Annotated in this window: 45 protein-coding genes and 1 pseudogene (1 of these 46 running past the window's edge); 18 read left to right on the top strand and 28 right to left on the bottom strand. The window is 70.7% G+C overall.

Annotated elements, in window-relative coordinates; all coding sequences use genetic code 11:
* Positions 1 to 354, top strand: partial view of a DUF3618 domain-containing protein gene (locus ACSNOB_RS02795; RefSeq protein WP_436684995.1) — the 3' portion only. Its footprint begins 159 nt before the window's first position; only the last 354 of its 513 coding nucleotides appear in the window; its start codon lies beyond the left edge, outside the window; it ends in the stop codon at positions 352 to 354.
* An 88-nt stretch (positions 355 to 442) separates the two neighbouring features.
* On the top strand, positions 443 to 1,486 hold the full coding sequence (locus ACSNOB_RS02790; RefSeq protein WP_436684994.1) for a fatty acid desaturase family protein: 1,044 nt from the start codon (positions 443 to 445) through the stop codon (positions 1,484 to 1,486).
* A gap of 39 nt (positions 1,487 to 1,525) precedes the next feature.
* Here ACSNOB_RS02790 and ACSNOB_RS02785 read toward each other — a convergent pair whose 3' ends face one another.
* From ACSNOB_RS02785 to ACSNOB_RS02755, 7 genes are all read right to left on the bottom strand, one after another.
* Entirely contained in the window at positions 1,526 to 2,773 is a 1,248-nt protein-coding gene (locus ACSNOB_RS02785) for an MFS transporter (RefSeq protein WP_436684993.1), read from the bottom strand.
* Positions 2,770 to 4,098 (bottom strand): hypothetical protein, encoded by a 1,329-nt coding sequence (locus ACSNOB_RS02780; RefSeq protein ID WP_436684992.1) that lies wholly within the window; start codon positions 4,096 to 4,098, stop codon positions 2,770 to 2,772. The genes ACSNOB_RS02785 and ACSNOB_RS02780 overlap by 4 nt, the downstream gene beginning before the upstream one ends.
* The gene (locus tag ACSNOB_RS02775) at positions 4,095 to 4,937 is read right to left on the bottom strand and encodes an alpha/beta fold hydrolase (protein WP_393106565.1); all 843 of its coding nucleotides are present in this window, start codon (positions 4,935 to 4,937) and stop codon (positions 4,095 to 4,097) included. Before ACSNOB_RS02775 ends, ACSNOB_RS02780 begins: the two co-directional genes overlap by 4 nt.
* Positions 4,934 to 6,154: a cytochrome P450 gene (locus tag ACSNOB_RS02770; protein WP_436684991.1), complete on the bottom strand. Its 1,221-nt coding sequence runs from the start codon at positions 6,152 to 6,154 to the stop codon at positions 4,934 to 4,936. The genes ACSNOB_RS02775 and ACSNOB_RS02770 overlap by 4 nt, the downstream gene beginning before the upstream one ends.
* A gap of 235 nt (positions 6,155 to 6,389) precedes the next feature.
* On the bottom strand, positions 6,390 to 7,445 hold the full coding sequence (locus tag ACSNOB_RS02765; protein ID WP_436684990.1) for an alpha-hydroxy acid oxidase: 1,056 nt from the start codon (positions 7,443 to 7,445) through the stop codon (positions 6,390 to 6,392).
* A complete protein-coding gene (locus ACSNOB_RS02760; protein ID WP_436684989.1) occupies positions 7,442 to 8,509 on the bottom strand; it encodes a TauD/TfdA family dioxygenase in 1,068 nt (355 codons plus the stop codon). The genes ACSNOB_RS02765 and ACSNOB_RS02760 overlap by 4 nt, the downstream gene beginning before the upstream one ends.
* A gap of 650 nt (positions 8,510 to 9,159) precedes the next feature.
* Positions 9,160 to 9,723, bottom strand: a complete 564-nt coding sequence (locus ACSNOB_RS02755; RefSeq protein WP_436684988.1) for a dihydrofolate reductase family protein — start codon at positions 9,721 to 9,723, stop codon at positions 9,160 to 9,162.
* Between the two features lie 580 nt (positions 9,724 to 10,303).
* On the opposite strand from ACSNOB_RS02755, the gene ACSNOB_RS02750 reads away from it, so the two are divergent.
* Positions 10,304 to 11,950: a hypothetical protein gene (locus ACSNOB_RS02750; protein ID WP_436684987.1), complete on the top strand. Its 1,647-nt coding sequence runs from the start codon at positions 10,304 to 10,306 to the stop codon at positions 11,948 to 11,950.
* A 206-nt stretch (positions 11,951 to 12,156) separates the two neighbouring features.
* Here ACSNOB_RS02750 and ACSNOB_RS02745 read toward each other — a convergent pair whose 3' ends face one another.
* On the bottom strand, positions 12,157 to 12,606 hold the full coding sequence (locus tag ACSNOB_RS02745; protein ID WP_436684986.1) for a carboxymuconolactone decarboxylase family protein: 450 nt from the start codon (positions 12,604 to 12,606) through the stop codon (positions 12,157 to 12,159).
* Positions 12,607 to 12,689: 83 nt separating this feature from the next.
* On the opposite strand from ACSNOB_RS02745, the gene ACSNOB_RS02740 reads away from it, so the two are divergent.
* Positions 12,690 to 13,568, top strand: a complete 879-nt coding sequence (locus ACSNOB_RS02740) for a sigma-70 family RNA polymerase sigma factor (protein ID WP_436684985.1) — start codon at positions 12,690 to 12,692, stop codon at positions 13,566 to 13,568.
* A 125-nt stretch (positions 13,569 to 13,693) separates the two neighbouring features.
* Here ACSNOB_RS02740 and ACSNOB_RS02735 read toward each other — a convergent pair whose 3' ends face one another.
* From ACSNOB_RS02735 to ACSNOB_RS02725, 3 genes are all read right to left on the bottom strand, one after another.
* A complete protein-coding gene (locus ACSNOB_RS02735; protein ID WP_436684984.1) occupies positions 13,694 to 14,206 on the bottom strand; it encodes a hypothetical protein in 513 nt (170 codons plus the stop codon).
* On the bottom strand, positions 14,196 to 16,004 hold the full coding sequence (locus tag ACSNOB_RS02730) for a RyR domain-containing protein (RefSeq protein WP_436684983.1): 1,809 nt from the start codon (positions 16,002 to 16,004) through the stop codon (positions 14,196 to 14,198). Before ACSNOB_RS02730 ends, ACSNOB_RS02735 begins: the two co-directional genes overlap by 11 nt.
* A gap of 103 nt (positions 16,005 to 16,107) precedes the next feature.
* On the bottom strand, positions 16,108 to 20,322 hold the full coding sequence (locus ACSNOB_RS02725; RefSeq protein ID WP_436684982.1) for a HEAT repeat domain-containing protein: 4,215 nt from the start codon (positions 20,320 to 20,322) through the stop codon (positions 16,108 to 16,110).
* Between the two features lie 301 nt (positions 20,323 to 20,623).
* Here ACSNOB_RS02725 and ACSNOB_RS02720 point away from each other — a divergent pair, with 301 nt between their 5' ends.
* Complete coding sequence (locus tag ACSNOB_RS02720) at positions 20,624 to 21,580, top strand: SCO2521 family protein (RefSeq protein ID WP_393106614.1); 957 nt, start codon at positions 20,624 to 20,626, stop codon at positions 21,578 to 21,580.
* 6 nt (positions 21,581 to 21,586) lie between these two features.
* On the opposite strand, the gene ACSNOB_RS02715 is transcribed toward ACSNOB_RS02720, so the two are convergent.
* From ACSNOB_RS02715 to ACSNOB_RS02690, 6 genes and pseudogenes are all read right to left on the bottom strand, one after another.
* Positions 21,587 to 22,564 carry an SCO2522 family protein gene (locus ACSNOB_RS02715; protein ID WP_436684981.1) on the bottom strand — a complete coding sequence of 326 codons (978 nt, stop codon included), beginning with the start codon at positions 22,562 to 22,564 and terminating at the stop codon, positions 21,587 to 21,589.
* Positions 22,549 to 23,478, bottom strand: a complete 930-nt coding sequence (locus ACSNOB_RS02710; protein WP_436684980.1) for an SCO2523 family variant P-loop protein — start codon at positions 23,476 to 23,478, stop codon at positions 22,549 to 22,551. Before ACSNOB_RS02710 ends, ACSNOB_RS02715 begins: the two co-directional genes overlap by 16 nt.
* On the bottom strand, positions 23,478 to 25,319 hold the full coding sequence (locus ACSNOB_RS02705; protein WP_393106620.1) for an SCO2524 family protein: 1,842 nt from the start codon (positions 25,317 to 25,319) through the stop codon (positions 23,478 to 23,480). The genes ACSNOB_RS02710 and ACSNOB_RS02705 overlap by 1 nt, the downstream gene beginning before the upstream one ends.
* 217 nt (positions 25,320 to 25,536) lie before the next feature.
* Positions 25,537 to 26,751: an MFS transporter gene (locus ACSNOB_RS02700; protein ID WP_436684979.1), complete on the bottom strand. Its 1,215-nt coding sequence runs from the start codon at positions 26,749 to 26,751 to the stop codon at positions 25,537 to 25,539.
* 35 nt (positions 26,752 to 26,786) lie between these two features.
* A complete protein-coding gene (locus tag ACSNOB_RS02695) occupies positions 26,787 to 27,779 on the bottom strand; it encodes an EamA family transporter (protein WP_436684978.1) in 993 nt (330 codons plus the stop codon).
* Between the two features lie 47 nt (positions 27,780 to 27,826).
* Positions 27,827 to 28,214 (bottom strand): annotated as a pseudogene (locus tag ACSNOB_RS02690) (mycothiol-dependent nitroreductase Rv2466c family protein); the annotation flags it as partial.
* Between the two features lie 202 nt (positions 28,215 to 28,416).
* Here ACSNOB_RS02690 and ACSNOB_RS02685 point away from each other — a divergent pair.
* A complete protein-coding gene (locus tag ACSNOB_RS02685; RefSeq protein ID WP_436684977.1) occupies positions 28,417 to 29,301 on the top strand; it encodes a LysR substrate-binding domain-containing protein in 885 nt (294 codons plus the stop codon).
* A gap of 33 nt (positions 29,302 to 29,334) precedes the next feature.
* On the opposite strand, the gene ACSNOB_RS02680 is transcribed toward ACSNOB_RS02685, so the two are convergent.
* Positions 29,335 to 30,147, bottom strand: coding sequence for an SCO2525 family SAM-dependent methyltransferase (locus ACSNOB_RS02680; RefSeq protein ID WP_436684976.1), 813 nt, complete (start codon positions 30,145 to 30,147; stop codon positions 29,335 to 29,337).
* 440 nt (positions 30,148 to 30,587) lie between these two features.
* Between ACSNOB_RS02680 and ACSNOB_RS02675 the strand changes: the two genes are divergently transcribed.
* Entirely contained in the window at positions 30,588 to 31,664 is a 1,077-nt protein-coding gene (locus tag ACSNOB_RS02675) for an endonuclease/exonuclease/phosphatase family protein (protein WP_436684975.1), read from the top strand.
* An 81-nt stretch (positions 31,665 to 31,745) separates the two neighbouring features.
* On the opposite strand, the gene ACSNOB_RS02670 is transcribed toward ACSNOB_RS02675, so the two are convergent.
* Together ACSNOB_RS02670 and ACSNOB_RS02665 are read right to left on the bottom strand one after the other, a co-directional pair.
* Complete coding sequence (locus ACSNOB_RS02670) at positions 31,746 to 33,050, bottom strand: FAD-dependent oxidoreductase (protein ID WP_436684974.1); 1,305 nt, start codon at positions 33,048 to 33,050, stop codon at positions 31,746 to 31,748.
* Positions 33,051 to 33,438: 388 nt separating this feature from the next.
* On the bottom strand, positions 33,439 to 34,422 hold the full coding sequence (locus ACSNOB_RS02665; RefSeq protein WP_436684973.1) for an NAD(P)-dependent alcohol dehydrogenase: 984 nt from the start codon (positions 34,420 to 34,422) through the stop codon (positions 33,439 to 33,441).
* A 105-nt stretch (positions 34,423 to 34,527) separates the two neighbouring features.
* On the opposite strand from ACSNOB_RS02665, the gene ACSNOB_RS02660 reads away from it, so the two are divergent.
* The gene (locus ACSNOB_RS02660; RefSeq protein WP_436684972.1) at positions 34,528 to 35,244 is read left to right on the top strand and encodes a TetR/AcrR family transcriptional regulator; all 717 of its coding nucleotides are present in this window, start codon (positions 34,528 to 34,530) and stop codon (positions 35,242 to 35,244) included.
* Positions 35,245 to 35,338: 94 nt separating this feature from the next.
* Here ACSNOB_RS02660 and ACSNOB_RS02655 read toward each other — a convergent pair whose 3' ends face one another.
* From ACSNOB_RS02655 to ACSNOB_RS02645, 3 genes are all read right to left on the bottom strand, one after another.
* Entirely contained in the window at positions 35,339 to 35,575 is a 237-nt protein-coding gene (locus tag ACSNOB_RS02655) for a hypothetical protein (RefSeq protein WP_436684971.1), read from the bottom strand.
* Positions 35,576 to 35,795: 220 nt separating this feature from the next.
* Complete coding sequence (locus ACSNOB_RS02650; RefSeq protein WP_436684970.1) at positions 35,796 to 36,113, bottom strand: hypothetical protein; 318 nt, start codon at positions 36,111 to 36,113, stop codon at positions 35,796 to 35,798.
* Between the two features lie 158 nt (positions 36,114 to 36,271).
* Positions 36,272 to 38,965, bottom strand: coding sequence for a hypothetical protein (locus tag ACSNOB_RS02645; protein ID WP_436684969.1), 2,694 nt, complete (start codon positions 38,963 to 38,965; stop codon positions 36,272 to 36,274).
* Between the two features lie 1,537 nt (positions 38,966 to 40,502).
* Between ACSNOB_RS02645 and ACSNOB_RS02640 the strand changes: the two genes are divergently transcribed.
* Positions 40,503 to 40,886 (top strand): HEAT repeat domain-containing protein, encoded by a 384-nt coding sequence (locus tag ACSNOB_RS02640; protein WP_436684968.1) that lies wholly within the window; start codon positions 40,503 to 40,505, stop codon positions 40,884 to 40,886.
* Between the two features lie 163 nt (positions 40,887 to 41,049).
* Here ACSNOB_RS02640 and ACSNOB_RS02635 read toward each other — a convergent pair whose 3' ends face one another.
* Both ACSNOB_RS02635 and ACSNOB_RS02630 read right to left on the bottom strand, forming a co-directional pair.
* Positions 41,050 to 42,372, bottom strand: coding sequence for an inositol-3-phosphate synthase (locus ACSNOB_RS02635; RefSeq protein WP_436684967.1), 1,323 nt, complete (start codon positions 42,370 to 42,372; stop codon positions 41,050 to 41,052).
* A 131-nt stretch (positions 42,373 to 42,503) separates the two neighbouring features.
* Positions 42,504 to 43,133 (bottom strand): hypothetical protein, encoded by a 630-nt coding sequence (locus ACSNOB_RS02630; RefSeq protein WP_436684966.1) that lies wholly within the window; start codon positions 43,131 to 43,133, stop codon positions 42,504 to 42,506.
* A 356-nt stretch (positions 43,134 to 43,489) separates the two neighbouring features.
* Here ACSNOB_RS02630 and ACSNOB_RS02625 point away from each other — a divergent pair, with 356 nt between their 5' ends.
* The 4 genes from ACSNOB_RS02625 (at position 43,490) to ACSNOB_RS02610 (ending at position 45,614) form a co-directional block, all read left to right on the top strand.
* Complete coding sequence (locus tag ACSNOB_RS02625) at positions 43,490 to 43,888, top strand: YbaB/EbfC family DNA-binding protein (protein ID WP_436684965.1); 399 nt, start codon at positions 43,490 to 43,492, stop codon at positions 43,886 to 43,888.
* Positions 43,875 to 44,435 carry a hypothetical protein gene (locus tag ACSNOB_RS02620; RefSeq protein ID WP_436684964.1) on the top strand — a complete coding sequence of 187 codons (561 nt, stop codon included), beginning with the start codon at positions 43,875 to 43,877 and terminating at the stop codon, positions 44,433 to 44,435. Before ACSNOB_RS02625 ends, ACSNOB_RS02620 begins: the two co-directional genes overlap by 14 nt.
* Before the next feature lie 183 nt (positions 44,436 to 44,618).
* Complete coding sequence (locus ACSNOB_RS02615) at positions 44,619 to 45,215, top strand: hypothetical protein (RefSeq protein WP_436684963.1); 597 nt, start codon at positions 44,619 to 44,621, stop codon at positions 45,213 to 45,215.
* Positions 45,216 to 45,422: 207 nt separating this feature from the next.
* Positions 45,423 to 45,614 carry a hypothetical protein gene (locus tag ACSNOB_RS02610; RefSeq protein WP_436684962.1) on the top strand — a complete coding sequence of 64 codons (192 nt, stop codon included), beginning with the start codon at positions 45,423 to 45,425 and terminating at the stop codon, positions 45,612 to 45,614.
* Between the two features lie 186 nt (positions 45,615 to 45,800).
* On the opposite strand, the gene ACSNOB_RS02605 is transcribed toward ACSNOB_RS02610, so the two are convergent.
* The gene (locus tag ACSNOB_RS02605) at positions 45,801 to 46,475 is read right to left on the bottom strand and encodes a TetR/AcrR family transcriptional regulator (protein ID WP_436684961.1); all 675 of its coding nucleotides are present in this window, start codon (positions 46,473 to 46,475) and stop codon (positions 45,801 to 45,803) included.
* Between the two features lie 99 nt (positions 46,476 to 46,574).
* On the opposite strand from ACSNOB_RS02605, the gene ACSNOB_RS02600 reads away from it, so the two are divergent.
* Both ACSNOB_RS02600 and ACSNOB_RS02595 read left to right on the top strand, forming a co-directional pair.
* A complete protein-coding gene (locus tag ACSNOB_RS02600) occupies positions 46,575 to 48,644 on the top strand; it encodes a HelD family protein (RefSeq protein WP_436684960.1) in 2,070 nt (689 codons plus the stop codon).
* 135 nt (positions 48,645 to 48,779) lie between these two features.
* The gene (locus tag ACSNOB_RS02595) at positions 48,780 to 49,421 is read left to right on the top strand and encodes a serine/threonine protein kinase (protein ID WP_436684959.1); all 642 of its coding nucleotides are present in this window, start codon (positions 48,780 to 48,782) and stop codon (positions 49,419 to 49,421) included.
* Positions 49,422 to 49,550: 129 nt separating this feature from the next.
* Here ACSNOB_RS02595 and ACSNOB_RS02590 read toward each other — a convergent pair whose 3' ends face one another.
* The gene (locus ACSNOB_RS02590) at positions 49,551 to 51,908 is read right to left on the bottom strand and encodes an SGNH/GDSL hydrolase family protein (protein WP_436684958.1); all 2,358 of its coding nucleotides are present in this window, start codon (positions 51,906 to 51,908) and stop codon (positions 49,551 to 49,553) included.
* A 300-nt stretch (positions 51,909 to 52,208) separates the two neighbouring features.
* Between ACSNOB_RS02590 and ACSNOB_RS02585 the strand changes: the two genes are divergently transcribed.
* Positions 52,209 to 54,059: an exo-alpha-sialidase gene (locus ACSNOB_RS02585; RefSeq protein ID WP_436684957.1), complete on the top strand. Its 1,851-nt coding sequence runs from the start codon at positions 52,209 to 52,211 to the stop codon at positions 54,057 to 54,059.
* Positions 54,060 to 54,310: 251 nt separating this feature from the next.
* Positions 54,311 to 55,012 (top strand): FadR/GntR family transcriptional regulator, encoded by a 702-nt coding sequence (locus tag ACSNOB_RS02580; protein WP_436684956.1) that lies wholly within the window; start codon positions 54,311 to 54,313, stop codon positions 55,010 to 55,012.
* 73 nt (positions 55,013 to 55,085) lie between these two features.
* On the opposite strand, the gene ACSNOB_RS02575 is transcribed toward ACSNOB_RS02580, so the two are convergent.
* A complete protein-coding gene (locus ACSNOB_RS02575; protein WP_436684955.1) occupies positions 55,086 to 55,874 on the bottom strand; it encodes a FadR/GntR family transcriptional regulator in 789 nt (262 codons plus the stop codon).
* 209 nt (positions 55,875 to 56,083) lie between these two features.
* On the opposite strand from ACSNOB_RS02575, the gene ACSNOB_RS02570 reads away from it, so the two are divergent.
* The gene (locus ACSNOB_RS02570; RefSeq protein ID WP_436684954.1) at positions 56,084 to 57,640 is read left to right on the top strand and encodes an ABC transporter substrate-binding protein; all 1,557 of its coding nucleotides are present in this window, start codon (positions 56,084 to 56,086) and stop codon (positions 57,638 to 57,640) included.
* Positions 57,641 to 57,671: the final 31 nt, after the last annotated feature.

Below are 57,671 nucleotides of genomic sequence, written 5' to 3'. Positions count from 1 at the left end.
CGCCTGACCAGCTCGGCGCAGACGATGCGAGGCAAGACCAGGAACGCAGTGCGGACAGCCCGGCAGAAGGCCGGCAGCACCGGCCTCGACGGGATGGTCCGTGCCGCGCGGCAACGCGGGGCCGCACTGGGCGCAGGCAGGTCAGGGAAGTCAGCCTCCCTTCGCGGTGGTGTCACCACCGGTCCGGTGGCCCAGCGAGGGCCGGCCGCCGCCCGCGCGCTGCGCGGCCGGCTGGTCAGGATCCAGTCGGCCGCCCGCCAGCGCCCTGCCCTGGTCGTCGCCGTCGCAGTCACCGTTGGCGTCGCCGTGACGACGGTTCGACGCCGACGTGCTGCTGCTCGCTGTCGACTGTGACGGCGTCTCGCTGTTCACCTCGCTCGCCTTGAAACCCCTGTCGACGACGTCGACGGGCCGAGAACGCCACGTGTACGGAGCCGCGACCATGAGCGACGCAACCCTCGACACCGAACGTCACGGCGGCAGTGAGTACGCGGACCTGTCGCGACAGATCCGGCGGGCGGGTCTCCTCGATCGGCGGCGTGGCTACTACGCGCTGCGCATGGGCGCCCTCGGCGCGTGCTACGTCGGCGCGTGGACGCTGTTCGGGTGGCTCGGTGAGTCGTGGTGGCAGCTCGGCGTCGCGGCGGTCCTCGCGGTGGTCTTCGCGCAGGCCGGGTTCATCGGGCACGACGCCGGTCACCGCCAGATCTTCCGCTCCCGCCGCGCGAACGACCTGGTCGGCCTCGTCCACGGCAACCTGCTGATCGGCCTCAGCTACGGCTGGTGGGTGGACAAGCACAACCGGCACCACGCCCATCCGAACACCGAGGGCCGGGACCCGGACATCGTCGTCAGGCCGCTGTCGTTCACCCCCGGGCAGGCGCGACAGCAGCGTGGGCTCGGCGCACTGATGGTGCGGTACCAGGCGTACCTGTTCTTCCCGCTGCTGCTGTTGGAAGGCCTGCACCTGCACGCCAACAGCGTCAGGGCGGTCCTCCGGCCGCGCGGGATCAAGCGGCGCCCCGTGGAGGCCGCGCTGCTGGCCCTGCACGCCACCGGATACCTGGGCGCCGTGTTCTTCGTCCTGAGCCCGATGCAGGCCGTCGCGTTCGTCCTCGTCAACCAGGGTCTACTCGGCCTATACCTCGGCAGCTCCTTCGCCCCCAACCACAAGGGCATGCCGATCCTCGCCGCCGACGACCGTCTCGACTACCTGCGACGCCAGGTCCTCACCTCCCGCAACGTACGCGGCGGGTGGTTCGTCGACGCCCTGCTCGGCGGCCTCAACTACCAGATCGAACACCACCTCTTCCCCAGCATGCCGCGACCCAACCTCCGCCGCGCTCAACCACTGGTGCGCCGCTTCTGCGCCGAGCACGACATCGCCTACCACGAGACCACCCTGGCGCGTTCCTGGGCGCAAGCACTGACGCACCTCGACGCGGTCGGGTCCGCTCGGACCGCTGACCGCGCCGGCCCGAGCTGAGGCACGTCCGCCGCACCGCACGGCCCACTGGCCATCTCGCTACCGCCGGCTCACGGGACGCCCGCTGTGGTCACCGGTTGCCGCGCCGGTCGTGGCCGCGGCCGCCTGGGCGCGGCGGGTGAGCAGGCCCAGCGTCAGCGTACTGACGATCATCAGGACGCCCGCCAGGAGGAACGGGGTGCCGAGGCTCAGCCAGTGCGCGACGGCACCGCCGGCAAGGGCGCCCAACGGCAGGGCGCCGAAACCGATCAGTCGGTAGGCGGCGGTGACCCGCCCCATCAGGTCGTCCGGGGTGATGCTCTGCCGCAAGGAGCGACCGACCACCGAGAACGACACCCCGGAGAAGCCGGCCAGGAACTGGAAGAGCACGATCAGCCAGACCGACGTGGTGAACGCGATGCCGAGGGTGACCACGCCGGCGACCAGGCTGGCGGCGATCATCGTGCCGAGGCGGCCGAGGACCTTGATGGTCCACGGGGAGGCGGCGGCGCCGGCCAGGCCACCGACTCCGGCTCCGGTCAGCAGCCAGCCGTACGTGCTGTCGCTCAACTGCAGTTCCTGCACCACGTAGAGGACGAGGGTCGCGTTGGCGGCGGCGACGCTCAGGTTCATGGCCGCCGCCCACAGGGCCTGGGACCGCAGCGAGGGGTGGCGGACCAGGTACAGGAAGCCCTCCCGCGCCTCGGCGGTGAGCGACCGGCGCGGCCGGGGCGGCGGGGCCTCGCGCGGCGGCAGCCGCAGCCGCGTCAGCACCCCCCAACTGCCGCCCATCGCGGCGGCGATCACCGCGAACGGGGCCGCCGGACTGAGCGAGAACAACAGGCCGCCGGCAGCCGGGCCGGCGAAGTCCTCGCCGATCGACTGCGAGGCGGTGAGCCCGGCGTTCAACCGTTCGAGCCCGGCGTCCTGCACGACCACCGGAGTCAGCGACTGCACCGCGGTGTCGGCTGCCAACTCGGCCGCCCCCAGCAGGAAGGCCGCCAGCAGCAACAGCGGCAGCGAAGCCTGACCGGCCAGGACCGCCGCGACGAGCACGAGCACGACGGCGGCACGGGAGAGCTGCATGTACCGCAGCAGGCGGACCCGGTCGAACCGGTCGACCGCCGCACCGACGTGGAAACCGAACAGCAGGTGCGCGGTGGACAGTGCGGCCGAGACCGCGCCCACGCTGACCGGGTTCGTCGTCACGTGCACGGCGAGCAGCGGGAAGGCGGCGTAGCGGATGCCGTCGCCGAGGCTGGCGGAAGCGCCGGCGGCGAGCAGCGTCGTCGCTGGGCTCCGCCTCATGCCGTGGACCACACCGGCGACGGCGCGTACCCGCTGAAGGGGTTGATGTTGATGGTCCCGGTCGTGTTGACGGCGTAGCGGCGCAACACCGCCACCGCCTCACCGTCCACGATGAACACGCCGTTCACCGACGGCGCTCGCGTGACCGTGGCCTGGCCGGACGCGTCGACGAACGCCACCGGCAGCGGGTCCGGGTCGAAGACCTGCTGGACGATGTACGGGTGATCGCCGGTCCCGCTCCGCACGCCTGCGGCGACCGCCTCAGCCCAGGCCGCCGGGGACACCTCGCGGCCCACCGTGATGCCGATGCCGGCGTGCCCGCGTACCGGTTTGAGGATGAGCTGCTCGCGGTTGCGGTCGACCCACGGCAGCAGGTCGATCTCGTGGCCCTCGATCGTGGTCCGTCGCGGTTCCAGGACACGGGTCCACGGTACGTGCGTGGCCAGCCGCTTCCGCAGGTCGGCGCCCAGTTGGCCCACCACGGTCTCGTCGGAGAGCACGGCCAGCGCCGCCTTGGACGCCAGCACCTCGGCGCGGTACCCGGTGTAGAGGCCGACCCGGCCCGCGTCAGCCAGCGCGAACAACTGCTTGAGCACGGTGAACTCGTCCTGGTCGGCGGGGTCCGGCGACTCGAAGTACCGGTAGATGACCTGGACCGGGCGGCCCTCGAACCGGACGCCGTCGTCGTTCAGCTCGAGATCCTCGACGGCGCAGTGGGCCGCCTCGACGCCGTGGCGCCGCAGCTCCCGGGCGAACAGCTCGTACTGCCAGTCCAGCGGGCCGGCCTGCTGCTCGTGCCGCCAGTAACAGATGGCGACCATGCCGTCGGGCCGACCGAAGTTGCGCTCGAGGCTGCCCAGCAGGCCACGCATCGCCACCGCCGGATGGGCGGGCGCCTCCAGGGCGGGCCGCCGGAACGCGGACTGGGTGCGCGCGATGATGTCGTGCAGGCCGAACAGCCCGGCCGGGGAATCCCCGTTGATCTCCACGACGACGGTCCGCCCGGCGGAGGTGATCACGTCGGGACGGGCGACCGTCGACCAGTCCTGGTGTGTCTGGTACGTGAGGAACTGCAGCTCGGGTGGGGTCGCCCGGCACAGCGCGGCCATGTGCAGCACGTCGCCGCCGCAGACCTCGCGCAGCACGGCGTCCAGCCCGGCGAAGACGGTCTGGCAGGCTGCCTCGAGCTGGCGCACCTGCTCGGGCGACTCGACCGGCGGCTGGTAGACCAGGCGTTCCCGGGCGTACGGCGAGGACAGCTCGCGCAGTTCCGCGGTGGCCGCCCGGAACTGCTCGGCGGTGGGCTGGACGAAGTAGGTGCTCATGGCCCCTCCGTGAACTTGCGGATCAGCGCGTGTGCGGTGTCCGGGGCATCCCAGATCACCTGGTGGCTCGCGCCCGGTACGACGTGCAGCTCACCGGAGCGGCCCGGCAGGCTCGCCACGATCTCGTCGGCGACGGCGTACGGAATCAGCGGATCGAACTCGCCGACCAGGACCATCACCCGGCAGGTCGCGCCAGCCAGGTCGGGCCGCAGGTCGAGCGTCGGCAACTGCGGGATGAAGGCGGCGTTGACCTCGGGGGTGCCGATCCGGTGGCGGACCGCCCGCTGGTACGCCTCGTCGGGCTCGCGCCGGATCGCGAGCGGCCCACAGACCTCGAGCCACTCGCGTTCGGCCTCGGGCGAGTTGTCGGTCAGCGACCGGCGCATCACCTCGGCGGCGCGTACCCCGCCGAGTGCCCGGTGGCGTTCCACGATCTCGTCGTGGCTCGCCTGCCGGGCCCCGGTGCCGACCAGGATGGCGCCGGCCAGCAGGCCGGGGTGGCGGCCCATGAACCGCTGGACGACGAACCCGCCGAACGACGTGCCGAGCAGGTACGGCCGTTCCAGGCCGAGGGTGTCCACCAGCGCCGCCAGGTCGTCGGCCCACGTGTCGAGCGTCCAGTCGGACGGCTCGCCCCGGTCGCTGCGGCCGTGGCCGCGCAGGTCGGGGATGATCACCTGGGCGTACTCGGCGGCGGGGAGCATCGTCAGGCGCAGCATGCCGCCGTCGATTCCGGGGCCGCCGTGCACCGCGATGATCTCGGGCCGGCGGACGCCGTCGCGCCAGTCGTCACCGATCGTCGTGACGTGCAGGCGTACCTTTCCGGCGCGGACTCTCACCGTGTGGTGTTCCTCTCTCGTGCTGCGGCACGGCCGACGCGCAGTGCGAGGCCGCGGGGGTACAGGGTGGAGTTCGTGTCGGTCGTCACGGGTCCGGAGTCGTCCAGCAGCCGGTAGCGCCGGAACACCTGGACGGCCTCGACGAGCTGCGCCCTGGCCAGGTGGGTTCCGACGCACCAGCGCGGGCCGCCGCCGAACGGCAGGTAGGCGCCGGCCGGCGGGCGCCCGTCGCGCCAGCGCGCGGGGCGGAACTCGGCCGGGTCCGGGTAGTGGCGTTCGTCGCGGTGGATCGCGTAGGGGCAGATCATCAGCGCCGCGTGCGCCGGGAACCGCCAGGGACCGCTGACCGTCTCGGCGTCGGTGGCCCGGTGCATCAGCCAGGTCGGCGGCCACAGCCGCAGCACCTCGTCGACGACGTGGGCAGGCTCGTCGGCGGGCTGGTGCACCGCCATCGCCCGCAACGTCCACACGTTCGCCGCTGCCGGGACGAGTCGCGCCGCGATGGCGGCCGACACCAGGATGCGGACCAGCGGCTCGCGGGGCACGCCGGCGTCGCGCAGCGCCGCGACCAGCCCGGCCGGTGGCGGGCTGTCCACCAGCGCGCCCAGCCCCGCCTCCAGCCGCTGCTGGGCGCGGGCGGCGCGGCGGCGGCGCCCGGTCAGCCGGTCGAGAAGCCAGGGCAGCTCGTACGACGACCGCACGATCGGGTTGAGCGCGTCCAGCAGTCCGGCCACGGCCGTGGCGAGCCCGGCGCGCTCGTCGGGCGGCACCGACGGGCCGGTACACAGCCGCAGGAAGGCGTCGGTGCTGAGCCGTACCAGCGGTCGCAGCGGATCGTCGGTGCGACCCTGCGCCGCCCAGGTGTCGAGCAGCGCCGTCAGTGCGGCCGAGTACCAGCGCAGGTGCTCGGCGACCAGGTCGCCGGAGAGGCCGGACAGCATCGCCCGGCGCGCGGACATCCAGCTCTCCAGCGCGTCCTCGCCACGACGGCTGTCGGTGGGCCGCCACGCGCGGTCGCGGTCCATCAGGAAGTCGCGGTTGGTCCGGCGCAGCACGTCGTGCGCGACCTCGCCGTCCGCGACGAGCACGGTGCCGGGGCTGAGCTCCACCACCGGGCCGTAGCGGCGGACCGCGCGCATCACGAAGCCGAGCCGGTCCCGGTCGTACTCCTCGATCAGGTCGGCCCGCGACAGGTTGGCCTGGACCGGCGGCGTCACCGTCCCCAACGTCTCCTCCGGTTGTCCGGTGATGGCCGGTGACCGCCGCAGCGATCACCGGCCACCGTTCATCGGCATCAGTGCCAGGGGTACGCGCCCGCGAGGGCCTTGCGCGCGAAACGCGCCTTGATTCGCCGGATCATGTCAAACACCTCCCCACTTCTGTTGGTCCAATCTCCGAGACACGGCACCGCGCCGTGTCCGCCTCGGTGGTGCGCCGGGAACCGGACCGTGGTCAGGTCGGCGCCACCAGGTCTGCCGGGACGTCGCGCAGGTTGCGCAGCCCCATCTGCCGGGCGACGTCGAGCAGTTCCGCCCGCAGGAGATCGAGCACGTGCAGCACGCCCTCCTCGCCGTCGAGGACCAGGCCCCAGACGTACGGGCGTCCGATGCACACCGCCGTCGCGCCGGCCGCCAGCGCCTTGACGACGTCCCCGCCGGTACGGATGCCGCCATCCATCAGGACCGGCAGCCGGCCGCGCACCGCGGCCACGACGCCGGGCAGCGCGTCGATCGCGGCGATGGAGTCGTTGAGTTGCCGCCCGCCGTGGTTGGACACGATCAGGCCGGCCACCCCGCGGTCGGCGAGCGCGGCGGCGTCGGACGGGTGCAGCACCCCCTTGACGACGACCGGCAGACGCGTCTCGGCGCGGATGACGTCGAGCAGTTCCCACGTCAGCGGCCAGCGCGGCAGCCGCGTGTCGGGGGGCACCTCGCCGTCGGAGAAGCCGCTCTCGCGATGGATGCCGAACTCGACCTCGGGCGGCGTGGCGAACCCGGACCGCAGCATGGCCAGCCGTCGCGAGGGATGGCTGTTGTCGATCGTGACCACCAACGCCTGCGCGTCCAGCGATTCGGCCAGCCGGATGGTGCGGATGACGTCGGCGCGGCTGCCGTAGCAGTACAGCTGGAACCAGAACGGCCCCTGCTTGGCGATCTCGGTCAGGCTGTGGTGGCTGTCGTTGCTGACGATGGGCAGCACGCCGGCGCGTCGGGCGGCGCGCGACACCGGCAGCTCGGCCTCCGGGTGGAAGAGCCGCAACGGGCTGGTCGGCGCGAGCAGCAGGGGCATCGCGGCGGTGAAGCCCAGCACGTCGACGCTCAGCTCCGGGTCGGCCGTGCCGCCGAGCGGTCGCGGCCGTAGCCGTCGCCGGCGCAGCGCCGCCTCGTTCTCCCGGACGCCGTCGCCGCGGCCGGCGCCGCCGGCGAGGTACGACCACCGGGCGTCGTCCAGGGCGAACCGGCAGGCACGCTCGAAGTCGTCGAGATCGAGCATCCGTGCGGTGATCATGCGATCCTCGTCTCGGCCAACCGACGGATGGCCCCGTCACCGGCCGGTGGCCCGTAACGACTCATCAGACGCGTGATATCGCGGAGCACATACGTGCGCAGCAACCATCGGTCGCGCCCGTCGTAATGTGCCTCGAATGCGTCGCGGCCGTGCAGACACCGGCTGTTGGAAAAGGCGAGCAAACTGCCGGGGGCAAGTCGCACGCGGTGCGCGACATGTTCGGCGGCGGCACGGAATTCCGTTATCGCGGCCTTGTCCGCAGGGTCGTCGCCGGCGATGGAACTGTGCCATCGGATGGTGGGCCAACCGGGCGTACCGCCGATCGGGCGCACGCCGTCCACCGCCGCACCGCCGAGCGCGAAACTGTCGGGCGCGCAAATCCTAAAACGGGGCTCGCGCAGTCTGCGTACCGTTTCCGGCGAGCATTCGCCGACGGCGTCGGCGACCCGGACGAGGCGGGTGGCGGGACGCGGCTGCGGGCTCCGGACGCCGTAGAGCAACACGAAGTCGGGGCGGATCTCGTGGAACGCCACCTCGGTGTGCAGCTGAAGATCCACCTCGGACGACGCGTTCGACTGGGTGGCGGCGCCGTCCGGCCGGGGGCGCACGTCGTGGACGAGGTTGCCGCCCTTCTCCGCGCGATAGCCGTACTCGTGGCCGAGTTGCCTGGTCACCATGCCCAGCCAGGTCCAGCCCAGCAGTGGCTGCGGCTGCGTGGTCCTCGCGTCAGCGCCGATGCCGCCGTGCCCGTTGTGGGTCTCGTCGGGCGGCCGGTGGTCGTCGAGCGGGTCGGCCGGCAGGCCGTGCACGACCACGGCGTCGAGGGCGCCCTCGCGCAGCCCGGCCAGCGCGTCACGGACCCGCTCGGGCAGGATCGAACCGCTCAGCTCGGCCAGGCGGAAATGCGCGCCCGTCTCCCGATAATCGACCTGTCGCGGAGCATGCCCGATGACGTGCTCCCAAACCAGCCGGGCCATTTCGTCGGCCTCCGCCGATGAAATCCGGGCCTCGGCAATTCCCTCCGCGTATGCGCATATGTGCGAATCTGCGCTGCTTTCACTCACGCCCGCTACTCCCCTTGCCCGAGTGTCAGAACCTGCCAGGGAGCGGTGCAAACGGGCAATCCGCAGGCCACCGCAGTACGGCTCTTCGACTGCGAAGGTAGGCGGTGCAGAATCCCCGTGAAGCCCCGTTGCGGACCCAATCCTAGGCAGGGCCACTGTGGGGCTGCAACCCGCTAATGGAATCACCTTGCGTGCGCGATCATCAACCTCACCGCGTCTTCGCAGGTCACGTATATTTTGATCAACACATTGATGTAACAAAATTAATCCTGCGACCCGATCCCCGCCGGGTGAGGCCCGCGGCGAAACGCCCACCTGCGTCAACGAGCCGTCGCGGCCGGCCCGAAACATCACCGGCGGCCCTCGTCCGGCGTCGGCGGCGGGGACGGCGGGAACCGGCGGCAGCCGCCGAACGGCGGCACATGCCGGGGAAGCTGCCGGTGATGGAGCGTCCGTTCGTGCTCAGGTACCCGGAGCCCGTCGGCGATCCGTATCGGGATCGACGCCGCCGGCGGCATGTGACAGGTACGCCCTGCTGATGCCCAGCGTCGTGTCGCCGACGCTGACGTTGATACCCCCCGGCCGAACATCCGGCGTGTCAGCGCGGCGACTACCCGGTCCCGCCGAGGCGTGCCGACTCGGACGGCGGTTCAGTCCGACCCGTCGCGGGCGCGACCGTAGCGCTCGTAGCTCACGCGTGAGCCGAACGTCCTGGTCTCGACCAGGTCCAGCCGGACGCGTTCGGTGACCGGCGGCAGGAGAGGCGTGCCGCCACCGACGACGACCGGATAGCGAAACATCCGCAGCTCGTCGACGAGGCCGAGCCCGAACGCCGCCCCGGCCAGTCCGGCGCCGCCGATCGAGACGTCCCTGTCGGTCGCGTCGAGCGCGGCGGCGACCTCCTCGGCCACCGACGTCTCGGCGAGCCGGGCGTTGCCCTGAACGCTGTCGAGCGTGCGGCTGAAGACGACCTTCGGCAGGGCACACCAGACGTCGGCGAACGCGGCCCCGAGCTCGCTGTCGCGCATCGAGGGATCCGTCTCCCACACCAGCATGGTCTCGTAGAGCCGGCGACCCAACAGGTAGCCGCCGAGCTCGCGTACCTGCCCGAGGTGGAAACGAAACAGCTCCTCGCTGGGGGCCGTCCATTCGAACCCGCCCGCGCGGTCAGCGATGAAGCCGTCCACCGAGACGCTCATCGAGACGATCAACATGGCTGCACACCCGTCGCACCGCAGCGGCGGAGGACGAACCCGATGACGTTCACTCCGCTTGACATCCTGGCTCCCCGCCCTCCTCCGGGGCCTCACCGGGACAACAGTGTGACATGCCGGGCGGTGCTCCCGTGCTGCCGCGAGACCGTGGCGTTCCCCGCCGAACTGTGCGCCGGCATCGGGGCGCGTCGGGCACCCGGGCCGCGACGAGGCCGGCCCGTCCCGACCGGTTGAGTCAGGCACCACCTCGCAGGCCGGGTGACGCTCTGATCGATCTGGCCGCCGGCAGGACCGAGGCCGTGATGCGCGACGGCGGCCTGGACGGCCCGTGACAGCGCCGGTCACGCGGCGATCGCCGACGACGGAATGTGGCCGAGTGGCGCACTGCCCACCCGCGAGCCACATCGACGCGGAAGGATCGGCCACGGGTGTCGCTCATTGACGGATATTTTGATCCACTGTGTAACGGCGCTGGTGGGAAGGACGCCTAATCCCACGACGCGACGACCTTGTCGCCGGCCCGGCACCGGCTCCGCCCGTCGCCGCGGCATCACGGGGTTACCACGAAAGGGGACCGCACGTGCGATTGCGCACAGTGATCGGCTCAGTCCTGGCATCGACGTTGGCGGCAGCGGCCGGCCTCGTCGCCACCACCGCACCCGCCGCCGCCAGGGACACCGCCACCCTGATCCCAGGCGTCACCGGCGTCGTCGACACGGCCGCGGCCGGCGGCCGGGTCTTCGTCTCCGCCAACGACCGGATCGTGGTCGCCGACGCCCAGGGCACGCTCACCGGCAGCATCACCGGCCTGGCGGGCCCGGCTGGCCTGGCCGTCACGCCTGACGGCAGCCGGGTCTACGCGGCGCTGTCCGGCTCGAACGAGATCGCCGAGATCGACGCGGCCGCCCTCGCCGTCGTCCGACGGATCAACCTCGCCGGGTACCCGTCCCCGGCGCACCTGTCCCTCGACGGCAACCAGCTCTGGGTGGGCTACGGCATCAAGAACGACTTCGTCGGCGGCGTCCTCGGCCTCGACCTGTCCGTGGCGGCGCCCACGCCCGTCCAGGTCGCCACCCGGATGTACGGCGCGCCCCTGGTCGCCGGCGCCGGCAGCACGGTCTTCACCGCCGAGGCGGGGATCAACCCCGCCACCCCTCGCGTGTACGACGTCAGCACCACCCCGGCGACGCTGCGGGGCGTCATCGACGGCGCTGACAACGACCTGTCCAACCTGACCGACCTCACCATCACGCCCGACGGCACCCAGGCCGTCTCGGTCTTCGCCACCTCCGGCTTCGACGTCTGGGACACCACGACCCTGACCAAGGTCCGCAGCTACGGCTCGCGGGCCGACCACCCGGGCGCACCGGGCGCGATCGCCATCAGCCCGAACGGTGCCCACGTCGGCACCGCCTTCTACGGCTCCAACTACGGCCCCTACGCCGCGGTGTACGACGCCACCGCGGGGACGAAGACCTTGCAGACGCAGATGACCCACAAGGGCGACCTGGTCACCGGCAGCCTCTCCGTGCTGGACGGCGACCTCTACGCCCTGCTCAACGACTGGCCGTACAACCGGTACTACCTGTGGCGCGTGGAGGGCGCCCTCCTGCCGGCGTCCACGCTGAGCCTGTCGGCCACCGCGGCGACCGCGCTGGACCCGTGCACCATGACCGGCCGGCTCGCCTTCCCCGACGGCTCCACGCCCGGGGCACAGCCGATCGAGATCACCCGCACGCTGCCCGACGGCACCACCGCCACCCTGCCCGGCGTGCGCACCGCCGAGGACGGCACCTTCACCGTCACCGACACCCCGCCGGTCAGCGGCAGCGTCAGCTACACCGCCACCTGGGACGGCAGCCCCGCCTTCCGCTGGTCGAAGACCACGGCCAGGGCCGAGGTGGCCCAGCACCCCACCTCGCTGGCCGTGACCGGACCGACCACAGGGAACGCCAACAAGCCGCTCACCCTCACCGGTCGGATGACCACCGCCGGCAACGTACCCACGCCGCGCGCCGGGTCGATCGTGGTGTACCGGATCTACACCAACAAGAACGGCTCCGTCGGGGCGGACCTGCCGCTGGTACCGCTCGCCGCTGACGGCTCGTTCACCGTCACCGACACGCCCCCGGTTGGCGGGCAGTACACGTACCACGTCCGCTTCGACGGCGACGCCACCTACGCGTACGCCTACACCAGCCACGACGTCTCCATCCGGGGCGCCTGAGCGACCCACCTCGGTGACGGCGACGGTGCCCGCCCCGGTCACGTGCCGGGCGGGCACCGTCGCAGCGGCGTGGGTGGTGGAGATCCGGGGGCGGACGTCCCGCACCGGCCGCCTGCCTCGCCGCGCTCCGGAGGCTCACCGGTCTGTGGGGGCGTCATCCCCTGACGCCGGGAAGGCACGGCCCGCGGGGATGACGCCCGCCCGGCTCACCAGGTCTTGCCGGCCTGCTCCCGGGTCGCGCGGTTGATCCGGTTGAAGAAGTTGGTCATCGCGATCTCCAGGACGATCGCGCCCAGCTGCGCCTCGCTGAAGTGGTCGGCGGCGTCGTCCCAGATCTCGTCGGTCACGCCCGGTGCGCCGTCCTGGATCCGGGTGGCGGCCTCGGTCAGGGCGAGAGCAGCCCGCTCCTGCCCGGTGTAGAAGGGCGTGTCGCGCCACGCGACCACGTTGTGCAGCCGCTCCGCTGTCTCACCGGCCTTCGTCGCCGACTCGACGGAGGCGAAGACGCACGGGCTGCAGCCGTTGATCTGGCTGGTGCGCAGATGGACCAGAGACAGCAGGCGCCTGTCGACGCCCCCGGCGTGAATCGCCTTGTAGAGGTGCTGGATCGCGGTGACCACGTCGGGGTTCGCCGGGCCGTTCATGCGTGCTTCCATCGGTGTTGCTCCTTCATCGGTTACCTGAGCCCCTCCGGGCCCGTCATCACCCACGACGGAGCAGCGCCGAGGAAGGTAACAACATGTCCGACACCAGCCCCGGGGACCCGATGGCCGAGGCGTTCGAGGCCCAGCGCGACCGGCTGCGCGCGGTCGCCTACCGCATGCTCGGCTCGCACGCCGACGCCGAGGACGTGGTCCAGGAGGCCTGGCTGCGCCTTTCCCGCCAGGACGCGGCGAGCATCCACAACCTCGCCGGCTGGCTGACCACGGTGGCCGGCCGGATCAGCCTCGATGTCCTGCGGTCGCGCCAGGCCCGCCCGGAGGCGTCCTACGGCGACCGCCTGTCCGAGCTCGTGGTGACGCTCGACGACAGTCCTGTTCCCGAGGACGACGCGGTGCTCGCCGACTCGGTCGGTCTCGCGCTGCTCGTCGTCCTGGAGTCGCTCGGGCCGAGCGAGCGGCTGGCGTTCGTGCTGCACGACCTGTTCGCGGTGCCGTTCGACGAGATCGGCCACATCCTCGGCAGGTCCACCGCCGCCACCAAAATGCTCGCCAGCCGCGCCCGCAGGAAGGTGCAGGCGGTTGAGCGGCCGACCGGCGTCGGACGGGAGCAGCGAGAGGTGGTCCAGGCATTCCTGGCGGCGGCTCGCCGCGGCGACTTCGCGGAGTTGCTGCGGGTACTCGACCCCGAGGTGAAACTGACCGTCGACACCCCGTCCGGCATGGTCGTCACCCTCGGCGCCACCAAGGTCGCGACCGGCGCGCAACTGTCCGCCAGGGCAGCCGCACAGGGACGGGCGGTGCTCGTCGACGGCCGCCCAGGGATCATGTCCTGGCGCGAGGACGGCACCCCGCTCTCGGTCGTCGCGTTCACCGTCGTCGACGGCCGGATCACCGACATCACGGTCGTGATCGACCCGGCCAAGCTCGCGCTGATGGGCCTGCCGGGTCCGGCGTGAGTCGTTGCCGGGGCGGGGTCGCCGCCAGCGCCGCAGTCTGTGGTTCATTGACCTGTTCAGCCCGCCGGGGCGTTCGACGAGGCACCCGCCTTCGACGCGGGCAGCCGCCCGCCGTTGCCGGCCCGTCAGTCCCCGAGGGGTATCCGGCGGGCGCCGGTGGGCCAGATGATCGTGGTCGGGATGCCGTGCTGCCGCGCCCAGTCGATGGTCCGGTCCGTCGACGCCGCGTGGCAGCCAGGTTCGCCGTCCCACACGGCCACGAGGCGCTGCACCCGGCGCACCAGTTCCCGGTTGGCGGCCACGTAGGCAGCGGTGTTCGAGCGGTCGTAGCCGGTGTGGACGACCGCCACCGCCCGGGCGAGCAACTCGTCGAAGGCTGGCCGGTTCCCCGGGCGGATCACGGCGGTGCGGTAGTCGCGGGCCGGGAGGATCACCTCGTACGTGCCGCCCAGGTCCAGGATCGTGCGCACGAAGACCTGATCCGCGCCGGCCGCCAGGCAGGTCACGCCGTGCACCGGCCGGTCGCTGATCCGGCGCAACTCGACGCGGAGCGCGTCGGCGACGAGCAACTCGGTGTCGCGGGTCAGGTTGATGTGCCCGGTGATGCCGACGCGCACCGGTGCGGGATCAGCCGGCATCCCCTGGTCCTCTCCGCTGCGCGGGCACCGCGGGTGCCAGCCGGATCAGCTCGAACCCGCTGTCGGACAGCACGTCGGGCAGCGCCCGGATCTCCTCGCGGTTCTGCTCCTGGACGTCGGGGGGCAGCTCGTCCCACGGCCGCAGGGCGGGATGCCGCCGCCGGGCGTCGTCGCGGGGCTCGCCGTACGTCCAGCCCTCCCCTCGCCGTTCCCGGCACCACCGTTCGTGCTCGAGGCGGGCGAGTTCCTCGATCCGGTCGTCGATGACCTGCCCGGCGGCGCAGGCGTCCCCGGTGCCGCCGCGCCGGGGCGCCACGACGCACCCGAGACTCAACAGTTTGGCGGCGATGTCCTGGACGTGGGCCCGGTTGGCCCGCCGCAGCGACTCCGGCAGTCGCGACCACTCCACCATCGCCGGCGCGTCGCCGGGGCGTACCCCGGCGCGATGCTGGGTCTGGAGGTACCGCTCGTGGATCAGTCGGGCCAGCCGCTCGGTGAGGTCCTCCGCGATCAACCGCGCATCGCAGGCGCGGGTCAGCACCGGATAGAGGCGGAGCTTGCCGTGCACCTCGTCGAGCAGGTCGTGGCGGGAGTCGCCGTGGAAGGCGGCGGCGAGCGCCGCCTGCTGGTAGACCGGCACGAAGACGGAACTCTCGGCGCTCTGCCAGAGGGCGGGCGTGTCCAGCACGAACTGCAGGCCGCTGGTCTCGTCCGGCGCGCAGACGTAGATGCGGTCGTAGCGGTCGCGTTCGAGCTGCGCGAGCCCGACGAGGCCGTCGAGGTCCAGGTTGTACGCGGTGAGCTGGCAGACGGTGGTCAGGAACGGGTAGCGGGACGCCGCGACGGCGAGTTCGGCGCTGGCGTCCGGGGCCACGAGGTCCACCCGCAGGGGTGGCACGACGTGACCGGGTGGGGCGTCGGCGCGGCGGGCGCGCCAGTGCCGAGCGGTCTCCACCAGGAGGGCTCGGCGGAAGACGCCGGTGCCGGCGATGAGGACCTTGGTGGGTCGGCCGCCCGCGGGTGGCAGCGGGTGGTGCCGGTGCAGTGCGCGGGCGGCGACGTCGTCGACGTGGAAGTAGTCCAGCCGTAGCCGGCTGGATCCGGCGGCGCCGAGTCGTCGGGCCTGCAGTGACAGGCACATCTCGGAGTCGTGGACCAGCACGTAGACCCGAGGTGGTTGCCGCCGGTCCTGCACGAGGCGGCTGGCGGTGTTGGCGATCGCGTGGTTGCGGTCGTCGTCCTCGCTGCAGGCGTAGATGGTGTGGGCCCGGCTCAGGCCGGCGCCGCGCAGCACCTGGGGGCTGGCCGGGTCTCCGACGACGCCGAGGTATCGGCGTAGGCGGTACTCCAGCGGTCCGAACGGTTCGGAGCGCACCACGACCACGCGTTCGCCGTCGGCGAAGAGCCGGTCGGCGAGCATGTGGGCGAACTGGGAGTCGCCGCAGACCAGGACGTGGCCGCGGGCTCGCCGGGCCCGCAGGCGGCGGCTCTCGGCGGCCAGCAGCAGCCGGCTGGCCTCGGCCACGGCGAGGAGGGTGAACAGCGGGGCGGCGAACCGGGCGACCTGCAGCTGCCACGGGTAGGGGCCGGCGTTCTGGAAGGGTTCGGCGCCGAAGACGAAGAGTTGCAGGTCGTAGTAGAGCACGTCGTACGGGTCGTGGGCGGTGCCCGGGCGGGCCTGCAGCAGGCGGTCGAAGCCGACGTAGCCGAGTATGAAGGCGGCCAGTCCGATGACTCCGAACACGGCTCGAAGCCACCATACGACCAGGTGGCGCGGGCCGGCGACCGGCTCTGTCATGACCCCGATGGTATTTGACGAGGTCGATCCGGCCCTTGCTCGGCGCGCGCCTGCCCGCGCGCTGTCGGCGGCACCGCCCGTCCGGGCGTCCGGTCGGGCGCGGTCATGGGAAGTCGTCGGGTCTGGTGTCGGGCAGCGCGGCCAGCAGTTGCCCGGCCAGCCGCCGTACGGTGCCGTCGTCCTCCTGGCGGGCGAGCCGCACGAGCACGGTCCGGGTGCGGGTGTCGCCGGAGTAGTGGCGGGTCAGTCCGAGCAGCGCGGTCCGACGGATCTCCCAGTCGTGGTCGTCGGCGAGCCGCAGCAGCAGCTCGTGTACTCCCACCTGGCCGGCCAGGGTGGCGCCCAGCTGTTCCACGGCGCGGCGCCGGACCTCGAGGTCCGGGTCGTCGCGGACCAGCCCCACCAGCAGTACCCGGACCTCGGGGTCGGCGCCGAAGTGCGCGCCGAGCGCGGCGGCGATGCGGGCGCGGATCGCCGGGTCCTGGTCTGCCAGGCGGCGCAGGAGCCGCAGGGTCACCGTCATGGATGCCGTGCCCTGCTCGGTGAGGCAGCACACCGCCGCGTCGAACACGGCGGGGTCGGTGTCTGATTCGACGCATTCCAGCAGCACGTCGGTCACCACGTCAGGACTGCCGTATGCGCAGAGGGTCTGCACGGCGGCCAGCCGGATGCCGACGTAGCTGTCTCGGCGGGCTCGCCGGCACAGTGTCTCCGTGAGGCTGTCGGTCTCGCCGTGACGGGCGAGCGCCTGGGCGGCCGCGCGCAGCACGTTCGGGTCGGGGTCGCGGCTGACCTGCTCGGCGAGGCACTCCAGCACCTCGGGGTCGGGCGGGTCGGCGAGGCGGGTGAGGCGGAGGGTGACCCGCAACCGGACGATCGCGTCCCGCTCCTGGGAGGCGCGGCTGATGAGCAGGTCACGAGTGGCGTGGCCGAGTAGCGGTCGGCCGGTGAGCAGGTCGATCGCGGCGAGCCGGACGCTCGCGGTCGGGTCGCCGTCAGCTTTTTCCAGCAGCAGTTCCCCGGTGCGGTGGTCCGGGTAGGCCTCGGCCAGCGCGCGCACCGCGGCGAGGCGCACCGTCGCGTCCTCGTCGGCACGAGCCGCGTGCGCCGCCACGGTCCACGCGGTGTCGTCGGCGCGGTCCCGGTCGATCAGCGCGGTGACGGCGGCGGCACGCACGGAGGCGTCCTCGTCCTGCTCGATCTGATCGACCAGCCGGGCTCGGCAGCGCCCCTCCGGGTCGGGTACGAGCGCCAGCCGCTGCACGGCGACCGCGCGGAGCCGCGCGGAGGTGTCCGAGCCGGCCAGCTTCAGCAGCAGTTCGGTGCTCTCCGGGCTGGGCCGCCCGGGCAGCAGCTCGGTCACCACGCAGCGCCGTACCTCGTCCGGGCTGTCGCCGGTCACCCGCTGCAACGCCCGGGTGCGGGCGGTTTCGGCATGCTCCGGCAGGGCCAGCAAGCCCTTCATCGCGCACTGCACCACGCCGGGGTCGGCGTCGGTGGCCAGCAGTCGCTGCAGTGTCCCGGGGGCGTCCGGCAGGTCGGCGCAGCGCGTGGTGAGCACTTCGGCGGCGGCCCGCCGCACCGCGGTGGCGGGGTCCTCGGCGGCCCTGGCCAGCACCTGGCGGAGGTCCTCGGACAGCTCGGTCCGGCCGCCGAGGGACTGCACGGCCAGCGCGCGCACCGCGTGGTCGGGTGAGTCGGCAAGGTCGCGCAGCACGTCGAGGTGGTCGGGGTCGGCGCCGAAGTGCGCGACCAGGGCCCGTACGGCGGCCTGCCGCACCGCGGTGGAGACCTCGGCCTGCGCCTGGGCGAGCAGGAGGTCGCGGCATCGGCGGCGGCTGCGGCTGGTGGTGTCCAGCCGGCCGGCGGTCTCGGCCAGCCCCGCGACCAGGATGAGGTGGGCCTGCCGCTCGCGGCCCTGCCCGAGTTCCCGGATCAGCAGTTCCTCCAGCTGCTCCTCAGCGGTGGAGAGCGCCGCCGCGATCCGGGTGGCGAATGCGGAGCCGGAGCGCCAGCTGGTCCGCACGCCGCGACGGCGGTACCAGTGCAGGAAGGTTTCCCGGCCGGGCCAGTTCGGTCCGAGTGCCCGGATCGAGGACAGCAGCTCCTGCTCGGTGAGCTCCACCAGGTTGGGGTCGTCGACGGAGATGCCGTGTTCGATGAGCCGCACGACCTGGCACAGCACCGCGTCGCCCGCGCCGGCCAGGTCGGCGGGTTGTGGCGCCTCCGCCACGCACTGCGCGGCCAGCACCAGGTTCCATGGTGGGCCGATCAGGTTCAGCGGCGGCCAGGGTTGGTTGGCCTCGGTGGCGAGCAGGATGACCAGGTCGTTGGCGGTCTGGGCGGGCAGGGCGCTGGCGACCAGCCGGAGCACCTCCCGCCAGGACGGGTCGGCCCAGTGCTCCCGGAACAGCGCGCGCAGTTGGTCGAGGTCCCAGGCGTCCGGGTCGTGCTCGAACCTGTCCACGATCTCCTCGGCGCAGAAGAACTCCAGGAACGTGCGGTGCACGAACCCGAACAGTCGCAGTCCGTACCGTTCCAGGATGAAGCTTCGCTGACGTAACTTGTCGATCATCGAGTAGGCCATGGCGAGTGCCCGCTCGTTTTCGAAACCGTAGAACGCGACGAGATGGTCCCGGAAGATGCGCGCCAGTTCGTCGGATTCAATGTAGTTTCCGGCCGGGCCGGACTCGCGGAACTGCATCCAATACGCCAGGTGGCGCACCAGCCGGTGCTTCGCCTGCAGGTCCAGTTGCGGCACGTCGCCGTGGCTTTCCCGCAACTGTTTGGTCACGTCCCACTCGGAGATCAGTACGTCGGTGACGTGCGCGTAGAGGCGGTGTCGGTTGCGGGGCAGCGGGTGGCCCCGGCCGACGATCGCCATGAGCATCAGCAGCAGGGGGTTGCCGGCGATCTCGTGCATCGCTCGGGACCTGTTCACCACGTCGAGGATCTGTCGCCGCTGCCGGTCTGCTTCGGCGGCCGGTGTGGGCATCACGTAGCGGTACCAGTTGCCGAGGAACTGGGCGATCCGCTCGTCGTCGAGGTCTTCCAGCGTGAAGTGGTCGAAGCCGGCGTTGGCGAAGGTGTGTCGCAGGTAGCCGGCCGCCCGCGAGGTGACCATCGTCCGCACCCCGGGGTACTCGTTGGCGAAGGTGGCGATCTGCGCGGCCACCTCTTCGCGCTGCGCGGGGTCGAACACCTCGTCCAGGCCGTCGAACAGGAACAGCGCCTGGCCGCCCTGGCGCAGGTACGCCTCCAGCACGCCCTGGTCTATTCCGGCTAGTCCCTGCTGGTGGCGGTGGCCGACGTAGTCCAGCAGGCCGTCGCACCGCCCGTCGCCGCAGTGCGCGGCGTAGGAGCGCAGCTCGATCAGGACGGGCAGGTACCGGTCCAGCGCCGCCAGTCGGGGCTCGGCGCAGACCCCGGCCAGCGCCAGCGCCAGGTATCGCGCGGCCGCCGACTTGCCGGAGCCGGGGTCGCCGAGCAGCACGATCGCTCGCCGGCCCGGATCGCACACGACGTCGAAGAGTGCCAGCGCGTCCTTGGCCGCGTACTCTTCCCAGAGCCGCTCGACCTCCTCCGGGTTGACCACCCCGGGCAGCCCGCCGGCGTCGCCGCTCGCTGTGGAGCTGGCCCAGCGCCACCAGGCCAGTGGCATCTCGGGCCGGGTGTCCTCGTGCACGCGGGGCTCCACGAACATCTTCGGTAGCCCGACCGTGAGGTATCCGATGGTGGGGCGTGGTGAGACCGCGTCCAGCGGAACGGCCTGGTATCTGAGGGCCAACTGTTTGTAGTACTGGCTGCGCGCGGCTTCCGGCAGGTGGGTGTCCGGGTCCGCGGGCTCGCGCGTCGGGGATCGGCCGCTGCGCACCTCGGCCAGCGCCATGGTCACCTTTGCGGCGAGGTCGTCCACGCCGGAGAAGAAGGCGCAGAGGTGGCGCTCCTTGAGTTCCCGGCGTAGCGCGACGATCTGCTGCCAGTCGGCGTCCCGGTCGATCATGTCGACCGGCCAGGGTGTCTCCTCGGCGAGCAGGAAGATCAGGCAGGGCTTTCCGGCCGCGAGTGCCTCACGGTATTCCAGTTCGGTGATGGAGGACTCCTGGCCGGGCGGCCGGAATCCGTAGCGCCAGGCGAACAGCCCGACGTAGAGGTCGCACCGGCGCACGTCGGCCAGGCAGCGTTCCAGCGGTGGTCGGATGTCGGCGCCGTACGCCTCCATGGCGACGTCCTCGATTTCGAGGCGACGTGCCACGACGTGTACGGCAGCACGATATTCCAGCAGGTCCTTTTGGGTGGCTGAAATGTAGACCTTCATGAACGGCAAACTCCAGGGGGTGGCTGGCGACCGCACCAATGAAAATATCAGTCGCTGTCGAATCGTCTCTGCCCCGCGGACGCTCGCATCCCCGTCGTACATGGGAATCCCGCGGACGGTGGGCTTATGATGTGCACAGGACAGGTACGGATCCGGGCGAGCCGGATCCCGTCCTTGCGGGGAGTTTCGGTAAACCCGCGCGGATCCGTGTCGGTGCGGGTCACGGCGGCGTACGTCAATCACCATGGGACCGCGTTCCGCGGGGCGGCCGCGGACCGGTGCCGGCGATGCGGAGGAAGCCATGCTCACGGTGGGTGAGGTGCACACCAGCCTGCTGCAGCACAGCACGGCGCTGGCCCAGGAGCAGAGCTCCGAGGTGCTCGGCCTGGTCGAGGGTGAGGTTGTGCTGACCTCCCGACGTCCTTCGCTCTACGCGGTGTCGCCCGACGTCCGCACCGGCGTGGACTGCTGGCTACCCAGCGCCAGGAACCGCCAGTTGCGCGGGGTGGGTGCGGTGGTCACCCGGGCCATCGTCACCGGCGGTCGGATCGTGCAGGCTTCCTCGGTCATCCAGGTCGTCGCCGGAGAGCGGCGCCGGCCGTGGTCGCACTATCTGGCCAACCCGGGCGTCCTCGAGACGGTCGGCAAGCTGGATGCCGCGGACCTGACCGCGGGCTTCCTGCGCGGCAACAACGCGGACGTGCTGAACCTGGAGGCGATCACCGGCCGGGTGCTCGACGGCGTGCAGATGTCCGACCTGCTGGACCGGCACCCGCCGCTGCGCGCGGCGCGCACCCGGCTGCGCTGGACCGCGCAGGTCGACCAGCAGCCGGGCCGGGACGTCTCGGCGGTGGTCACCGTGGACTCCCCCACGCTGCGCACGGTCGAACTCGTGGTCGGCCCGCAGGACGTGCCGGCCGCCGTGGCTGGCCTCTGCGAAGACCTCGCGCTGCACGACTGGCTGCTGACCATGCTGTCCTCCCTGGTGGAGGCCGCGGTCACCCGACCGCCCTCCGGGCAGGAGCACATCGAGCGGCTGCGGCCGGTGCTGGAGCATCTGCTGCACCTGTGGCTGCCTGGCGCCCGGGTCCACCCGCGGTTGCGGCCGATCTGGGACCGCCTGGAGCAGGTGCCCGGGTTCAGCCGGCAGTGGAAGTCGTCGGTCAACTGGATCCGGGATCAGATCAGCGTCAACAACATGGCCCTGCTGCGTGACCTGGCGGACCGGGTGGCGGTCAAGCAGCCGTGCGGACGCTGATGCCGCCTACTCGCCGATGAACACGTAGCTCAGCCGGTCGACCAGTTCGCTGGGTAGCTGGAGCCCCTCGCCGCCGGCCCGCTTGGCGACCTGCTGCGCGACCGCCGGTGGCACCGCCACCTGGCCGAGGATGGTCCGTACGGCCAGCTCCACCGGCAGGTACTGGGTGTCCATCAGGGTCAGCGTGCGGTACGCGCAGAACGGCGCGGCGGCCGGGTTCAGCTGGACGATCGCCGGCAGTTCGTCCCAGCTGGTGGGCAGCTCCCCGGTGAGCCGGCACGGCTGTCTGATCGTCTCACCCCGGTGCCGTAGCACGCCCAGCCGGGTCAACTGCCAGACCGAGGCGAGCAGCGCGCATGCCCACACCCGGGTGTTCGGCTCGTCGGACCACAGCTCGATGTCGACGAAGATGGAGTGCTGGGGATCGCCGGACTGCACCGGCGGGGACCACGGCCGGGGCAGGGTCATCGCCGGGGCGTCGACATGCCCGGGCGACCGCTTGCCGTTGGACAGCCACCCCGACTCGCTCAGCGGTGGGCGGCTCCCGGTGGTGTGCCGGGGCGGCTCCACCACCAGGGTGTCGACCACCAGCTGGGCCAGTTCGACGCCGTCGTGCCGCGCGAAGCTGGACTCCCGGGCCACGTAGTCCAGCACCAGGCCGTGCTCCGCCGCGGCGCTCTGCACCTGCGGGATCACCTCGCGGGGAGTACCGAAGCGGTGGAAGTAGTCGTCCACCATGAAGCAGGTGCTGATCCGTGGTTGCCGGTGCGGGGGCAGCCCGCGTCGGGCCAGGGCCGGGATCGCGGCCGACCAGTCCGCGATCCGCTCGAACTTGCGCCGCAGCTCCTGGCACCCGTCGCCGAAGTCCTCCGCGTAGAAGTGCCCCAACTCCACCGACAGATGCGAGTACGCCACGCTCTCTGTACGTCGCACCGCAGCTGCCTCCTGGAACCTGACATCCACGCCAATCACACGGTCTCCCATGCCGTCTCGTCGAAGAGCTTCTCGGTCAGTTCCACGAAGGCGTCCACGGTCTTGACGTTAGCGATCTTGCTTTGCACGTCGTGGTCCGAGATGAGCTGCTCCCGCCACTGCAACAGGGGATCCAGTGGCACCGCGCCGAACAGCGTGGTGCGCCCGACGCCCCGCCGTCGGGCCAGCTCCGACAACTCCGCGTCGCACTTGCGCAGGAATGCCTGCTGCGCGAGGTCGAGGTGGCCGACCTCGGGGCCGCGTGAGTCGATCACCGCCGTGCGGATGAATCGCAGCGACTCGCGCAGCCGGTCCGGCTCGTGACCGTACTCCTTGCCCATGGCCACGATCCCGCCCGCCTCGAAGGCCAGGTCCGCAGCCGCGGTGACGTGCTGGGGAGTCCACCGGTGGAAGACCAACCAGCGCACGGTGACCTTGCGAAGGGTCGCGATCGCGGTGGCTGCCAGCGCGATCTGGCTGGCGTACGACCGGCCGGCGCTGAGGTCGACCAGGGTCAGGTCGAACTCCTCCTCCAGGCGGAGGAAGAGTTCGGCGCAGCGCTTGGCGATGTCGTTGGTGAACCCGAACTCGCTGCCGTTGCGCTGCCCGGGCAGGAGTACCAGCGGACCGGACCCGATGGGCCGCTGGCGCAGGCTGGCCCGCTCCGACGTGCCCCACACGTCCAGCTGCTCCGGAGACGGGATCTCCCCGCGCAGATACCGGTGCAGGCCACCGCCGTTGGGCCCGGTGCCCTCCACCCCGTTGACGGCCTGCGGGATCTGGAACGTGATGCCGGCCGTCGGCGAGCCGAAATCGTAGTCCAGGTAGCAGGTGGGGCGGCCGGACAACGCGCTGCGGTAGGCGATGTTCGCTGCGGTCACCGAGCGCCCGGTACCGCCCTTGTGCGACGTGACGAAAACCAGCATCAGATCCCCTCGCTGGCTTTCTGCTGCCCGGTCGCGACGTCGTTGAGCAGCAGCAGCAGGGCGTTCGCCAGGGCGGCCGCCGTGCCGGGGCGTTCGTCCACCAGCAGCTGCGCCCGGCGCAGGCTGGCTCGGATGCTGCGCATGCTGCGCTGCATCGCCTCGCCGGCGAACGTGCCGCGCATCAGCTCCCGGTCGAACAGGTACTCGGCCTCGTCGATGAGATCCTGCGCGTACGCGGCGAGGCGGCCAGCCCGCGGGAACGGCCGCTCCCAGAGCAGCTGACCGGCGGTGACCAGCGCCTCCACCACCCGCTGGGTCAGGTACCAGGAGGGCGCGTCCGGCTTCGGCGCCAGCCCGGGGTAGGCGCCGGCGGCGTGGTCCCACAGCCCTCGGTGCTGGCCGTCGGGGATACGTCGCAGCAACAGGTGATCCCACACCTCGTCCGCCAGCTCGAGCAGCTCGCTGCGGCGCCGGGCGTTGCTCAGCAGACCGGCGACGGTGGCCGCCCGCTGGAGCAGCACCGTGGAGTACTCGTTCACGTTCCACGTCATGATCGGCTTCGACGTGTCGTCGTTCAGGGTCACCCGCTTGCCTGGCGCGTGCAGGAGCAGCGCCGGCTCGTCGGGCGAGGCACGTCGGGTGATCCGCGCCCGCTGCGCCAGCTCCACCAGCACCGAGGCGATCCGACCGAGCTCCTCGTCGGCGCCGCGCCCGCCAGCGATCAGGCCCTTCACCGCCAGCGACGTGGCCTGCAGGGTGTAGTAGTCGGTCCGGTCGCCGTCGGTCGTCCGCCAGGGGATGTCCTCGATGGGCCACCGTCGCCGGTTGTCGAAGGTCGCCACCGTCGCCCAGTAGGTCCGGGTCAGCTCCCAGCGCAGCTGCAGTGCGCGGGACAGCCGCTGCTGCTCCTCGTTGAGCAACCCGAGCAGGCGGGTGCGCTCGGAGTTCAGGTCCTCGATGGCGTCCATCGCGATGACCGTGAAGTAGAGGTAGGGAGCGTTCTCCGCCGAGCCCTCGCGTTGCAGGCCGGTCGGCTCGGTGGTCGGGACCTCCTCGGCGCCGGCGATGATCCCCCACGACCAGCCGCACTCGAACAGCATCTCGCTGTTGTCCAGGTCCTCGGTCACCCGGCCCGACCCGATGACCACGTTGCGCAGGCTGGCCATGGTTTCGCGCAGCTGTTCGCGCAGCGCGGCCACGAGTTCGCGGCGCGGCAGCTCGTCCTGGTTGATCATGTCGCACAGCCGGACGCCGTACTCGTCGGTGGCGGTGAAGACGAAGGTGCTGAAGCTGCGGAGCAGGCCGACCATGGCCGCGGTGAGCCGCGCGCTGGCCATCGCGTCCAGGGCGTCCAGCTGCGCCAGCAGGTCGCGCCGCTTCGTGGTGCCCCGGTAGACCTTGACGAAACCGATCGTCGCCAGGGTGAGCGTGACCGACACCGCGAACGAGTCGACGATGTCCAGGGAGCGTTGCTCCTCGGTGAGCTCCGGGCCGTCATCGAGCGGGGTGAGGTAGCTTCCACCGCTGAAGATCGGGGTGCCGGTCTCGTCGGTGTACCGCGTGAAGTAGTCGCTGATCACGCTGACCAGCCGGCGGGGAATCTCGATCGCGCCGCCGAGCGGGCTGAGCGCCTCGATCACCTCTTCGTCGGCGCGATCCGGGTCGTCGAGTGACAGCACGGGAACCCTGGCCGCCGGGAGCAGCAGGGTCAGTAGCTGCTCGGCATCGCTGATCGAGTTGCTGCCGCTTCGACCACCCCAGCGCCATTCACCGTTCTGCCAGCAACTACGCACCGTGGCCCGCCAGATGTCGAGGATTTCCTGGCGTGGCTGTATCCGCACGATTCACCGCCGTCTGCTGTAGTCGTCGCCTCGAAACTGCTGGTGGTGCCGTTCACAGGATGATCTACGGTGGTCCACAATGACGTGCAACAACATGGTAGCGGGCCCGTCGAGTGCCACTTGAACAGCTTCGATGGCCGCGTGTCGGCGGCCCGGCCCACCAGTCGCGATGTGATTCCGCGTACCGGTGGACCGGGCCGACCGCACGGCGCGCGGGTCACCCGGTGGTGACCAGCTCGTCCTCGCCGACCGCCGTGGCGGTCATCCGGCGCGTGCCGATGGTGACGAGCAGCGCGGCGAACGCGAGCGTCACGCCGAACCAGACAGCGCCGTCGACCCCCAGGGTGTCGGCGAACCATCCACCGAACAGCGCTCCCAGGGCGATCGATGTGTTGTACCCGAGAGTGTTGATGGACATGGCCGCCTCGAACTTGTCGGGCGCGGCACCGAGCATCAGGTTGATCTGGCACAGGTTCGCGGCGCCGAAGGACACTCCCCAGAGGGTCACGGCAAGGATCAGCCCGGGCGGCGTCTGCCCGATGGTGAGCAGCAGCAGCATCGCCGTCACGAGGCCCGTGCACGCGACGACAAAGCTGGTCCGTGGGCTTCTGGTCACCGTGTGGCCGGCGATGAAGTTGCCGGCCGCGCCGCCGATCCCGTAGACGACGAACAACGCGCTGATGAAGGCGGCGGAGGCGGACGAGCGCTCCTCCGCGAAGGGCCGGATGAAGGTGTACGCGCCGAAGTGGCCGAGCACGTACAGCGTCACGGCGATCATCACCAGGCGCAGCTGCCTGTTCCGGAGCGGGAGTCGGAAGACCTCCCGGACCGGGACGGCGTTCTCCGAGGGCAGCGATGGAATGACCACGGCGACCGCAAGGAAGACGAGCGCGCTCAGGCCGGCCCAGATGAGGAACGTGGTACGCCAGCTGGTAAGGCTTTCCAGGAACGCACCGAGCGGAATGCCCACCACTGCGGCGATCGAGATGCCGGAGAGCGCTACCGCCGACGCCCGGGAGGCGAGGCGTCCCGGTACAAGACGCATCGCCATGCTGACGCCGATGGCCCAGAAGACGCCGTTGGCGAATCCCATGACGAGTCGGGTCGTGAGGACCAGCACGAAGCTCGTCGAGACGGCGGTGAGCAGATTGCCCAGTGCCAGGATCGCCAGGAGCACGGACAGCAGGACCCGCCGGTTGACGCGCCTGGTCCACGCGACGATGAACGGCACGCCGAGCCCGGCGGAGATGCCGTAGAGCGTGACCATCAGCCCCGCGACGCCCGCGGACACGTCCAGGTCCACGCTGATCGGGGTGAGGAGGCCGACGGGCATCAGCTCCGTGGTGACGAAGGTGAACAGACTGGCGGTGATGACCGCGACACCGAGCCATGACTTCAGGGGCGAGTGAGGGCGCCCATTCGATGTGACCATTTCTCCCTTTTCATGAGTTTTGCGTTAGGTGCGGATCAGCGGTGACGTCCGCTGACCGACGGCGGCGAAGCCGGTCCGGACACCGCGGGGTCGGCACTGACCGGGCAGTCACCGGGACGTGGGCGTGACCGGGGTGGCCGGGGTTGCGCAAGCAGCACGGCGACGACGATCGCGATGGCGCCGACCACCTGGACCGCTGAGAGCGTCTGGCGCAGGAACAGGTATCCGAGGATGGCAGCGACGACAGGGCTGCCCGGGGCGAGGAAGGAGACCGCCAACGCGGGCAGCTTCTCGATCCCGCGGAACCACAGCGCGTAGCTGAGGACGGCGCCGAGAGTGGTGAGGTAGGCGAACCCGACGATGTTGGACGGGGTGAGGACGGCCGGCAGCCCTTCGAGGGTCAGCGTGGCCGGCAGGGACACGAGTCCGCCGGTGACCAGTTGCCATCCGGTGAAGGGCAGCAGTCCTACCCCCTCGGGGCGTCCCCACCGCTTGGTCAGCGTGAGGCCGACGGCCATGCATGCCGCCGCGACGAGCGCCGCGACCACACCGACGGTGTTCAGGGCCGCTGTCCCCCTGAACACCAACATCGCGACACCGCCCGCGCCCAGGAGGCAGGCCACCACGTGCCTCGTGCGGATCCTGTCGCCGAGGAGCAACGCCGCCAGGATCATGACGATCATCGGCTGGCCGGCCATGATCATCGCGGCGACGCCGCCCGGCAGGCGGTAAGCCGCGACAAACAGCAGGAAGTTGAACGCGCCGATGTTGAGCGTGCCGAGCACCAACGACCGCCACCACCACGCTCCAGTCGGCGGCAGCCGGGTCAGGGCCAGCAGGATCAGGCCCCCGGGAAGGGCCCGAACGGTGGTGGCCAGCAGCGGACGGTCGGGTGGCAACCATTCGGTCGTCACCAGGTATGTGCTTCCCCAGATCGCAGGCGCCAGCGCGGTGACGCCCGCGGTGAGGAGTCGGTTGCCGTTGCTCATGCCACCCTGCCTTCCGTGTCGAAGGCCGCTGTCGGGCACGCACGGGGACTGGCGTTCGACCTGCTTCCAGCCACGAGGGCATCACGGTCACGAGTGCGCTTGAGTTCGTGGAAGCCATCGGTGCCGGCCAGGGCGAGGACGCCGTCCCGGAGCCGACCGGCGGCCTCGCCGCGCGGCCCCGGCGCCCTCACCGGACCGGAGCACGCAGGGCCTCCGGGCCGCGCTGCTGCTCGGCGGCGACGCAGACGCGCACCGATCCCCGCCTTCGACCATCGCCTTTGCGGCACTTCTCCGGCACCTCGCGGCCCTCGTCGAGTACCAAAGAGGGCTCACGACGTGAAGACGCGCCTCGACGGGCCGGACCTGTTCGACCTCGAACAGCCAGCGGGAGGCGGTCCACGCCCAGGGGCAGCGGGGTTCCGCCCGGATGTCGGCGACGGTTTCCGCCGGCCTTTCGGGTGCAGCGACGCTCATCGTGCGGTCGTCCTTTCGGAAGTGATGGGTTGCCGGTGGCTGCCCGTGCGGTCAACCGGCGGCGAGCCGCGACGACTGGTCGGCGCGGTCCCGGCCGGGCCGCGGCTTCGCCGTCCCGGTCGCGTCCCCAGCCTCACCCGAAGTGGATCAGCGAGTCCAACGCATGTTTGTCACCCCATCGATCGTGAACCACGATGGATCTGTGGAACTACAGCAGTTGCGCTACGTGGTCGCGGTCGCCGAGACCAACAACTTCACCCGGGCCGCCGAACGGTGCCACGTGGTGCAGTCCGCGCTCAGTCACCAGATCGCCCGCCTGGAACGGGAACTGGGCGTCAGGCTCTTCGAGCGCACCAGCCGGCGGGTCCGGCTGACCCCGGCCGGCGCCGCGTTCCTGCCCGCCGCCCGTCAGTGCCTGGACGCCGCGGAGCGGGCGGTCGCCGAAGTCGCCGCGGCCGTCGGTGAGCTGCGCGGACGGCTCGCGATCGGTCTGATCCCCACCGTCGCCGCGGTCGACCTTCCCGGCATCCTGCGAGACTTCCGCCGGCGGCACCCGTCCGTGCGCATCAGCCTCCGCGTTGGCGCGAGCGAGGAGCTGGTCGAGCAGGTCAAGCAGGGGGCCATCGAGGTGGCCTTCCTCGGGCTGCCCACCACCGCGCGTCCCGAAGGCGTCAACGCCCGCGAACTCGCCCGCGACCGGCTCGTCGCCGTGGTCGCCCCGGAGCATCCCCTCGCTGCGGAGTCAGCGGTCAGCCTGCGCAGGCTCTCCGCCGAGGTGTTCGTGGACCTGCCGGCCAGAACCGCCGGGCGGATCCAGTCCGATCAGGCCTTCGAGGCCGCCGGCCTCGTGCGTGATGTCGCTTTCGAGGTGACCACCGCCTACCTCATGTCCCGTCTGGTCGAGGAGGGACTCGCCGTGGCCATGCTTCCGTCCGCCTACGTGCCGCAGCTCACCGGCGTGACGACCATCCAGGTCATGGACGCGCCGGCCCGCGTCGAGTACGTCATCTGGAGCCGGTCCGACCGCATGCCCGCGGCGGACGCCTTCCTCGCCCTGCTCGGCATCGACGCCGGAAGCCAGGAATGAGCCGGCGGGCAACTGCGGCTGGAGTACCGGCCGTCACGTGTACGGTCCCGCACCACCACGGGTTCGGCCGGTGGTCAGCAGCATGCTCAGGTACCCGTCGCGCAGCGTCGGCGTGAGCCGCACCTCGTGGACGTCCAGGTCGTACGCGCCGGCCGCGATGCTCGCCATCACCTCGGCGCGCTGCAGCGCCACGGCGGGAAAGACGCGCTGGCCGACGCTGTAGCCGCGGGAGTCGAGCATGACCGCCACGGCAAAGGGTGAGTTGGGCCGCAGCGCGTCGAGGAAGCGGCCGATCGCGTGCTCGGCCTCCGCGCGATCTGCCGATATGGAGCACGCCACGAAGAACATCGTGCCCGCGTCCCAGGCGTGCCTCGGCGCATCGAAGACACTCGTCCGCAGCACTCGGCCGACCCGCGCCAGGCGGCCCCGCGGATCAGTCAGCGCCGAGTACGCCGGGTGCTCCGCGCACACCTGCCAGTACGGGTCCCAGAGCTCGTCGTAGCTGTCGACCTGCGTACGCAGCCAGCTGACATTCGACGCCGACCAGTCACACAGGTCGATCGTGCGGGCAAACGGCAGGAGCGTCAGCGCCGGGTAGAGGTTCGCCCCCGACCCCACGTCGACACAGTGCGCGTCGGAGAGCTTCGCCTCGGCGAAGAAATCCCTGGTACGGCGGAGGATTTCACGATCGTCGGCACGCAGGACCGCGTAGTTGTGCCGGACATATGCCAGGGGGTCGAAGCTGTCCCATTCGACGTCAGAATTCGCCGGCCTCGCGGATTGGCTCGGTGGGGATGGCGTCGACGACTCGTCGCAACCGCCGCCAGCCGCCGGGGTCAACGCCATGGACGTGCCTCCATCGATGTCGGCGGATCACATTGGCCGTCTTTTTTGGCGCGCTCCTTCGCGCTGCTCATTGTGTATCCGAGGCGGTGTTGGCTCGCAAGCAGCGGCACTTCGCCAACCCCGGCGATTGACGGCCTTGACGGTGACCACGCCGACCGGTCCAGTTCACGGGGCCGAGGCGTGGGCCTGACGCGCTCTGACGGACATCCGATATCGGGGCCGCACGGCATCGCCACACACAATTTCGCGGCACCGGAGAGCGGCTGATCAACAAGCACGTGGCCCGGCGAGGCATCGAACCCGCTACGACAAGACCCTGCGGAGCGACCTCGCCGTCCTCCGCCTGCGCACCTCGGTGAACCGGGGATCGAAGAGCTCACCCGGACAACCCGTTGATCACCATAGGATGCAGCAGTGACGGACGGTGAGCGAGGCCGACGATGACGCAGGTGAACACGGCGGGGACCGGGCAGGGTGACGCCGGCCGCCGGGATACCGGCGCCGGGCCCTGGCGCGCGCGCATCCGCCGGGCGATTCGCGCCGCCTCCCGCCCGAGCCTCTGGAAGCGCGGCCCGGTGCTCGCGGCGCTGGGGCTTTTGATCGGCCTGATCCTGCTGCTGCACGCGCAGATCACGAACCGCGGGGGCCTCGGCAGCCTGGTGGAGACCTTCCTGCCGTGGCTCGGCCTCTTCATCCCCGTACTGCTGATCGGGGCGCTGTGGCGTCGTTCCGCCTCCGCGGTGGCCGCGCTGCTGCTGCCGGCCGTGGTGTGGCTGAACCTCTTCGGCGGGCTGCTTGGCGACAAGTCCCGCCCGGGCGGAGACCTCACCCTGGCCCAGCAGAACGTCAACGCCGACAACCCCGACCCGGCCGGCACCGCCCGCGACCTGGCCGCCTCCGGTGCGGACGTGCTGGCCCTGGTGGAGCTGACCCCGCAGGCCACGGGCACGTACGAGAGGGAACTGGCGCAGGCGTACCCGCACCACACGGTGCAGGGCACGGTCGGGCTGTGGAGCAAGCTGCCGCTGTCGGACACTCAGCCGGTCGACATCCAGACGGACGCCGGGCCGTTGGCGGCCACCAAGCCGGTCGACGTCACGATGGCCTACAACCGGGCGTTGCGCGCCACGGTGGCCACGGACCAGGGGCCGCTGGCGGTGTACGTGGCCCACCTGGGGTCCGTACGGCTGTATCCCAGGGCGGGCTTCTGGACGACCCATCGGAACCGAAATGCGCAGGCCCTCGGCGAGGCCATCGCCGCCGAGCGGAACGAGCGGGTGGTGCTGCTCGGCGACCTGAACGGCACCATGGACGACCGCGTGTTCGCCGGCATCACCTCGCAGCTGCGCTCGGCTCAGAGCGAGGCCGGGAAAGGCTTCGGCTTCACCTGGCCGGCGAGGTTCCCGGTAGTGCGGATCGACCACATCCTGGTCCGCGGCGTGCAGCCGGAGAGATCCTGGGTGCTGCCGGCCACCGGCGGCGACCACCTCCCGGTGGCGGCCAGCATCAGCTGGTGAGCATCGCGTAAGAGCTCCGGTGCTGTCTCGGGATCCGGGAGAACGCGACTCAGGCGCGCGATGATGATCAAGGGCACCGGCTCACGGTGCCCGACGGTTGGCGCGCAGGGCGGCCAGCACCAGGCCGGGCGTGACCAGCGACCTCGGATGCGCACGCATGGAGACGACCTCGTTGAACCGCCGCGCGACAGCCACGTCCGTGACGGTCGCCGCGACGATCTGCCGGCTGATCCAACTGGAGAGCCGGTACCCGCGTGGGTAGGGCCCGTCGACGTGCGGCAGGGCCAGGTCCGCGGATGTGGACGTCGACCACGCGGCTTCGACCACGACCTTCTGCCAGTCGAAGAACCGGCGCGCGGGCAGGCCCAGATCCGGCCGTGACCGCAGGTACACCGACAGGCAGGCAGCGTGCAGGGCCGCCGCCGTCATCCCCTGCCCGTACACCGGGTTGAACGACGCGACCGCGTCGCCGACGCTCACCAGCCGGCTCGGGAACCGCTTGAGCCCGTGGAAGTCCCGCCGCCGGCTGTCGGCATGGCGGTAGGTCCCGACGTCGCCGAGCATCTCGTTCCCGGCGACGGCACCGAACTCCGGTGGGAACTGGTCTCGCAGCCGCCGCACGAAGTCCTCGGAGCTACTCCCCGGCCGGTTGTCGCCGTACCCGGCCATCATCGCCATCCACCGGCCGTCCTCGACGGCGAAGACCGCGGCACCGGCCACGTCCGGCGACGTCCCCGGACTGTGCAGTGCCATGACGACCGTGAGGTCGGGATGCGTCTCCCGGCGTCGGAACAGGGCCGTCGCGTAGTTCAGGTTCACGGTCATCCGCCGCGTGACGGGGCGGTCCCAGCCGGCATGCTCCAGCCACTCGGACAGCCTGCTCGAACGCCCCATGGCGTCCACCACGAAGTCACCGCTCTCGACGCCGGGCACCCCGCCGACGTCGTAGCGGACGCCGGTGGCCGCGCCACCGTCGAGCACGAGACCCGTGGCGCGGGCGACGACCGTCTTGACGTTGGGCAGCCGGAGCACCTGCTGACGGATCAGCCCCTCCAGCAGCGGTCGGGTGCCCGCCAGGCTGTCCGCGTCGTCGGGTACGACGACCTTCAGCCGGCCGTCGAGGTACGCCCGTCTGGTTGCGGGGGGAGCCTCGATCGCCCCCTGGGCCAGCGCTTGTTCACGGAAGCCGGGAAAGAGGCGTTCGAGCTGGAGAAAGCCACCGGGCAGCAGTGCGTGCAACTGCGTCCCCTGTGGCACGCCCCGCCGGCCGCCGGTCAGATGCAGGTCGTCGCGGTCGATGACGACGACGCTCTCCGCGTGGTCGGACAACGCCCGGGCGGCGAGCAACCCGGCGACGCTGCCGCCGACCACGACAGCCCTCTGCATGATCGGAGACTGCCGGGCGGGTGGTCGCACGGCGTTCAACGCGGCGAAGACCCTGGTCGGGGAGAGGGGCATCGTGCTCTCCAAGGGGTACGAGAGGCGCACGCGCACGCGCCCGCCGAGCGGCCTGAGCGTACGCGGCCGCACAGGACGGACCGGTCGAAATGACGCTCGTGGATCGTCGCACACGCACCCGGCGCCGCCCCGGCATCCAACGGATGGCCGACAGAAGCGGTCGGCGGCCAGGGCCGACAGGGCGCACTGACGCTCCTGCTCACCTGGCAGCCGCTGCTGCGGCCGGACGCGCTCACCCTGACTGCCGCGGCGGCTGTGCGGCGCGTGTACCCGGTGGTCGGGGGTTGTCGACCACCACCTCGCCACCCCCGTCGCGTCAGAGGGTGATGACGACTTTCGCCCGGGCGTGTTCGCCTTCGAGGTACCGGACGGCTTGCGGCACCTCGTGGAGCGGGTAGGTCCGGTCGATGACCGGGGTGAGGTGGCCGGCCTCGGCGTGGGCGCGGAGCATGTCGAGGTGGTGGCGGCTGGGTGCCGTGGTGAGTGTGACGATGCGGTGCCGGACGAAGGGTGCCATGAGCCGCCCGCGCGCGAGGAGCCAGACCGGTCCGACGAGACTGCCGCCGCGGTACACGCCGCCGCCGGAGAGCACCAGCGTCCCGGTCGGGGTCAGCGCCCGCCGGAGCGCGGTGAGTGAGCGGTTGCCGACCAGGTCGAACACGACATCGTGGCGGCGGGCGTCGCGGGTGAAGTCCTCGCGGGTGTAGTCGACGACGTGGTCGGCACCGAGGGAGCGGACCAGGTCGGTGTTGCGGGTGCTGCACACCCCGGTCACGGTCGCACCGAGGGCCTTTGCCAGTTGGACGGCCAGGGTGCCGACGCCGCCGGAGGCGCCGTTGATCAGGACGCGGTGGCCGGGCTCGACCTGCCCGACGTCGCACAGCCCCATCAGCGCGGTGACACCGGCCAGTGGCAGGGCGGCCGCCTGCTGCGACGTCAGGTTCGCCGGCTTCGGCGCGACAAGGGTCGCGGGCACGCACACGTACTCGGCGAACGCGCCGTTGGCGTCGCCGAGGTCGCCGAAGACGGCGTCCCCCGGGCGTACCTGTCGGACGTGGGCGCCAACGGCTTCGACCCGGCCGGCGAAGTCGCGGCCGCGGATGCGCGCGCGGGGCCGCGACCGGCCCATGGCCAACCGCGCCATCCGGGGATCGCCACGCATGGCATGCCAGTCGTACGCGTTGAGCGCGGCGGCCTCGACCCGCACGAGCACCTCGTCGGCGGCGGGCACCGGCGCGTCGACGTCCGCGAGCTTGAGCGTCTCCGGCGGACCGTACCGGTCCTGGACGATCGCTTTCATCTTCCCCTCCCTCATAGGTGTACGGCGTACACCTCACGGTAGGTGTACGCCGTACACCCGTCAAGGCGGTTATGGTTTCAACCGCCGACGAAGACGAGGACCGAGATGGCTGAGCAGGCTGAGACGCTGCGCCGGGCGCCGCTGAGCAGGGACCGGATCCTGCGCGCCGCCGTCGCGCTCGCCGACGAGGCCGGGATCGAGTCCCTCAGCATGCGCAACCTCGCCCAGGATCTGGGTGTCGTGCCGATGGCCCTCTACAAGCACGTGGCCAACAAGGACGAACTGCTCGACGGCATGATCGACATGGTCGTCGGCGAGATCGACCCGCCGGTGCCCGGTGTCGACTGGAAGCACGCGGTCCGCAGCCGCATCCTCTCGGCGCGGCAGGCGCTGCGTCGGCATCCCTGGGCGCCGCTCGCCATCGAGTCGCGGAACATGGCGACGCCGGCCATCCTCGCCTACCTCGACTCGATGATCGGGGCGTTCCGGGCCGGCGGGTTCTCCGCCGACCTCACCCACCACGTGATGCACGCGATGGGCAGCAGGATTCTGGGGTTCAGCCAGGAACTGTTCGACGCCTCCCGGAGCGCCGGCCGGTCCGGCACGACCAACCCCGACCCGCCGGCGGCCCTACCGCCGGAGGTCGCGGCCCGGTTCCCGCACCTGGCGGAGATTTCCCTGGCGGCGTCCCACGACGACGCGTCGGTCGTGGGGCAGGGCTGCGACGACCAGTTCGAGTTCGAGTTCGCGCTGGACCTGCTGCTGGACGGCATCGAACGGCTGCGACAGCAGGACTGGACATCGTCGCGCCGACCCCGGTGAGACGTATCACGAGCCATGACGCACGGCCCGTCACGGTGCAAGCGCCCGGGTTGCGGCAGATGCGGATAGCTGACCTTGGCGAGCCACAGTTCGACTAACGAGACATCCAAGCGGCGTATCGGGCGCGACCATGCCGCGTGACGCGGTCACCACCGCGGTCCACGAACAACTCGTTGGTCTCGTGATCGACCCAATAGGTCTGCCCGGCCTCGATGAAGGTCGGCTCTTGCAGGTAGAACCAGTGATCCACCACATTGACGAGCATCAGCCGGTCAGCAGTTACACGATTCACCACGGCGCCCTCGTCGAGCAGACATCGCACTGCACGCACCTGGTTACCATATGCCAGCCGACGCTTCCGCGGTTCGCGCTCATCGACAAGATCGCGCGTCTGTCACGCCACGTGACGCCGGGTCTGCGGCAGATCCGGACGCCGAGAGAACATGGGCGGACAAATCGATCAGGTGGTCGAGGGAGCGGCCGAGCCGGTCGAGCTTGGTGACCACCAGACCTTTCCACTTTGGGCGCATCGCATGGACCCGAGGGAGGGCCTAATAGAGGTGCTGAAGCGCGGCCGCATACTGCTCTTTGACGCGGTCGAGGTCCTCTTGTCCGTAGTGCGAGGCCTCGACCAGCACCTCGTACACACCGACCGCCTCGTGGCCCAGCAGGTCAACTTCGCCTGCCACCGAGCGGCTGCGGTAACGGTCGATGTCCGAGGCGTCGCCGAGGCGCCGTTCCCGCTGGTAATTGGCCAGCAACCGGGCCAACCGGGCCCGGGCGTCCGCGGCGTGGGCCATCAGCTCCGCCGGCGCGGACGGGGCATCGTCCCTCACCGCAGGGCCGTTGCCGGCGAGCACCTCCCGCACACGACCTGGGTTCCCCTTCGAGGGGTCCAGCCAGTGGTAGGCCCACAGTGCCCTGCGGGCGGCGCTGACGGCCTGACGTCCAGTCCGGTTATGTCGCCTGCTTTGCGTGCGTGGTAGTCCTGTTACTTGTGTGAATGTCCTTGCCCTTGTTCGCCGAGTCAGCGCGCCGGGCGACCTGTCTCTGCCTGGGTGAAGGCTTCCTCCGGCGTGGCTGCCGTCCACCTCTTGTCGGCAGTACGCAACGGAGTGCCACGGGCGAACACGGCGATCCCGGTCAGTAGCCCCTCCCACAACTCCGCCCGCCACGCCGGTCCCGACCGGGTCACCACCAGCAGTCGCCGGCCATCCCACCAGCCATGGGTTTCCAGCCCGCCTTCGGCCACGACGTGGACGTCCGGGAAGTCACGCAGCGCATCCAACGCCGCGAGGACGGAGCGGCGCGCACTGCGACCCGCCTCGACGCGCACGACGCCGCTCCCGTCGATGTGAGCACCGTCGAGTCGGTCGACCGCGTCGTGCAGTGCGGTGCGGCCGAGAATCCACCGCAGTTCGGCCGTGACGTCGGTCTGCTCGAACAGCAGACCGAGGGTGTGCCCGCCGAGTCCGTCGCGATACCGGTGGATAGTCTCCGGCGGCGCGGTCGCGAGCCAGTCCGTCCATTCCCGGTAGGCGATCCGCAGTTCGTCGAACTGTCCGGCCTGCTGGCTGTCGGGCTCATCCTGCAGGTCGACGCCTCGGCGTAGCGCCACGAGACCGATGGTGGCCAACGCCGCGTGCTCGCCGTCGAGACTCTCCTCCTGCTCGGCATCCCACAGCTGCACCAGGACCCAGTAGAGGAGGTCCGCCCACCCCGGCGCGTCCGGCCACAGCCCGCCGGCGACGAGCAGGAGCACGAGCCGCGTGACCGCGAGCTTCGCCGGCAGCGGCCAGTCCTGGGACGTGTCGACCAGCGCGGAGACGTCGCGCCGGAGTCGGGCGCGTTGTTGTGGGGTGAGGGCATCCAGCACGCTGGCGAGGGTTTCCGGCGGGGCCGGGTTCGGTGCCTGTTGCGTACGCCGGGCGGGCGGCCGCGGGGATTCCGGGTCCGTACCGTCGAAGATGTCCTCGTCGTCGGCTGACGTCGGCGTCCGGGCGTCGGTCAGGCCGAGAGCGAAACGGAGCAGCGCCGGGCCCACGGCGGACGTGACGCGGTTCTCCACCTGGCGCCGCCGGCCGCCGGCCGGTGCCTGCGGGATCCGGTCCGGCCGTACCGAGGCCAGGTGACGCAGCGCCTCGAACAGCGCCGCCGTGTGCGCCGAGTCCGCCACGACCTGTGGCAGGGACGTGTGTTCAAGGGGAGACGGGTGGTCGATGCGCGACAGCGCGGCCGCCACGTCGGTGACGAGCACGTCGCGGCGCTCTGTGCCGTCGTCGGTGGTGACGTGGCTGACCGCCTCCCCGTCGCTGGTCGCCGTCCAGCCGTCTGGTGCTACGGCCGCGTACACATGGAGCCTGCCGGTCGCCCGGTCGTGGTCGAGTCGAAGGCCGTTGACGGCGAGCCAGCTCGGCGGCGTGCCGGCCGAGCCGACGAGCACGGTCGCCTCCACCCGGTCGGCGGAGATACGGACGCCGAGCACCCGAAGGCTCTCCGTGTCGGTGGCGGCCGACGGTGACGGCTTCCGAATCTGCAGCCGCGCCAGGTCCGAGACAGCCACCGCCTCGGCGGCTTCCTTGGTCACCACGGGAGCGGTGAGAGGCGAGACGACCCCCAGTTCGCAGTTGCCACCCGCCGGCATGGTCCTGGTGAGGGCGGCGTGGCTGCAGTTGGCGCTGCCGGTCAGGGCCCAACCCCGGTCGGACGACCACCACTCGACGACCTTGCCGTGGTGGTAGCGAGAGCTTGCCGATGTGCTGACGGCGGCGTCGGGGACTCGTTTGATCACCCGGGCGAGGCTGTCCGGGTCGCACTGCACGTCCCGGGTGAGCAGCAGCCGCACCTGCTGGGGCCGAAAGCGGTCGACGAGACGTTGCAGCGCTCCGGCATCGGGATCGAAGAAGGGCGCGGCCACCGCGAGCTGCGTCGCCGGCTCGACCGGACGGGGTAGTTGCTCGATGATCGGGCGGAGCGCCGTGGTCACCAGGACCGGCTGGTCCACACCGGGATCGGGTGGACGTGCGGTGAGCAGCTCGGCGACCCGATCGAGGCGGTCGCGGCCGAGGTCCTCCATCCACACGTCCTTGGGCAGCCGCCGTAGCCAGTCCGCGAGTTGGTAAAAGAGCACGGGCACGGTAGGCCCGACACCACGCATCAGCGTCCAGACCTCGGCGTTGTGGTGCCATCCCGAGGCGGTCGCGTTGCCGGAGCCAATGGCCACGACGGTGTCGGTCTCCGACGCGATCACCACCAGCTTCGGGTGGAACGCGCCTCCGCCCTTGCAGACCACCGGCAGAGCGAGGTAGTCGGCGGGCCCGGGGCGGCGAGGGCCCTGGGTGAGGTGGTGGGCGTCGAACAGTACGGTTGTGCGGGCTCGCACGGCGTGCGCGTCGCGGAGGCAGACGTCCTCGAAGAAGGACAGGTCGCAGGTGTAGGTCAACACCAGGACCTCCTCCGCGTCACGAATCAGCCGGGCATGGAGCACCGCCGGCGGGGCGGCGCCGAGCAGGTCTTCCCAGTCGGTCACCAGATCACCTCCACGTGGCGACCGGCCGTCCAGGTGTCCGCGGAGACGGCGAGGATGCCCAACTGCCGCAGGAAGCTGGTGAAGGTGGGCAGCCGCAGCGACACCGCGCCGCTGCCCTCCTCCCCCTCCAGCCGCCATCGGTCCCCGACCCGACGCAGCCGGGTGGGCAGGCGCAGCCCGGCCCGCGTCCACTGCATCTTCTGGCGGCTCACCGATTCGGCGCGCAGGAACAGGTGTGCGGCAAGGTCTTCGGCCGCGCGGGCCAGGGGACGATCGGCGTTCTGATGCAACCACCTCGCCACGTACTCGGGGCCCAGGTCGTCCGGCAGGGTACCGACGAACGCCGCCCGGCTGACCGGATCCAGGTGGTCGAGCCGCGCGGCGCCGACGGCGAGCAGTCGCAACAGGTCGAGCATCGTCCAACGGTCGGCGTTGCGCGGATGGTGGTTGAGGTCGTGCTCCGCCGGCAGCAGCGTGCCGGTGCCGGCGTCGACCATCGCGGGAAGGTCACCGACAAGGGCCTGCTGGACGGTGGCGTCGGGTAGCTGTTGGGCGAACCGCTCGATGGCTTCCTCGCGCGTACCGGGCCGCTCGGCGAGGGGCGAGACGAGTTCGGCCCAGATCAGCCGCCACGCCCACACCGACCAGTTCCGCAGCAGGGCGCCTCGCCAGGTGCGGGCGTGGTCATACAGCTCGTCGCAGCCGAGCAGGTCACGTAGACCGGTGGTGAAGCAGCACCAGTCGTCCATGGCCATGTCGAGGGACTCACCGACCGCGCGGCCTTCCAGCGCGCCGACGAGCAGCGCGGCGCTGTGGCGATGCGTTCTCGCGGCTGCCTGGTCGCCGCCGCGATCGGCGAAGTACGCCCGCCGCACACACTCCCCGTCCGGCGCGTCGCCGATGCCACACAGGCACAGATGCCGCAGCTCCCGCAGTTGCCGCCGGGACAGCGGCTGTTCTCGGCGCGCGACGGTCACCACCTCGTCCAAGGCCGAGAGCAGGCCCTCGTCGGCCGTCGGGCCTGGTGCGGGCACCCGGCGGCCATCGGTGAGCCCGACCAGCAGCTCGATTCCGGCGTACGTCTGCAGATAGCCGCCCGGCACCTGGCTGTAGGTGGCGGCCAGGCGGCCGATGTCGGCGGCGTTCGTCTCGCGTAGCTCCTTGCCGATCGTGTTGACACCGTGAGCTCCGAAGTCACCGGCACTGGCTCGGTGTTCGTCGGGCTGGTCGAGGCCGTGGGCGACCGAGACGGCACCCAGGACGACCTCGGCGCGGCGGACGAGATCACGGAAGCGGTCCTGGTCGTGCTTCGCGGTCCAGCCCCGCCTACGCGCTTCGATCGCCAGGCGGGCGTGCAGCGCCACGTACCGTGCGTGCGGCGTGGTGGTGATGACGCCGGGTACCAGCGCGGCGGCGTGGGAGCCGATGACCGTTTCGACGGCGAGGGGCTGACGGCCGGTGTCCTCCGGGGTGTCCGGCTTGGCCGTCCACGCCGGGCCGAGAACATGTGTCACCCGACCGTCCCCACGTCCAGCGGCGCTCCGAGAAGATCCACCGCGCCACAGAAGCAGACGGCGCCGGTAGCGACTTCCGAATGACGGAAAGCCGACACTCGGCCGCTGCGGGCACCACCGGTTCGGGCAGGGGTTGCAGACAGCTCGGTGTCATCGGTAGGTAGCTGGTCCCGATGGGCGTGTGGGGGTGCTCTCGACATCGGTAGCCTCGGTCGATGGACTACGAGCGCGCACGCGCACGTGCCTTGCGCAGTGCGACCGGAAACTTCAACCGCTCGCTGGCCATAATGCGCAGCCGTGATCCGCAGGCGATGGAGGACGGGTTCGCCCTACTGCGGGACACGGCTCGGCAGCATGTCCAGGAGTTGCTCGACGCGTACGGTCAGGAGGCCGACTACCGGACCCAGTTCCTGCTTCTGGAGCTCATCGGAGAGACTCGGTCGGCCCAGGCGTTCGAGGTGCTGGCCGTGGAGCTGCTGAGCGACGACGAGGTGTTCAGCTCAAGGGCGGAACGTGGGCTGCGCCTCCTGGACACCAGAGAGGCTCGACGACTGCTGTGGCAGCACCAGAACAACCGATCTGGATTCGCCGGGACCTGATTCGATGCGCTGATCTGGACGAGCAGAGGCTGCGAGCGCGTCCGACGCCGTAGGGTGCCCGAATCACATCGGCTCGCCGCACTTCGTGCCGTCGATTGTGTTGGTGGGCCGGCGGCGCCCGCCTGCCGGCGGCGCTCGTCGACAGGCGGATGCGACCGGGTCTTCAGTCCTGGTAGTACTCGGCTCCCAGGTGGGTGATCTGCTCCTCGCCCATCAGCCAGCGAAGGGTGTTCTTCAGCTTGGTCTGTTGGATGAACAGGTCGTGCTCGGGATAGACGCTGGGCGCATGCTGCGGGTCCTTGAAGTAGAACGACAGCCATTCCTGCACGCCCTTCAGCCCCGCTCGTTGGGCCAGGTCCGTGAAGAGCACCAGGTCGAGCACCAGAGGAGCAGCCAGGATCGAGTCGCGGCAAAGGAAGTCGACCTTGATCTGCATCGGATAGCCGAGCCAGCCGACGATGTCGATGTTGTCCCAGCCCTCCTTCTGGTCGCCGCGAGGCGGGTAGTAGTTGATGCGTACCTTGTGGTAGAAGTCGCCGTAGAGTTCGGGGTGGAGGTTCGGCTGCAGGATGTGCTCCAGCACGCCGAGCTTGGACTTCTCCTTGGTGCGGAAGCTGTCGGGGTCGTCCAGCACCTCGCCGTCGCGGTTGCCCAGGATGTTGGTCGAGTACCAGCCCTGAAGCCCGAGCATGCGGGCCTTCAACATCGGCGCCAGCACGGTCTTCAGAAGGGTCTGCCCCGTCTTGAAGTCCTTGCCTCCGATCGGCACGCCGGCGGTGTGGGCGAGTTCCGTGAGCGCCGGCATGTCGGTGGTGAGATTCGGTGCGCCGTTGAGGAACGGGACGCCCTCGGTGAGCGCCGCGTACGCGTATAGCATCGAGGGCGTGACGCTGTCGTCGTCTGCGTCCATCGCGGCTTCGAACGCTGCCAGGCTTTGGTGGGCCGGGCCGGGCTCGATGTAGGTCTCGGTGGACGCGCACCAGATCACGACCAGCCGGTCGCAGGAGTGATCCGCTCTGAACTCGCGGATGTCCCTGCGAATGGCCTCGGCCTGCTCCCGCTTGGTCGCCGCAGGCTTGACGTTGGTGCCGTCGAGTCGCCGTACGTAGCGCTGGTCGAAGACCGCCGGCATGGGCTCGATCTCCTTCAGCGCGGCTGCGATCGGTTGGATGTGGGCATAGCGGTCGAGCACACCGCACTTGAGCGCGGCCTCGTAGGCCGTGTCGGAGATCGGGTCCCAGGCACCGAAGACCAACTGGTCGAGGCCGGCCAGCGGCACGAAGTCGCGAATGAGCGGCACCCGGTGCTCGGTCCGCCTGCCGAGGCGAATGGTGCCCATCTGGGTGAGCGAGCCGACAGGCTCAGCGAGGCCGCGCCTGATCAGCTCGACGCCGGCGATGAAGGTCGACGCCACGGCGCCGAGCCCAACTGTCAGGACGCCCAGCCTGCCGACGGCGGGCTCGATGTGGCGCTTGGATGTCTCCACGAAGTCTCCAGCCTCCAGGTCGCTGCCGCGCTGACAGCTCGATTTCTGTTCGACGTCGTTCAGCGGGTATTCGTGCGTCGGGTCGACATCCGCCGACGCTGGACTGTCGTGATCGAGGGCCGCGCAACCCGCTATCGCGACCGGCGGGCTCGCGCCTGTGGCGACGATTCGCGCACGGAGCGGATCTCGCCGCCGAGTGCTGCGAGCCGCTGCAGGGTGTAGGAGGCGGCGTCGAAGGCCGTACAGCCGCGGTAGATTCGTCCGTAGTCGTCGAACAACTGCCCAATAAACTCGTTCTCCCCGACCTCCGCCGCGGTCCACCGGTCCCAGAGCACGTGCCGCACGGCCTCCGTCACGTCGGTGGCGGAGTCCTGGAAGACGATCTCGTAGCCCTGGTCGCGAAGCGCGCCGATCAGGTGCTCTGCCGCCTTGGCCTGCATGCCGTCCGCGAGTCGCCCGTCTTCGTACTCGATGCCGGGGAAGTCGATCGGCGCCCAGGCGAAATCGTCCGGGCGCATGAACCTGAAGATGAACGTCCGGCGCAACGTCTCCTGAATGTGCTCGGCCAGCATCGCGCGCCGCCCCTGCCCGGGGCGCCGGCTCTCCCAGACACGGATCTCCTCGGCTCGTTCGGGATCCCAGCCCGCCATGCCGCCGACGACGACATCCGGTTCCGGAAACTCCGGGTACCGCAACCGCCACATACTGACCGTCTTCGGCTCGACGCCGAACATGGCCGCGATGTCGGCCACGCTGAGCATCTCTCGCACCACGTGCCCTCCACCCCCTCCTTGTAGAACCTCATCTACAAAGTAGACCTCAAACGCGGTTTGTCAACCACCTTCTACAAACCGAGGTTGATCAGCGCATGACGACGAGGGGTCTCAAGAGCGCTGGCGGTCGCGAACGAAGCACGGCCGGATTCGCCGTGAGCCCCGTCCGCGACCGGCCACCGCCGAACCGCTGGGGCAGGAAGCAGTCCCAGCCGCATGGCGGTGTCGGTGAGGCGGACCGGGCGGGAGCAGCTGACATCCAGCGGCACACCACGCAGCGCCACCGATTGATAACGTGACGACACCGACCGGTCGGCGTCGATGCCCCTTGGGGAGGGTCAGGCATGTGGGCGGACGAACCCGCGCTGGACGAGGCAACGCGACGGCTCGACGACTGGGGTGTTGATCGCGAGCAGGGCGGCCCGAGCGAAGGAGCTGTCTTCGCAGGTGCAGGCGATGAGGGGCACGGCGACCAGCCCCGATCGGACGATCCAGGTCACCGTCGACTCGTCGGGCCTGCTGGTCGACCTGCACTCGACGAACGCGGCCGACAACACTCCGCGGCGCACACCGCCCGGCAGATCCTGGAGACCACCCGGGCCGCTCACACCGATCTCCTGAGCAGGATCACCGAGGCGGCCACAGGCGTCCTCGGTGTCGAGGATCCGACGGCGGCGGCGCTGGTCGAGTCGTATCGCCGCCGGCTGGATACCGACCGGGGCACACCGGTTGCCCGGGGGTGAGGGCATCCAGGTCGACCCCGGCGGCCTGACCCGCCACGCGGTACGCCTCGACCGCCGCACCGACAGTCTCGACACCTCCCGCCAGGCCGGCCAGCACGTCCGGTTTGGGCGCCGACGCGTAGGGGCAAAGGGCGACGCCGGGGAGGTGCCGCTGGGCGCGCTGCGCGAGGCGGTGGCGGCGCTGCGGCGCGTACCTGGGGAGCCGGCGGAACTGGCGGCGCACCTCGCCGCGCGGTACCCGGCGGTCGTGGCGGCGGCGGACGCGGCCCGCGCGTGCGCTGAGGGGTTCCTGCGGCAGCGCGACACCGGGTGGCGGCTGGCGGCGGACGAGCTGCGCGGCTGGGTCGACGCGGTGGCCGGTCTGCCCGAGCGGGAGGCGACGCTGGCCCGGCTGAAGGCGGGGCGGGCCTGGCTGAAGGCGGGGCGGGCCTGGCTGAAGGCCATCGCGGTGCAGTTGCGCAACGAACGGTGGCGCCGTTCGCGGAGCACTCGCAGCGGATCTGGGCGCAGCTGCGGCAGGAGAGCAACGTCGAGCTGGGCGCGATGACCCTCGAAGGGGCGAACACCCGGCGGCGGGTGGTGTTCCCGGTCAGCGTGGACGGTGCCGACATCGGGACCGCGCTCGGGGTGATGAGCCAGGGCGAGATGCACGCCCTCGGGCTGGCGACGTTCCTGCCGCGCGGCTGCGCGTCGGAGAGCCCGTTTCCGGTTCATCGTCGTCAACGACCCGGTGCAGAGCATGGATCCGGCCAAGGTGGACGGGCTGGCCCGGGTGCTCGCCGCGCTGGCCGAGCAGCGGCAGGTGGTGGTCTTCACCCACGACACCCGGCTGCCCGACGCGATCGGCCGCCTCGACCTGGGCAGGGCCCAGATCCTCGAGGTGACCCGCGCGGAGCGGTCGGTGGTGACGCTGCGGCCCGGCTCCGACCCGGTGTTCCGCTACCTCGACGACGCGTACGCACTGGCGCGCAACGAGGAGATCACCGCCGAGGTGCGGGGTCCGGTGGTGGCGGAGCTGTGCCGCTCGGCGCTGGAGGCGGCCTGCCATCGGGTCGGGTGGCGGCAGCGGGTGGCGCGCGGGGTGCGGCACGACGACATCGAGGCGGCCATCGTGGCCGCGTCCCGGCGGCTGACCACCACGGTCGCGTTGGCGCTGTTCGACGACGCCGACCGGGGCGGCGACGTCCTCGGCTATCTGGGCCGACGGCACGGGCCGCGGGCGGTGGCCGCGTACAAGGCATGCAAGGAGGGCGTGCACGGCGCGTACCTGTCGGACCTGCCGGGCCTCGTCGCGGACGCCCGCCTGCTGGCGGAGGCGCTGCGGTGACCGCGCCGACGCCACAGCGCTGCCTGGCGGCGGCCGACCAGCTGCTGCGCGGCGCGGGCGCGCTTGGCGGAACGGCGGTCACCGCCGGCTGGTGGCCGCGCGTGCGCCTGCCTGATCCGGCTTGCCCTCGAAGGCGGCATCGACGCCCACTGGCGGCGGACCAGGCCGGCCGTCGCACTGTGCCGACAGGGCCGGGCGAAGCAGCTGATGCTGCGCGGCCGGCTCGGGCCCGGCATCGGCGTCGCCCGCCGCGTCGCGTTCGCCTGGGCGACCCTGTCGGCCGTCGCCCACCACCACTGCTACGAGCTGGCGCCGACGGCGGCTGAGTTGCGTCGGCTGCACTCCGAGGTGAGTGTCCTGCTCGCCCGACTCGACCGAGAAACGGAACCCGAACGATGACGTACCCGCAGCCCGGCCACGACCCCACGGCACCCGGTCGGGCCACGGCATGGCGATCGCCGGTCTCGTCCTGGGCTACGTCTTCGTCGGCCCGATGATCGCCTTCACGCTCATGGTGGTCTTCGGCGGCGTCATGGGCGCGGCCACCTCGACCCCCTTACTACAGAATGGACAGGCGCGCCACGGTCAACTGGTCGCGTCGGGCCGCGACACTCCCGGCCTCCCCGTTGCGAGCCTGCCCAGGCCTGACGTGAGCAGCCGGAATGCGTTGTCGGCTGCGGCTTTGGCCGTGTCGTACAGCGAGGCGGCTGTTTCTCCAGCGGCCAGCCGGCGCCAGTTCTCCCGGGCCAGGATGCGTTGCGCCGCGATGATCTGGGCGGCGGCGAGCCGGGCCGTGAGCTGGTCGGGGATGTGCGCGGTCTGGACCAGCGCGTCGGCTAGCGCCTCCTCGTCGCGGGCGGTGTACTCGTTCAACCGCGCGGACAGGCTGGGCGTCGAAAAGATCATGTTGTGGAAGGCGAGGACCTCGGGGTCGTCGTTGAGCCCGGTCACGGGATCCCGTCGAGCGAGGCCGTCCAGGAAGTGCTCGTGCAGCGCGGTCAGGGGCCCCTGGCGCGCGGGCCGCTGCCGGACCACCCGCGCCGCCTCCCCCTCGTGGTCCGCGATGCGGTGCAGGACCAGGTCCTCCTTGGACCGGAAGTAGCGGAACAGGGTGGGCTTGGAGATCTCGGCGGCCGCCGCGATATCCGCCACGGAAACCCGGTCGAAGCCGTGCTCCAGGAACATCGAGATCGCCGCGGCCGACACGGCGTCGTGTGTGCGCTGCCGCTTGCGTTCCCGCAAGCCCACCTGGTCCGCCATGGCTCGACCCTATCATTCCTGAGACCAAGGCAATATTGATTCGCGGACAGAAACGTTACCGGGTTACAGTATTGTGCCGAGCGCCTCCGAAGGGTTTCCATGTCATCGCCATCCACCACGCAGCACGCCGAACGCGACCAACTCGACCGCGACTTCGCGGACGAGGTGGCGTTCCTGGCCCGCGCCCGGCGGGCGCTGGCCTGGATGAAGGAGCACGCCCGGATGCGGGTCACCACCGGCGAGCAGGTGGCCGGCGACCGGTACACCGCCGAGCAGCTCGGCCGGATGCTCAAGAGCTACGCCAAGGAACTGGCAGAGGAGCCGGACAGCCCGCTGTATTTCGGGCGGCTGCAGTTCGGCACCGGGCCGGACGCCGACGAGCACCGCGACCAGAACTACTACATCGGCCGGCGGCGGATCACCGACGAGAGCGGCCAGCCGCTGGTCATCGACTGGCGGGCACCGGTGTCGTCGCGCTTCTACCGGGCCAGCGTCCGCGACCGCCAAGGCGTGGCATCGCGACGCCGGTTCGGCTGGACGACCCGCCACCCGGTACAGCTCACCGGCTTCGAGGACGAACGCCTGGACCACGGCGAGGAGCTCGGCACCACGAGCCGACTGCTGACCGCGGAGATCGAACGCCCCCGCGTCGGACCGATGCGCGACATCGTGGCCACGATCCAGCCGGAGCAGGACGAGCTGGTACGCGCGGACCTCGACCGCTCGCTGTGCGTCCAGGGCGGGCCGGGCACCGGGAAGACCGCCGTCGGCCTGCACCGCGCGGCGTACCTGCTCTACACCCACCGTCAGCAACTGAAGCGCAACGGCGTCCTGGTGGTGGGGCCCAACCCCGCGTTCCTGAACTACATCTCCGCGGTGCTCCCGGCGCTCGGCGAGGTGGACGTGCAGCAGCGCACGCTCGACGAGGTGCTCAGCGAGCGTCCGCCCGCCGCGGTGGACACCGACGAGGCCGCCCGCGTGAAGCACGACGTGCGGATGGCGGCCGTGCTGCGCCGGGCGCTGTACGCCCAGATCGCCGACCCGGTCGAGTCGATCGTGGTACCGGACGGCTCGTACCGGCTGCGGGTACCGGTCACCGCACTGGCCCGCCAGGTCGCCGAGATCCGCGGCGAGGACGTGCCGTACGGCGTCGGCCGCGAGCGGTTGCGCGCACGCATCGTCGCCCTGCTGCAGCGGCAGTTGGAGACGCGCGCCGAAACCCCCGGCAAGATGTGGATGCAGAAGATCGGCCGGGCCCGTCCCGTGGCCGCGGCACTCGACCACGCCTGGCCGAGGGTACGCCCGGAGGAACTGCTCGCCACCCTGCTGGGCGACCCGGAAGCGCTCGCCCGCGCCGCCGACGGCATCCTGACCACCGAAGAGCAGAAAACGATCCTGTGGCAACGCCCGCCGCGCAGCGTCAGGAGCGCGAAGTGGTCGGCGGCCGACCTCGTGCTGCTCGACGAGATCGCCGGCCTGATCGAGCACCCCGCGAGCTACGGGCACATCGTGGTCGACGAGGCGCAGGACCTGTCCCCCATGCAGTGTCGGGTGCTCGCGCGGCGCAGCGAGCACGGCTCGCTGACCGTGCTCGGCGACCTGGCGCAGGGCACCAGCGACTGGGCGGCGAGCGACTGGCACCAGCAGATGGCCCACCTGGGCAAGGACGACTCGCCGGTCGCGGCCCTCACCATGGGCTTCCGGGTCCCCGCCGAGGTGCTGGCCTTCGCCAACAGGCTGCTGCCCGGGCTGCGCGTCACGGCACCGGCGACCCGGTCGATCCGCACCGACGGCGCGCTGCGGGTGCGCCACGAGCCCGACCTGGCGTCCGCCACCGTCGCGGCCGTCCGCGCCGCCCTCGACCGGGAGGGTTCCATCGCCGTCATCGCGACCGACACACTGCTCACGAGCCTCTCCGCCGCCCTGCACGCCGCCGGCCTCGCGGTCAACACGGCCCAGGAGGACGGCCCCGGCCGGAGGGTGACCCTGCTTCCCGCGGTGCTCGCCAAGGGCCTGGAGTTCGACCACGTGATCGTGGTCGAACCCGACGACATCGTGCGGGCCGAGCCACGCGGCCTCAACCGGCTGTTCGTCGTACTCACCCGGGCCGTCTCCCGGCTGGACGTGCTGCACTCCCGCCCGCTACCCGCGCTCCTCGCCGCCGAGTAGAGAGTATGGATCTAACGGCCTCTCTCGCGGCGGAATGCAGCTGTGGAGTGACCCCTGAGGCCGGACACCTCCCGACTTGGCGTCCCGCCGGGCATGACGAAACCGCTGCGGCTCGCTGGGCGCCGCTGGTTCGTCATGAAGCCCACCAACCCGCAGGCCCGCCTCTCGCTGACCCGCGCCAGTAAACTGCACGCCGCGGTTCGACACCCTGCGATCGTCCGCCCCGAGCGGATCCTCGACGGCCCGGACGGGCCGATCCTGGTATACCCGTGGCACGACGGCAACGTGCTCAATCACGCCACCACACACGGCTCGGACCGCAGCGCGCTGGCCCGGTTCCAGCAGCCTTCCGTACCCGAGGTCGAGGCAGCCATCGACACCGTCCTCGACGCGCACCTGGCCGTCACCGCAGCCGGCTACATCGCCGTCGACCTGTATGACGGCTGCTTCCTGTACGACTTCACCGCCCGCCGGATGCGCCTGATCGACCTGGACGAGTACCGGCCCGGACCCTTCGTCCTCGACGCCGATCGCCTCCCGGGCTCCCGCCGCTACATGGCTCCCGAAGAGTTCGTCCGCGGCGCCGTCATCGACCAGCACACCACCGTCTACACCCTCGGCCGCACCATCCACCACCTTCTGGACTCCCCACACGACTGGCGGGGATCGCCGGCCCAAGCCCAGGTAGCGGCCCGCGCGAGCCGTGCGGCACCCGCAGACCGATATTCGGACGTGGCGGGCTTGGTCGCAGCCTGGCGATTCACGCTGATGTCGTGAGGCACCGCGACAGCCATTCTTGACCGGCCCACGTCGCCATCGCCGTTCGGATGCTGGCCGTTCGCCGCGGGTGACCGCGCCGGCGGGTGGCTGCGTGCCGGCCTGGGCGGGGTAGCACGCAGTCAGCGCTCAGCGCAGTACGCCGAGGTCGATGGCCTCGGCCATCGCGCGGTAGCCCGCGTCCGACGGGTGCAGGTGGTCGCCCGAGTCGTATGCCGGGTTGATCCGCTGCGGGTCGGCCGGGTCACGCACCACCGCGTCGAAGTCGACGACGGCGTCGAAGTCGTCACTCGTGCGGATGAACTCGTTCACGGTCTGCCGCACACGGTCCCGTTCCTCGGTGTAGGTGCGCCATCCCTTGATCGGCGTGATGGTGCCGACGACGATCCGCAGGCCCTGTGCGTGTGCCTGGGCGGCGATCTGTCGCAGGGCGAGTTTCAGGGTCTCCGGGTCGGGGTGTTGGAGGTTGAGAATGTCGTTGACGCCCTCGAGCACGATGACCGTGCGCGCCCCGGATGTGGTCAGCATGTCGCGGGACAGGCGTGCGAACGCGTTCGGGCCGCCGATTCCGGTTCCGGTGCTGCTGTTCAGGATCCGGTTGCCGCTGATACCGCTGTTGACCACGCCGAGCTTGGTGGGTCCCGGCTCAGCGGCGAGCCGGTCGGCGAGGACGTCGGGCCACCGCAGGTTCGCATTGTTGGTCGACCTGTCCCCGTCGGTGATCGAGTCGCCGAAGGTCACCACCGTGCCGCGCGCGGACGAGGATCGGACGTCCACGGCTGTCACGTAATGCCACGCCATGGTCGGCTGGGTGAACGCGGCGCCCTCCTCGTCGGCCGCGTGGTCGCCGTTCGCAGCGATGAACGACGTCTGATATGCGCGCGGGTGTTCGGTCACGGGCCCGGACGGCGCCGGGGTGTAGACGGTCACCAGCAGGTTCCCGTCTGCCGGCACGGGCATGAGTATCGGGTCGCTGAGCACTTCACCGCCGGCCGGGATGGTCACCGACGGCGCGCCGCCGAAGGTCAGTTCGCGCATCGTGCCGGCGACGGCGTCGGGCGCGTCGGGCCTGGCGGCCACCGCCAGCGTCGTTCGTCCCATCAGGACCGGCGCCGTGCCGAGCGCGTTGGACAGCCGCACGCGAGCCGCGTCGCCACCCACGCTGGTGTGCACCACGTTGCGGATCGAGTGGTTCGGCATGCCGTGGTCGGTACCGGGCGTCGTGCGCGCCATGGCCGTCTGCCAGGTGCCAACCCAGTGGCCGGGCGGGCGGGTGTCGAGCTTGTCCAGGTCGACGACCGCTGCCATCGCCTCGTAACCGGCGTCCTTCGGGTGCAGGTGGTCGCCGGAGTCGTACTCCGCCCGTAGCCGGTTCGGCATCGCGGGGTCCCGGAGCGCGACATCGAAGTCGGCCACCGCGTCGAACGCGTCGCCGTCGCGGATGAAGTCGTTGACCGCCTGGCGTACGCCTTCCAGTTCCTCGGTGTAGTTGCTCGACCCGCCGAACGGCGTGAGCGTGCCGCCGGTGACCCGCAGCCCCTTCGCCTTGACCTGGGCCGCTATCTGGCCCAGCGCCGCGATGATCTTCGACGGCTCGTGATGCTGCGGCTGGCCGCCGATGTCGTTGATTCCCAACATGATGATCACGGACCGCACGCCGGTCGCGGTGAGCACGTCGCGGTCCAGTCGGGACAGGGCATTGGGATTCCAGGTGCTGTTGAGCAACCGGTTCGAGCTGATGCCGGCGTTGAGCACGCCAAGGCGCGTCGGCCCAGGCTCGGCGATCAACCGGTCGGCCAGGTAGTCCGGCCAGCGGTGGTTCGCGTTACGGGTCGAGTTGTTCCCATCGGTGATCGAGTCGCCGAGTGTGACCACTGCACCCTCCGCCTGTCCCAGGACGTCCACGCCGCTCACGTACGGCCAGAAACTGATCGTCGTGGTGAACGCCGCGCCGGACTCGTCGGCCGCGTGATCACCGTTCTGCGACAGGTACGAGGTCTGGTTGGCCACCTGGTGATAGGTCACCGGCCCGGACGGCACCGGGGTGTACACGCTGACCAGGAGGTTGCCGTCCTCCGGCACGACAAGGGGAATCGGGTCGCTCAGCACCTCGCCGCCGGCCGGGATGGTCACCGACGGCGCGCCACCGAAGGCGAGAGCTCGCATCGTGCCCGCGACCGCGTCCGGCGCGTCGGGTGCATCAGCGACCGCGACCGTCACCGCTTCCATCCGTACCGCCGCCGTGCCGAGGACATTGGTCAGCCAGACCCTTACACCGGAGCCACCAACGCTGGTGTGCACGACGTTGCGGATGGTGCGGTCCGCATATCCGGTAGGGAGGTTGGGCACGGTTCCGGAGGCCGAGGCGGACCAGGTGCCAACCCAGTCATCCTGCGGTGCCGTCGACTGGGCGTCCTGGCCGGCTGCTGAGGCCGGGCTGGGCAGGCCGAGCGCCAGCGCAAGCACGATGCCGGCGGTTTGGATCATTCTCCACATGCAGGACATGGGATCTCCTCCCGATCAGCAACGAGTTTGGCTCCCCGCCCCCGCCACGGTCAACGGTTTACGTCGCATGACATAGGACGTAGGATGTCCGGCAACCTTTCGTACGTGACGAAGAGTGGGCGGTACGACAGAGCCGCGGGCGCAACAGGTGCGGCACCAACCACTGCGGATTCACCTGCCGCTCGACACGATTTACGCCAGCTGTGACCAGTGGAGGTATCGCCTTTCATGACGACGAGACAAGGACGCAGCCCCACACGACGTCGGCTACTGTCCACCATGGTGATCGCTGCGATGGCTGCCGCGCTGCTCACCAGCGGCCCAGCGCGCGCCGCCCAGCCCTACCACGAGACCCGGGCGGTCTACACGGCCAACACGGACGGCTACTTCTGCTTCCGGATTCCGGCGATCGTGAGGGCCAGCAACGGAACCCTGCTGGCGTTCGCCGAGGGCAGGATCAACAACTGTGACGACAGGGGCGACATCGACCTGGTGCTGAAGCGGTCCCACGACGGCGGCCGTACGTGGGGTCCGCTGCAGGTCGTGTCGCGCGGCAACGGCGACACGCACGGCAACCCGATGCCGATCGTCGATGAGCGGACCAGCCGGGTCGTGCTGTTCACGACCCACAGCCCGGGCACAGCAAGCGGCGGCCGCATCCCGTACCTGCAGGTCAGCGAAGACCACGGGGCGACCTGGAGCGCGCCGCGGGAGATGACCGAGCTCATCCGGCCGGAGTGGCGCGCCTGGTACGCCACCGGTCCGGTGCACGCCATCCAACTCAAACGTGGTCCGCACGCCGGGCGGTTGGTGATGAGCGCCAACCATGAGTCCTTCGCGCCCGACGGGCGGCGCATCGCCGGCGTCCACCTCGGCTACAGCGACGACGGCGGCGACACGTGGCGCATCGGGGCCAGCGCCGGTGGCGCCGCCGACGACATCTTCGTCAACGAGTCGACGTTGGTGGAGCTGACCGACGGGCGGATCTACGTCAACGTGCGGGAAGCCGGCACGGCTGAGGGCACCCGGGCGTACGCGATCTCCAGCGACGGCGGCGAGAGCTACGAGGCGCCGTTCCAGATGGTGCCCGAGCTGACGATGCCGGTGGTGCAGGGTGCGTTGCTACGGCTCACCGCCACCGACGAAGGTGACGCGCGGGACCGCCTCCTGTTCTCCGGACCCGCCAACCCCGGAAAGCGCGAGGCCCTGACGATCCGGTCCTCGTACGACGAGGCCCAGACCTGGGAGCCCTGGCAGGAAGGCAAGGTCATCAGCTGGGGTCCGGGCGGGTACTCCGACCTGGTCAAGATCGAGACCGACCCGGTCGCGGGCCCCGTGGCCGGCGTGCTGTACGAAGGCGGTGTCGCCGCCCTGTACGAGGTGATCCAGTTCGTCCGCTTCAACGAGGCGTACCTCGACAGCCCGAACGGTTCGCCGCCGGGCCTGCCGCCGCCACCGCAGCCGGGACCGACGACCCCGGACGCGGCACCGCGCTACGACAACACCGCCTACGTGCGCGGCGGAGCGACCCTGACCAAGGGGCGGTTCGGCGACGGGATCGCGCTCGACGGCGTCGACGACCACGTCGAGGTGCCCTACAACCCCGACGTCGACCTTGATGACAACCAGTTCACGATCATGACCTGGTTCCGGTACAGCGAAACCACCGGCAACATCGTGATCTGGTGGTTCCACCAGGTGGGTACGGGAGCCGCGCAGATCTGGCTGCGGGCCGAACCGGCGAGCAACCGCATCCGTGGTGTCGTCGGCACCGGCCAGGGCGACGCGAACATCACCATCGCGGGCGCGTACAACGACGGGCTCTGGCACCACGTCGCCATGCAACGCACGGCGACCCGGGTCACGGTTCTCATCGACGGCGCCACCGTCGCCGACCTGCCCGCTCCCCGCGGCTCGGTGACCACCGGCAAGGAGTTCGGCATCCGCAGCATCTACCTCGGCCGACGGGTCGACGGCCTCAACAACCCGTTCCGCGGCACCCTCGACGAGTTCCGCATCTACGGGCGCGCCCTCACCCCGCAGGAGTTGCGGGATGTCCGGGAACACAACGTTCCCATCGCCGGCCAACTCCGGCTCCGCCTCCCGTTCACGACCATCTGCCCCCAGCAGTAGCCGCAGCGTCGGTGCCCCGCCAGTGGTCGGCAGGCGGGGCACCGCGACCTGCGAGGAGCCGGGCGACTCCACGCCTCGATCCCGCTGCCCCGTCCGTCCGTGGCGCGGAACATGGGACGTCCGTCGGCGTACGGAAGATGGGCGACACCAGCAACCCCGCAGCGGACGCCCTGTGTACATTGCTCCTGAGCGGGGCGCGGTTTCCGGACGTAGGATGTGCGCCGGCCGCGGAGGATCCTGGAGGCACGGGGATGGCAAGACGCAACGGCGAGACCGTGCAGGACCGCATCGTGGCCCTGATCCACGATCGTCAGCTCCAGCCCGGCGCTCCGATGCCGACCGAACCGCAGCTCATGGACCTGCTCGGGGCGAGTCGGAACAGCGTACGCGAGGCGGTTCGGGCGCTGCAGGCGCTGGGCATCGTCGAGATCCGCCACGGGTTCGGCACCTTCGTCGGCCAAGCTTCACTCGATGTGCTCAGCCCGTCGCTGGAGTTCCGGATCCGCTCCGGTCCGCACGGCGTCCGCGCGCTCCATGACCTCGTGGAGGTGCGGGAGATGCTGGAGACCGCGCTCATCGCGCGGGTCGCCGGCTCGACCAGTCCGAGCCGCCTGGCGGCACTCGACGCCCTCGTGACCGCGATGCAGACCGATCTCGAGGCGGACCGGGCCTTCCACGCGCTGCTCTACGAATCCTGCGGCAACGAGCTCGTGCTGCAGCTGATCGACCTGTTCTGGCAGGTCTACCACCAGGTTGAGCCGCTGGTCGGCGGGCCGGACGAGCGCATGGACGTGACGGTGGGCAACCACCGGCGGATTGTCGATGCGCTGCGCGCCCGGGACGCGTCCGCCGCCCGGGAGGCGATGCAACGGCACTTCCGCGATGTCAAGGAGCGCGTCGCCCGTGCCGAGGCGGCCCAGGCCGCGAAGGCGCTCGACAGCGAAGCGGCCTGATCCGGGTCGGTCAGCGCCAACCGTCCTCTGTTCCGCACGGCAGCACCGCCGCGACCGAGGCGGGCGAACGCGGTCAGTGTTGCCCCAGGCGGGCCAGCCGGGCGCGTACGCCGTCGAAGTGGGCGCGCATCGCCGCCGCCGCCGACGCACGATCCCCCGTGACGACGGCTGTGTAGATGTCTCGATGCTTACGAGCCACGTCGGCGGGCGTCTCGTCGGGCGGGCCGAGGTCGTCGCTCAGCTGGTGGTAGACCTCCCAGAACGCGCCGAGCAGCCTGCCCACCAGCGGGTTGCCCAGCGGGCGGTAGAGCACGTCGTGGAAGAGGCGGTCGGTGTCGGGTGAGACCGTGCCCACCCGCGCCTCGGCCTCCATCTGCGCTATGACATCGCGGGCCGGGGCGAGGCCGGGTGCCACGTCCCGGTATTCCTGCTGGTCGATCAGGCGTTGCACCAGGCCGCTCTCCAGGAGTTCGCGAATCTCGATGAGGTGGCCGAGGTGGTTGCGCTCGCCCTGCAGGGTGATGCGGCTGTGGAAGGCCAGTTCGTCGACGAGGCCGTTGAGCGACATGCGCCCGACGAACATCCCGAAGCCGTGGCGGATGTCGACGATGCCGACGGCCTGAAGGACCTTGAGGGCTTCTCTGACCGAGTTGCGGCCGATGCCCAGCTCCTCCATCAGCTCGGACTCGGTCGGCAGCGGATCCCCGGTGGTCAGTCCGCGCTGCAGGATGAGGCCCTTGACCGCCTCCTGCACTTCGACGGCGCGGCTGAGCCGACGCGGCTGACCTGCGGGAATGCGGGGCGCTTTGGGGGGCCGGGCCGAGGCGTCGCTCGCTCCCTGACGATCGGCGTGTAACACCACGGAAATCTCCTGGTCATTTGGTCTTGACCGGCGACGAGCGCGGCCCCTAGCCTCCACTCTAACAGGACATGGGACGTAGGACGTCCAATGTGATGGCTCGAAGAGATCACTCCAAGACGACGCCATAATCCCCCACAGGAGGCACCGTGAGCGCTCCGGTTTCTCGGCCAGTTTTCAGCCGCCGCGACTTTCTGCGCTACAGCGGAACGGTGAGCGCCGCCGCGGCCATCTCCGCCACCCTCTCCGCCTGCAGCGGCCCCGCTTCGACCAGCTCCGCGGGGGCCGGCGGCGACAAAGACCTCGTCACCGCCGTCATCGGATACGGCAACAACCAGAGCTGGGACCCGACCATGACCGCGTCGGCCTTCTCCATGGCCGCCAACAACCACATCTACGAGGGACTGGTCGACACCGACCCGATCACCCGCGAGCCCTACCCGGCCCTGGCCACCGCCCTGCCGGCCGACACCGCGGCGACCACGTGGAAGTTCACGCTGCGGCAGGGGGCCAGGTGGCACGACGGGCAGCCGGTCACGGTCGACGACGTGCTCTTCACCTTCCAGCGCATCCTCGACCCGGCCGCCAAGACGCTCACCTACTCCTTCTTCGGCACCTGGCTCAAGGAGGTACGCAGGGTCGACGACACGAGCGTCGAGCTGGTCTTCAACTTCCCGTTCCCCGACGCGTTGCAACGCCTGACGATCGCCAAGATCATGCCGAAGCACGTCTTCGGCGCACCCGGCGGCTGGGACGCGGCCAAGGGCGGCAAGGCGGTCGGCTCCGGCCCCTACAAGATGGTCGCGCACAACCCGAAGTCCAACACCGTGCTCGAAGCCTTCGCCGACTACAACGGCCCCCGCAAACCCGTCATCAAGAAGATGAACTGGCTGTCCATTGTAGAGTCGCCGGCTCGGGTCGCGAAGATCTCCGGCGCCAGCGCCGAGGCGCAGATCGCCGACAACATCCCCTACGCCAACATCGACCAACTGCGCAGCGGCGGGCTGAGCGTCGAGGGCGGCAAGGGCATGAACCACATGTTCCTCATGTTCAACACCGCCCAGAAGCCCTTCGATGACGTACGCGTGCGTCAGGCGCTGCTCTACGCCATCGACACCAGGAAGATGATCGACGTGGCGCTCAAGGGACACGGCACGCCGGCCACGAGCTTCCTCAACGAGCAGAACCCGTCGTACGCCAGGGCGAAGACCGTCTACCACCACGACCCCGCGAAGGCGAAGGCACTGCTGGCGGCCGCTGGCGTGACGAACCTGTCCGTCACGCTGATGGCGGTCAACGTCAGCTGGATCGCCGACTGCCTGCCCACCATCGCCAACTCCTGGCAAGCGGTCGGCATCAAGACCACGCTCGAACCGCAGGACACCGCCGCGCTCTTCACCAAGATGGACCAGTCGCAGTCCTACCAGGTGGTCGCGGCGGCGTCGAACCCGAACCAGTTCGGCCTGGACGCCGACCTGATCCTCCGCTACAACTACACCTCCGGCGGCACCTGGATGAAGTACACCAAGTGGGACACCAGCCCGGAGGCCAAGAACCTGTTCACGCTGATGGACAGGGCCGCCCAGGAGCCCGACCCGACGAGGAAGCTGCAGCTGCTGCACCAGTACCTCGACGTCATCGCGGAGCAGGCAGTGCTCTACCCCGTCCTGCACACGGAGCTGATGACCGCCTGGGATCCGAAGAAGCTCACCGGAGTCCGGCCGCAGGCATACCCGGGCATCAACCTGCTGCAGGCCCAGCGCGTCTGATCTCCCGTGCGGCGCCGGGCGCGCCCGGCGC

The organism is Micromonospora sp. URMC 106 (assembly GCF_051386395.1).
Classification (GTDB): Bacteria; Actinomycetota; Actinomycetes; order Mycobacteriales; family Micromonosporaceae; genus Micromonospora.
The sequence above is the reverse complement of the archived record's forward strand: the minus strand, read 5'-3'. Positions and strand labels throughout refer to the sequence as shown.

Bases quoted from the DNA above. Each gene is read 5' to 3' on its own strand.
- ACSNOB_RS02665 (WP_436684973.1), bottom strand. From the start codon at position 34,422: ATGAAAGCGATCGTCCAGGACCGGTACGGTCCGCCGGAGACGCTCAAG.
- ACSNOB_RS02710 (WP_436684980.1), bottom strand. From the start codon at position 23,478: ATGCTGGTTTTCGTCACGTCGCACAAGGGCGGTACCGGGCGCTCGGTG.
- ACSNOB_RS02790 (WP_436684994.1), top strand. From the start codon at position 443: ATGAGCGACGCAACCCTCGACACCGAACGTCACGGCGGCAGTGAGTAC.
- ACSNOB_RS02605 (WP_436684961.1), bottom strand. From the start codon at position 46,475: ATGGCGGACCAGGTGGGCTTGCGGGAACGCAAGCGGCAGCGCACACAC.
- ACSNOB_RS02720 (WP_393106614.1), top strand. From the start codon at position 20,624: ATGCTCACGGTGGGTGAGGTGCACACCAGCCTGCTGCAGCACAGCACG.
- ACSNOB_RS02595 (WP_436684959.1), top strand. From the start codon at position 48,780: ATGAAGCCCACCAACCCGCAGGCCCGCCTCTCGCTGACCCGCGCCAGT.
- ACSNOB_RS02580 (WP_436684956.1), top strand. From the start codon at position 54,311: ATGGCAAGACGCAACGGCGAGACCGTGCAGGACCGCATCGTGGCCCTG.
- ACSNOB_RS02660 (WP_436684972.1), top strand. From the start codon at position 34,528: ATGGCTGAGCAGGCTGAGACGCTGCGCCGGGCGCCGCTGAGCAGGGAC.
- ACSNOB_RS02745 (WP_436684986.1), bottom strand. From the start codon at position 12,606: ATGGAAGCACGCATGAACGGCCCGGCGAACCCCGACGTGGTCACCGCG.
- ACSNOB_RS02625 (WP_436684965.1), top strand. From the start codon at position 43,490: ATGTGGGCGGACGAACCCGCGCTGGACGAGGCAACGCGACGGCTCGAC.
- ACSNOB_RS02700 (WP_436684979.1), bottom strand. From the start codon at position 26,751: ATGGTCACATCGAATGGGCGCCCTCACTCGCCCCTGAAGTCATGGCTC.
- ACSNOB_RS02730 (WP_436684983.1), bottom strand. From the start codon at position 16,004: ATGACAGAGCCGGTCGCCGGCCCGCGCCACCTGGTCGTATGGTGGCTT.
- ACSNOB_RS02735 (WP_436684984.1), bottom strand. From the start codon at position 14,206: ATGCCGGCTGATCCCGCACCGGTGCGCGTCGGCATCACCGGGCACATC.
- ACSNOB_RS02785 (WP_436684993.1), bottom strand. From the start codon at position 2,773: ATGAGGCGGAGCCCAGCGACGACGCTGCTCGCCGCCGGCGCTTCCGCC.
- ACSNOB_RS02740 (WP_436684985.1), top strand. From the start codon at position 12,690: ATGTCCGACACCAGCCCCGGGGACCCGATGGCCGAGGCGTTCGAGGCC.
- ACSNOB_RS02755 (WP_436684988.1), bottom strand. From the start codon at position 9,723: ATGTTGATCGTCTCGATGAGCGTCTCGGTGGACGGCTTCATCGCTGAC.
- ACSNOB_RS02630 (WP_436684966.1), bottom strand. From the start codon at position 43,133: ATGCTCAGCGTGGCCGACATCGCGGCCATGTTCGGCGTCGAGCCGAAG.
- ACSNOB_RS02675 (WP_436684975.1), top strand. From the start codon at position 30,588: ATGACGCAGGTGAACACGGCGGGGACCGGGCAGGGTGACGCCGGCCGC.
- ACSNOB_RS02610 (WP_436684962.1), top strand. From the start codon at position 45,423: ATGCTGCGCGGCCGGCTCGGGCCCGGCATCGGCGTCGCCCGCCGCGTC.
- ACSNOB_RS02715 (WP_436684981.1), bottom strand. From the start codon at position 22,564: ATGGGAGACCGTGTGATTGGCGTGGATGTCAGGTTCCAGGAGGCAGCT.
- ACSNOB_RS02780 (WP_436684992.1), bottom strand. From the start codon at position 4,098: ATGAGCACCTACTTCGTCCAGCCCACCGCCGAGCAGTTCCGGGCGGCC.
- ACSNOB_RS02590 (WP_436684958.1), bottom strand. From the start codon at position 51,908: ATGATCCAAACCGCCGGCATCGTGCTTGCGCTGGCGCTCGGCCTGCCC.
- ACSNOB_RS02670 (WP_436684974.1), bottom strand. From the start codon at position 33,050: ATGCAGAGGGCTGTCGTGGTCGGCGGCAGCGTCGCCGGGTTGCTCGCC.
- ACSNOB_RS02725 (WP_436684982.1), bottom strand. From the start codon at position 20,322: ATGAAGGTCTACATTTCAGCCACCCAAAAGGACCTGCTGGAATATCGT.
- ACSNOB_RS02640 (WP_436684968.1), top strand. From the start codon at position 40,503: ATGGACTACGAGCGCGCACGCGCACGTGCCTTGCGCAGTGCGACCGGA.
- ACSNOB_RS02680 (WP_436684976.1), bottom strand. From the start codon at position 30,147: ATGGCGTTGACCCCGGCGGCTGGCGGCGGTTGCGACGAGTCGTCGACG.
- ACSNOB_RS02600 (WP_436684960.1), top strand. From the start codon at position 46,575: ATGTCATCGCCATCCACCACGCAGCACGCCGAACGCGACCAACTCGAC.
- ACSNOB_RS02765 (WP_436684990.1), bottom strand. From the start codon at position 7,445: ATGATCACCGCACGGATGCTCGATCTCGACGACTTCGAGCGTGCCTGC.